A 56387-nucleotide genomic window follows, 5' to 3' on the forward strand; every position below is an offset into this window, starting at 1 on the left:
TACAGAATCCGATTAGCTGTAGGAGCGAGGCTTGCCCGCGAAGCGTCCGGCATTACCAACTCAAAAATCAGGAATCACGCCGCAAATCCGGCGGAATCGGCAGGTCATCCTTGAGCGGCTCCGGTCGTTTGCCCTTGCCCGCCTTGTACTGGCGGATCTGATAGACATACGCCAGCACCTGCGCCACCGCCAGGTACAGTCCGCCAGGGATTTCCTGTTCCAGTTCGGTGGAGTAGTAGATCGACCGCGCCAGTGCCGGCGATTCCAGCAGCAGGACTTCGTTGGCGGCTGCGATTTCACGGATTTTCAGCGCCAGAAAGTCACTGCCCTTGGCAATCAGCACCGGCGCGCCACCTTTGTCCGAGTCGTATTTGAGCGCCACGGCGTAGTGAGTCGGGTTGGTGATGACTACATCGGCCTCGGGCACCGCGGCCATCATCCGGCGCTGGGACATTTCTCGCTGAAGCTGTCGAATCCGTTGCTTGACCTCCGGCCGCCCTTCCTGATCCTTGTGCTCGTCGCGCACTTCCTGCTTGGTCATCTTCAGCTTCTTGATGCTTTCCCACAGCTGAATCGGCACGTCCACGGCGGCGATGATGATCAGCCCGCAAGCCATCCACAGCGTGCTCCAGCCGACTACTTGCAGGCTGTGGGTGATTGCCCGATCCAGCGGTTCGTGGGCGATGCGCAGCAGGTCGTCGATGTCTGACCACAGCACGACCAAGGCCACGAACAGAACTATGAAGAATTTCGCCAAAGCCTTCAGCAACTCGGCCACGGACTTGGTCGAGAACATCCGCTTGAGACCGGCGCCGGGGTTCATGCGACTGAACTTGGGTGCCATGGTGCCGGCGGAGAACAGCCAGCCACCCAAGGCAATCGGACCGATCAGTGCGGCCAGCATCAGGGTGATCATCACCGGCTGAATCGCCAGCAAGGCGATTTTCCCCGACTGCAGCAGAAAGAGGCCCATCGAGCGCTGATCCAGCACCACCTCCCGGGACAGGGAGAAATTCAGGCGCATCAGCTCCATCATTTCCTGGGCGAGCATGCCGCCGAAAATCAGCAGCGCGCTGGCACCGGCCAGCATGATCGCCAGCGTGTTGAGCTCCTTGGAACGGGCGATCTCGCCCTTCTCTCGTGCGTCCTTTTTCTTTTTCTCCGTGGGGTCTTCTGTTTTGTCCTGACCGCTCTCGCTCTCAGACATGGCTCAGCTCGCCCTCGCCAGTTCGCGTAAAAACTGCAGGGCTTCGGTGGCCAGCGGTTGATACTGATTGAGAATGTCCGCCAGCCCGACCCAGAGGATGAACATCCCCAGCACCAGGGTCAGCGGAAAGCCGATGGAGAAAATGTTCAGTTGCGGCGCCGCCCGGGTCATCACGCCGAACGCGATGTTGACCACCAGCAGCGCGGTGATCGCCGGCAGTACCAGCACCAGCGCCGCGCCAAGCACCCAGCCCAGCTTGCCGGCCAACTCCCAGTAATGGTTGGTCATCAGTCCGCTGCCCACCGGCAGCGTGGTAAAGCTCTCGGTAAGTACCTCGAACACCACCAGATGGCCGTTCATCGCCAGGAACATCAGGGTCACCAACATCGTGAAGAACTGCCCGATCACCGCCACCGACACGCCGTTGGTGGGGTCGACCATCGAGGCGAAGCCCATGCCCATCTGGATCGCGAGGATCTGCCCGGCAATCACGAACGCCTGAAAGAACAATTGCAGGGAGAAACCGAGGATCGCGCCAATCAGGATCTGCTCTCCGATCAGCAGCCAGCCGCTCAGGTCCAGCGCATTGACCGGCGGCATCGGCGGCAGATTGGGTGCCAGCACCACGGTGATCGCCAGAGCGAAATAGAGACGAATGCGCTTGGGCACGAGCGAAGTACCGAACACCGGCATGACCATCAGCAAGGCGCCGATGCGGAACAGCGGCAACATGAAGGCCGCCACCCAGGTACTGATCTGGGTGTCCGTCAGTTGCAACAGGGAAGACATGGTTTAGCCGATGACCTGCGGAATGCTGTGGTAGAGCTGCAGGATGTATTCCATGAAGGTCTGCACCAGCCACGGACCGGCGACGATCAGGGTCACCAGCATTACCAGCAGACGCGGCAGGAAGCTCAGGGTCTGTTCGTTGATCTGGGTGGCGGCCTGGAACATCGCCACCACCAGGCCCACCAGCAGGCTCGGGATCACCAGCACCGCGACCATCAGCGTGGTCAGCCACAGGGCATCACGGAATATGTCGACGGCGACTTCTGGCGTCATGGCGATACACCCCCGAAACTGCTGGCCAGGGTACCGATGATCAGCGCCCAGCCGTCCACCAGCACGAACAGCATGATCTTGAACGGCAGGGAAATGATCAGCGGCGACAGCATCATCATACCCATGGCCATCAGCACACTGGCCACCACCAGGTCGATAATCAGGAACGGGATGAAGATCATGAAGCCGATCTGGAACGCGGTCTTGAGCTCAGAGGTCACGAACGCCGGCACCAGGATGGTCAGCGGCGCCTGATCGGGCGAGGCGATGTCGGTGCGCTTGGACAGGCGCATGAACAGCTCCAGATCGCTGGTGCGGGTCTGGGCGAGCATGAAGTCCTTAATGGGCACTTGGGCCTTGGCGATCGCGTCCTGAGCGGTCATTTTTTCCGCCAGGTACGGTTGCAGGGCGTCCTGGTTAACCCGGTCGAACACCGGGGCCATGATGAACAGGGTCAGGAACAGCGCCATGCCGGTGAGGATCTGGTTCGACGGCGTCTGTTGCAGGCCCAGGGCCTGACGCAGGATCGAGAACACGATGATGATCCGGGTAAAGCTGGTCATCAGCATGACGAACGCCGGAATGAAACTCAGCGCGGTCATGATCAGCAGGATTTGCAGGCTGACCGAATATTCCTGGGCACCCTGAGCATTGGTGCCCAGGGTGATCGCCGGAATCGACAACGGATCGGCGGCAAACGCCAGCGGCGCGGCCAGCATCAGGGCCAGCGTCAAGACGATGCGTAACGCACCCATCACTTCTTATCCTTCTGATCCTTGCCCATCAGTTCCATCAGGCGCTGGGCAAACTCGGGTGTGGTTTTCTCTGTAGTGCCCGGCACCTGCACCGGCTCCTTGAGCACATGCAGCGCGGTGATGGTGCCGGGGCTCAGACCCAGCAGGATCTGCTCGTTGCCCACCTGCACCAGCACCAGGCGGTCACGCGGACCAAGCGCTCGGGTACCGACGATATCGATCACCTGCCCCTTGCCTGCCGGCCCTGCCTGCTGGACCCGGCGCAACAGCCAGGCGAGGAAGAAAATCAGCCCCACCACCAGCAGCAGGCCCAGCACCAGTTGCGTCAATTGCCCCGCAACGCCGCTGCTGGCGACAGGCGCGGCAGCGGTTGCGGCGGTGGTCGCCACTGTCGTCGCGACCGGCTCGGCGGCCAGCGCGAAGAGCGGCAACATCAACGCCGCCAGAACACCCAGGAGCTTTTTCACTCAGCGCAGCTTCTTGATACGTTCGCTTGGGCTGATCACGTCAGTCAGGCGGATGCCGAACTTCTCGTTGACCACCACCACTTCGCCGTGGGCGATAAGGGTACCGTTGACCAGCACGTCCAGCGGCTCACCGGCCAGGCGATCCAGCTCGATCACCGAACCCTGGTTGAGTTGCAGCAGGTTGCGGATGTTGATGTCGGTGCTGCCCACTTCCATGGAAATCGACACCGGAATGTCGAGGATCACGTCCAGGTTCGGACCGTCCATGCTCACCGGCTCATTGTTTTTCGGCGCGCTGCCGAACTCTTCCATCTGTACGCGGTTGGAGCTGGAAATACCTGCATCGGCCGCCAGCAGGGCGTCGATATCGGCCTGACCACCATCACCGGACTCTTCCAGGGCCGCAGCCCACTCGTCAGCCAGCGCCTGGTCGTTGTTCATATCGTCAGTCATCAATGTGTCCTCGGCAGGCCACCTTTCAAGGGGAAGCCGTCAGTTAAATACGAATGTGTGATGCGCCTCAGCGGCGCTCGATCGGCTCGATCACCTGCAACGCCAGGTTGCCTTTGTGCGAACCCATCTTGACCTTGAAGGCCGGCACGCCGTTGGCGCGCATGATCATGTCTTCTGGCATTTCCACCGGGATGATGTCCCCCGGTTGCATGTGCAGAATGTCGCGCAGTTTCAGCTGGCGACGGGCGACGGTCGCGCCGATCGGCACGTCGACATCCATGACGTCCTGGCGCAGGGCATTGACCCAGCGCTCGTCCTGGTCGTCGAGATCGGACTGGAAGCCGGCGTCGAGCATTTCACGCACCGGCTCGATCATCGAATACGGCATGGTCACGTGCAGGTCGCCGCCACCGCCATCGAGTTCGATGTGGAAGGTCGACACCACAATGGCCTCGCTCGGGCCGACGATGTTGGCCATGGCCGGGTTCACTTCCGAGTTGATGTACTCGAAGTTCACTTCCATGATCGCCTGCCAGGCTTCCTTCAGGTCGACGAAGGCCTGCTCGAGCACCATGCGCACCACACGCAGTTCGGTCGGGGTGAATTCACGCCCTTCGATCTTCGCGTGACGGCCATCGCCGCCGAAGAAGTTGTCCACCAGCTTGAACACCAGCTTGGCGTCGAGGATGAACAGCGCGGTACCACGCAGCGGCTTGATCTTGACCAGGTTCAGGCTGGTCGGCACGTACAGCGAGTGCACGTATTCGCCGAACTTCATCACCTGCACGCCACCGACCGCTACGTCCGCCGAGCGACGCAGCATGTTGAACATGCTGATGCGCGTGTAGCGGGCGAAACGCTCGTTGATCATTTCCAGGGTCGGCATGCGTCCGCGGACGATGCGATCCTGACTGGTCAGGTCGTAGCTTTTGACGCTGCCGGGCTCGGCAACGGTATCGGTCTGTACCAGACCGTCGTCCACGCCATGCAACAGCGCGTCGATCTCATCCTGGGACAGGAGGTCCTGCACGGCCATGTCGTGTACCTACTGCAATACGAAATTAGTGAAGAGCAACTGTTCGACAACCACTTTGCCGAGTTCTTTCTGCGCCACTTCCTGAACACTGGCCGTGGCTTTCTGGCGCAGCATTTCCTGGCCTACTGGCGAGGCGAGCGTGGCGAAATCCTGTCCGGAGAACAGCATGACCAGGTTATTGCGGATCACCGGCATGTGCACCTTGAGGGCGTCCATGTCGGCCTGACTGCGCGCGAGCATGGTGATGCTCACCTGCATGTAGCGCTGACGGCCGTTCTGGTTGTAGTTGGCGACGAACGCAGGTGCCATCGACTCGAAAATCGCCGGCTGCTTGCCCACCGGAACCACTTCAGCCACCTCGACAGGCTTGCTCTGAGCGCTGTGCATGAAGTACCAGGTCGCTCCCACGGACAAACCGATCGCCAGTAGCACGGCTACTACGATCAGGATAATCAGCTTGAGTTTGCCTTTGGTTGCGGGGTCTTTTACTGCTGCGTCGCTCTTCGCCATGCCAATAATCCGTCACTATTCGGGGTTTCACAGTCGCACGGATAGGGAAGAGCAAAGGTTATGCCAGAACGATCGGATAGGAGACGGACGCGCCTCCTGTAGGAGCGAGCACGCTCGCGATGCAAGCCCAGACACCGCGGGGTGTCAGGCCGCCAGCGTTATCGTTGACGACCATCGCGAGCATGCTCGCTCCTACAGGGGGCGAGGTGAAGCGGATCAGGCGTAGTAGTCGACCGCGCTGGAGCCAATCACGCTGGTGGTTGCCGCAGCCACCTCTGCGACGCTCGGTGCGATCTCGTCATCCACGGCGTCGAGGCGACCGCCGCTGGCACTGGTTCGCCCGCTCTGGCTCTGCTGGGCCTGTTCCTGGCCCTGCTGCGAACCCCGGGACTGGTCGGAGACGTTGACGTCGACCTGGCCCATGCCCTGCTGAGCGAACATGTCACGCAGGCGATGCATTTGCCCGTCCAGCGCTTCGCGAACGCCGGGATGCGCGCTCATGAAGGTCACCTGGGTCTGCTGGTCCGGAACCATGTTCACCCGAATGTCCAGGCGCCCCAGTTCCGCGGGTTGCAGCTGAATATCCGCCGCCTTGAGATTGGCGCTGGACAGGTACATGACGCGGTTGACCACCTCTTCGGTCCAGCCGCTCTGGTGCATGGCGATCGGCTGATTCACCGGAACGGCGTTGGCGGTCTTCGGCGTGGCCGCCTGGGTCAGTGCCGCCAGACGATTGGCGAAGTCATCGACCCGGGTATCGCTACTGGCGGACTTCAGGTCCTTCAGACCGTCGTCGATCAGGCCGCTGAAGGCCTTGTCGCCGCCCTGGCTGGTGCTGTCCTTGCTGGCTTGGGCATCGAGCATGCTGGCCATGCCGGCGGCAAAGTTCTGCGCAGCGGTCTGCTCGCCGTCGGCTTGCGCCTGGGCTGGCGTCGGCGCCGACTTGGGTTGCGCCTGACTGGATGCCGACACATGGCCGCTCTGCTCCATGGCCATACGGACAGCGGGCAGTGCGTCGAGGGGATCGGCTTCGGGGTCGAAATCGGTGTCAGTCTCGGCAACGGCCTGCACGGGAGCGGCCGTGACAGCCGCCGCTTGAATCGGCGCCGGTTGCGGATCGACCGCCGGCGGCGTTGCCGGGACGGGCGTCGTGATAGCGGGCTGGACCGCCTGCAACAGGGCCGGATCTACAGCCGGATCTACCGGTGCCGCATCGGCAACCGGAGTCTGAGCAGCATCCGCCGCATCATCGGCTTTGTCATCAACCTGCGCTGGTTTATCGGCGGGCAAGGTTTTGCCGCTATCGGCAACCACCGGTTCGTCGGCGGCAGGCTTGTCGTCGACGACATCTTTCTTGCCTGCGTTGTCGGCGACCTTGTCGCGGGCCGGTTTGACCGGGTTATCCGCCGCGGGAGCAGGTTTGTTCTGCGCCTGCTTGGCGTAGACCTGAGCGAAGCTTGCAGCCTTGTCCCCGGGCTCGGCGGCCTGCGCCACGGAATTGGCGTTGGCAGACTGAGTCTTGGCCTGCGCGGCGGCCTGAAGAAGAATATTGGGGGTAACGGGCATTAAACGGTCTCCGCTGCACTGGATCGTAGGTACAGTTGGGAGATTAGACTGCAAGGGTCGCGCCAGCTTTGCCTTGATGTGGATCAATACGGCCGAACGGTCGCGATGGCAGAGTGCGAACGCTGTCGCTCTTCTTCATAGAGAGGCCGGATAAAAGCGAATTCGCGGGAGATTTCCGCGATCAGCGATTCAACGCCGGACAGATTGCGCTCCTTTGCCCTGTACTCCAGGTCGTGGCACAGCTCCGCCAGGCGAATAGCGCCCATGTTGCTGCTGCTGCCCTTGAAACTGTGGGCCGTTTCCAGCAACTGCGTAGGCTCGACAGCCACGGCCAATTGCCGCAACCGCTGTTCGGAGTCGGTGAGGAAGGTATCGATCAATGTCGAGAACTCATCCTCCATGACGTCCCGCAACGCGCTCAGCACGTCCGGGTCAAGATGTGTATCAGCCACTTGCTCACTCCTTGATCAAGAATGCGCGGAATTATGCCAGACCCTCCCAGAAAAACTCCACGCGGGCACTTCGACCATCGTCGGACCAACCGGCGTTACGCCCCAACTGACGGATCAGACTGACGCCGCGTCCCGACAAACGGACAGGATCGACCGGTCGCTGCATCACACGTTCGACATCAAAACCCTTGCCGCTATCCTCGACGCGAATCACCAGACAGCCACCCTCGCCCTGTGGCGAGACCTGCAGATGCACCCGCACGTAGCCATCCTGCAACGCTTCCAGGCGGGTATTGCGCTCCTGGTAATAACGGGCGAAACCGGCGACATCACGCTTGAGGCTCGAATCGAGCCCCAGCACGCCATGCTCCAGGGCATTGGAATACAACTCGGCCAGAACACTGTAGAGCGCCCCGCTCTGCGCCCGCAGGCCGTGCACTTCAAGCAGCAGTTGCAGCAGATACGGCAGCGGATTGAAGCGCTTGAGCGTGGCGGCGCGGAATTCGAAACTCACCGACCAGTCCAGCGGGCAGGACTGGCCACTGTCGGAATAGATCGGCGCCGGCAGGCTGAGCAGGATCGGGTCCAGCAGGCTGATCTCGACCATGCTCACATCGTCCCGGGCTTCGCCGCGAAAATCCCGCAGCGCCCGTTCGATGTCCTCGAACAACGCATCAGGTTCTCGATTGGCGGCAAACACCTGCTGCAAGCGCTCTACACCAAACAGCTGATCGTTGACGTCGCAGGTGTCGATCACACCGTCGGACAGCAGGAAAACCCGATCACCCAGGGCCATTGGAAACACTTCGGTGCGGTCATCGAAGGTCTGCGGGCTCAGCACACCCAGCGGCAAATGCCGGGCCTTCAGCGGCTTGCGTTCTCCGGTGCCGATGCTGTGCAAGTAACCATCGGGCATGCCGCCGTTCCAGACCTCCACCGACTGACGCTGAAAACTCAGACACAGCAGCGTCGCGCAACAGAACATGTCCACCGGCAGGATGCGCTTGAGCTTGGCATTCATCTCGCGCAGGGTTTCCGCCAGGCCGTAGCCCTTGGCGGTCATGCCGTAGAACACTTCCGCCAGCGGCATCGCGCCGACCGCCGCCGGCAAACCGTGGCCAGTGAAATCGCCAAGCAGTACGTGCATGTCGCCGGAGGGAGTGAACGCGGCCAACAGCAAGTCACCGTTGAACAGCGCGTAGGGCGATTGCAGATAGCGGATGTTGGGGGCGTTGAGGCAGCCGGAGTGAGCGACTTTGTCGAACACCGCTTTGGCCACCCGCTGCTCGTTGAGCAGATACTCGTGATGCCGGGCGATCTGGTCGCGCTGCTCCAGCACGGTGGCCTGCAATCGCCGCAAGCGATCCATCGCCTTGATCTTGGCGGCGAGGATCACCTGGTTATAAGGTTTCGCCAGAAAATCGTCGCCCCCCACCTCCAGACAGCGAGCCAGGGCTTCGCTCTCGGACAACGAGGTCAGGAAGATGATCGGCACCAGGGTTTCCCCGGCCAGCTCCTTGATCTGCCGCGCCGCTTCGAAGCCGTCCATCACCGGCATCATTGCGTCCATCAGGACCAGTTGCGGTCGTTGCTGGCGAAAGGCTTCGACCGCTTCGGCACCGTTGCCCGCCGTCAGCACCTGATGGCCCTGGCGGCGGACAATACTCGACAGCAGCATGCGATCGGCCGCGCTGTCCTCGGCGATCAGGATCGTCAGCGACTCAAGTACAGCCTGCACGGCGCTCAACTGATGTCGAACAGCTTGTCGAAGTTGGAGATCGCGAGAATTTTTCGCACGTCGGAGCTGCTGTTGACGACGCGAATATCGGAATCGTCGCCGCCGGCGTGGTCACGCAACAGCAGCAACATACCCAGCGCGGAGCTGTCCAGGTAGGTGGCTTCCTTCAGGTCGATCACGACGGCGCCGAGATCCCTGTCCTCGTAGGATTCACGAAATTCCTGATGTTTGGCGAAATCGAATCGACCTCTGACCGAGATCGTCAGTTTTTGGCCATCGGGGGAAACTTCGGTAATGACTGACATTTCATGGCTTCCTTGTCATTGATGAACCTTCTTGTACAAGGTGTAGCATTTGGTAAAGGTTGGGGCAAGGCGGCATCGCGGAGCCTATGAAATTGCTTTCGCGGGCAAGCCTCGCTCCTACGGATAGGTGTGAAGTTTTTTGTGGGAGCGAGGCTTGCCCGCGAAGAACGATAACGCGGTCCACCGGATTCAATACTGCTCCTGCCGCGGCAACCGCTGGGATAACTCATCGAGCAGCTTCTGCTCGCGCTTGTCCTCGATCGCCCGCGCCTCGTCCATGTAACGTTGAACCAGTTTGCGTAAACCCTCGACCCGGGCAAAGGCCTGTTGCCAGGTATCGCGTGCCTTGTTCAGGTTGTTCTGGTGCCAGGCCAGGCTCTGGCGCTGCTGATCGATAGCGGTGCCCAGTTGCGCCAGAAAGCCCTGGTAACCCAGCAGCCACTGGCCCGACACGCCGCTGCTGCCGCGCACGATCCACTGTTCCTGATAATCGAGACGAAAGGCCTCCAGGTCCGCCAGCTTGCTCTCGGCCAGCCGCACCTGCCCCTGAAAATGCCCCAGACGCTGGACCGCGGTTTTCTCCGCCTTCTCGGCCATTTCCACCACGGGGGCCAGGCGCCCTGCGCGACTCTGGGCCATGACCGGTTAACCGCCCGCCGCAGGTGCGAAGATCGAGGCGAGATAGGCTTCGCTTTCGCCCAGACTGATGCTGTCGTTGAGGCCCTGGCGCAGGTATTTGACCAGCTGCGGCTGCAGGGAAATCGCCAGGTCGGTCTCGCGATCGCCGCCGGCCACGTAGGCACCGACGCTGATCAGGTCGCGGCTCTGTTGGTAGCGCGACCACAACTGTTTGAAATATTGCGCTCGGGTCATGTGCTCCGGCGACACCACCGCCGGCATGACCCGGCTGATCGACGCCTCGATATCGATGGCCGGGTAATGCCCTTCCTCGGCCAGGCGCCGCGACAGCACGATGTGTCCGTCGAGCACGCCTCGCGCGGAGTCGGCAATCGGGTCCTGCTGGTCGTCGCCTTCGGACAATACGGTGTAGAACGCAGTGATCGAACCGCCGCCCTTCTCGGCGTTACCGGCCCGCTCCACCAGCTTCGGCAGCTTGGCGAACACCGACGGTGGATAACCCTTGGTCGCCGGTGGCTCGCCGATGGCCAGGGCGATTTCCCGCTGGGCCTGGGCGAAACGGGTCAGCGAATCCATGAGCAACAGGACGTTCTTGCCCTTGTCGCGGAAATACTCGGCGATGCGCGTGCAATACATGGCCGCGCGCAGACGCATCAACGGCGCGTCATCCGCCGGTGACGCCACGACGACGGAGCGCTTGAGACCTTCTTCACCGAGGATGTGCTCGATGAACTCCTTAACCTCACGACCCCGCTCACCGATCAGCCCGACGACAATGATGTCGGCCTCGGTGAAGCGGGTCATCATGCCCAGCAATACCGATTTACCCACGCCAGTACCGGCGAACAGACCGAGCCGTTGGCCGCGACCGACCGTCAACATGCCGTTGATGGAGCGGATGCCCACGTCCAGCGGCTCGCTGATCGGTTCACGCTTGAGCGGGTTGATGGTCGGGCCATCCATCGGCACCCAGTCTTCGGCCTTCATGCCGCCTTTGCCGTCCAGCGCACGACCGGCGCCATCGAGGACACGCCCGAGCATGCTCATGCCCATCGGCAGACGCCCGCTTTCCATCAGCGGCACCACACGGGCGCCGGGGGCGATACCGGCGACGCTGCCCACTGGCATCAGAAAGACTTTGCTGCCGGAGAAACCCATGACTTCCGCTTCGACCTGCACCGGGTGATAGCTGTCGTCGTTGATCACCATGCAGCGACTGCCCATGGCAGCGCGCAGGCCTTCGGCTTCGAGGGTCAGGCCGACCATGCGCAGCAGGCGGCCTTCGAGGATCGGCGCGCCTTCCAGTTGCGTGGCCTCGGCATAGCTGCCCAGGCGCTTGGCGAAACTGGTGCGTTCAAGGCGCATCGGGAATATCCGCGGCCGCAGGCTGGCTGTCGATCGGCAGGTCCAGGGTCACGTCCGGCGCCGACGGGTGCAGGGCCTGTTCGTGGAGTTGATCGAACAACTTGTCCATCACCCGCGTCACACGGGTCTCGACAGTGGCGTCGATGCGACTGTGCTCGGTCTCGACCCGGCAACCGCCGGGGAGCAACGACTCATCCTCGACGATGCGCCAGGTTTCCTCATGGCGCTCGCGCAGGGCTTTGACCTGAGCGAAATCCTGGGGATTGATGTACAGGCGCACGTTGTTCACGCCCAGCGGCAAAAGCTTGAGAGCATCGCGCATGACGTGTTCGATCTGGGTCGAATCGATGGCCAACTCGCGCTGGATCACCTGGCGGGTGATGTGCTGAACCAGGTCTACCAGGGATTTTTCGATCAGGGTGTCCTGCTCGGCGATAGGCTCGAACAGATGCACCATCAGTTGCTCCAGCCCCGCGAGCTTGGGCGCCAGCGCAGCTTCCGCTTCCTGGCGAACCTTGAGCGTGGTGCTGTGGAAACCTTCGCGCTCGCCTACGGCGAAGCCTTCGTTGTAGGCCTCCTGACGAATGCTTTCGAGCTCCTCGAGGGTCAGTGGCTGGACTTCCTCCAGCGGCACTTCCTCGATTTCCGGCGGTTCGGGTTCCGGCTCAGGCTCAGGCTCGGGTTCCGGCGGGTCGAAGCTGGGCAGCGCCCAGGTGTCGAACCCACTGACATCCCTGGCCCGGATCAGGTCAGTGGGTGAATCGTCATGCTTGGCCATGGTGTTAGATCATTTCCTCGCCGCCTTTGCCACCGAGCACGATTTCTCCGGCTTCGGCCATACGACGGGCGATGGTGAGGATTTCCTTCTGCGCGGTTTCCACGTCGCTGACGCGAACCGGGCCCTTGGCTTCCAGGTCGTCGCGCAGCAGTTCGGCCGCACGCTTGGACATGTTCTTGAAGATCTTTTCCTTGACGCCTTCGTCCGAACCCTTGAGGGCCAGCACCAGCACGTCGGAGGACACTTCGCGAAGCAGCGCCTGAATGCCGCGGTCGTCGACATCGGCCAGGTTGTTGAACACGAACATGAGGTCTTCGATCTGACCGGAAAGGTCTTCGTCGACTTCGCGAATCGAGTCCATGAGCTGGCCTTCGATGGAGCTGTCGAGGAAGTTCATGATGTCCGCTGCACGCTTGATACCGCCCAGGGTGGTACGCGAGGCATTGGAGTTGCCGGAGAACTGCTTCTCGAGAATCTGGTTGAGTTCCTTCAGGGCTGCCGGCTGTACGGTGTTCAGCGAGGAAACCCGCAGAATGATGTCCAGACGCACCTTATGGTCGAAGTTGCCCAGCACTTCACCGGCCTGGTCCGGATCGAGGTACGCCACCACGATCGCCTGGATCTGCGGGTGCTCGTAACGGATCACGTCGGCGACGGCGCGCGGTTCCATCCACTTCAGGCTGTCCAGGCCGCTGGTGTTGCCACCGAGCAGGATGCGGTCGATCAGGCCGTTGGCCTTGTCCTCACCCAGGGCCTGAGTGAGCATTTTACGCACGTAGTCGTCGGAGCCGACGCCCAGGCTGGTCTGATCGCCGACGATGTCGACGAATTCGCTCATCACCTGCTCGACCTGCTCGCGGTGCACATTCCCCATCTGGGCCATGGCCACGCCCACACGCTGGACCTCTTTGGGCCCCATGTGGCGCAGCACCTGGGCGGCGTCGGTAGAACCAAGGGACAGCAGCAGAATCGCGGCTTTGTCGACCTTGGTCAGCTTGGCGGCAACGGCTCGGTTATCACTCATCTGCGTTAATCCACTCTTTCACGACCTGGGCCACACGACCCGGGTCTTCTGCTACCAGACTCTTGATTGCGTTCAGTTGGGCATCATAGCCCTCGCTCGGACTCGGCAACAGGATACTGGTCGGACCGCCGAGGCTGACGCGATCATTGGCCAACTCTCCGTCCAGACCGCCCATGCCACCCAACTCGACGTCGCTGCCGATACCGGCCAGCTCCTTGCCCTTGCCGCCACCGGTGATGTTGTTGAGCACCGGACGCAGCACACCGAACACCAGTACCAGAATGAACAGGACACCCAGCACTTGCTTGACGATGTCCCAGAACCACGGCTGGGAGTAGAACGGAATGTCGGCAATCACTTCGCCGCGATCGGCGGAGAACGGCATGTTGATCACGCTGACGCTGTCGCCACGGCTGGCGTCGAAGCCCACCGCGTCCTGAACCAGACGAGTGAAGCGCGCCAATTCGTCGGCGCTCCATGGCGCACGGGTGGTTTCGCCGTTGGCCGGGTTGACCTTGACCTGATCGTCCACCACTACCGACACCGACAGGCGGCTCAGGCGCCCCTGCTGCTGCTTGGTGTGACTGATGGAGCGGTCGAGTTCGAAGTTCTTGGTCGATTGTTGACGCTTGTCCGCAGGATAAGGCGCCAGCATCGGCTGGCCGGTGGCCGGGTCCATGATCTGCTGGCCGTTGGCATCGACCAGTGGCTGACCTGGTTGCACCATGCCCGCAGGCGCAGCGGCCCCGCCGGTGGTTTGCGGTGCCGAAGCCGGTGACGGCGGCTGGTTGCTCAGGGCACCCGGTACGCCTTGCGGGCCATTGCTGGCGGTACGTTGTTCATTGACCGATTGCTCGCTGCGCAGTGCCGGCTGATCCGGGTTGAACTGCTCGGAAGTCGACTCGACGGCGCTGAAATCCACATCGGCCGAAACTTCAGCCTTGTAGCGGTCGTTACCCAGTACTGGCTCGAGGATGTTGTGCACACGCTGGGTGAGCATGCTTTCCATGCGACGGCTGTAATCGAATTGCTTGCCGGCCATGGTCAGTTCGGAGTTTTCCGCCTGATCGGAGAGCAGATTGCCCTTCTGGTCGACCACGGTGATCTGCGATTTGCTCAGCTCGGGAACGCTGGTCGCCACCAGGTTGATGATGGCCAGAACCTGACCCGGTTCCAGCGCACGACCTGGATACAGTTCGACCAGAACCGAGGCGCTCGGCTTGCGCTCGTCGCGCACGAATACCGAGCTTTTCGGAATCGCCAGGTGCACGCGGGCGCCCTTGACGTTGTTCAGGCTGGAGATGGTGCGCGCCAGCTCACCTTCAAGACCGCGACGATAACGGGTCGCTTCCATGAACTGACTGGTGCCCAGGCCCTGTTCCTTGTCGAGGATCTCGAAACCGACGTTGCCGTCGCTGGGAGTGACACCAGCGGCTGCCAGTTTCAGGCGGGCACGGGACAGATCGTCGGCCTTGACCAGCAAGACACCGGAATTGGGTTCGACGTTGTACGGAATATCGGCGGCGGCCAGGGTTTCCATGACCTGCTTGGTGTCCATGCCGGCAAGGCTGCCGTACAGCGGACGGTAGTCCGGCTGCTGGGACCACAACACCACGGCAAAACCAATCGCCACGCTCGCGGCCAAGCCAACCAACAGGCCTACCTGACGCAGCATGGTCATTTCGGAAAGGTTTTCCAGGAAAGACAGCCCGAACAGCGGCGGTTTGCCCTCTGTCGGCGCGGTCTTGGCCGGAACGTTATCGGCTACTGCATCTGCCATGACTGAGTCTCGTCCTTAAACCGGCATCTGCATGATGTCTTGGTAGGCCTGAACCAGCTTGTTGCGCACCTGGGTCAGAGCCTGGAAAGACACGCTGGCCTTCTGCGAGGAAATCATTACGTCAGTCAGGTCCACGCCGCTCTTGCCGATCTCGAAGGCACTGGCGAGCTGGCTGGAAGCCTGCTGTGTGTCATTCACTTTATTGACGGCCTGACCGAGCATGTCGGAGAAGCTGCTGCCATTCAGTTCAGGGACGGCGGCAGTCGATTTCGGCGCAGACATGGCGTCCATTTGCATGGCACGCATATCCAGCATCAACCGATTGAATTCAATACCTTGGCTCATGATCTACTCTCATTGGCGGCCCGCAATTTTTTGACGCTCACTCGGCGGGTACTGGGGTGTTAGCAACAAGGGTGCCAGCTCAGTGGCCTCGAGGAATAATCTGTAGGAGCGAGCTTGCTCGCGATGGGTGCAATGACACTGCGGGGCAACAGACAACCAGCGTTATCGTTGACGACCATCGCGAGCAAGCTCGCTCCTACAGGGGGTTGGGGTGGGCCATTAAGTGGCGAACAGGTAGGCTTCGACATCCATGCCCGCATCACGCATCTGCGCCAGCTTGTAGCGCAGGGTGCGGGGGCTGATGCCAAGGCGTTCAGCGGCCTCCTTGCGACGGCCGCGTTCGGTGCGCAGGGTGTCGATGATCATCTGGAATTCCCGGCGGCGCAGGTCATCGCCCAATGCTCCCGCCGATTCAGCTTCGACCTCTACGGCGCGTGCAGGCGTGGCAGTTGGTACTGAAACCGGCAATGGCGCACAAGCAATCGGGCCGGCCAGGCAGAAATCCTGGGGCTGGATCAAACCGCCCTGCTGCAGGATCAACGCGCGCTGGATCGCGTTATCCAGCTCACGCACATTACCCGGCCAGGGATAACCGATGAGACAGGCCTGCGCCTGCGGCGACAATCGCGCGGCAGCGTGCTTCATTTTATTGACGTGTTTGGCCAGCAAACGCTCGGCCAGCGGCAGGATATCGGCGGTCCGTTCGCGCAGCGGTCGCCACGCCAGCGGAAACACCGACAGACGATAATAAAGGTCTTCACGGAAACGCCCCGCTGCCACCTCCGCAGCCAGGTCCCGGTTGGTGGTCGCCACCACGCGAATATCCAGAGTGATCGGTTTGCGCGCCCCTACCCGCTCGACCTCACGCTCCTGCAGCACGCGCAGCAACTTGGCTTGCAACCCCAGAGGCATTTCGGAAATTTCGTCGAGCAGGATGGTCCCGCCATCGGCCTGTTCGAACTTGCCGGCCTGCGCCGCGATGGCACCGGTGAACGAGCCCTTCTCATGACCGAACAGCGTGGCTTCGAGCATGTTGTCCGGGATTGCCGCGCAGTTGATCGCAATGAACGGCTGACTGGCGCGATGGGAATGCTGGTGAATGTAGCGCGCCAGCACTTCCTTGCCGGTCCCGGACTCGCCGGAGATCAACACCGTGGAATCGCTGCGGGCCACCCGCGCCGCCAGTTCCAGTAATTGCGCACTGGCGGGCTCGAAGGCCACTGGCCCTTCGTTGTCGACGGCGCCAAGACTGCCGAGCGCATGGCGCGCGACCAGATCGAGCAATGCCTTGGGCTCGAACGGCTTGACCAGATAATCCGCCGCGCCCTGGCGCATCGCATCCACCGCCCGCTCCACCGCCCCGTGGGCCGTCATCAGCAGCACCGGCAGTTGCGGCTGCCGAGCTCGCAGCAGGCCCAGCAGTTGGTGACCATCCATGCCCGGCATGTTGACGTCGCTGACCACCAGATTGAACGCCTCGGCCTCGACCGCCGTCAGCGCCTCCTCCGCCGAACCGACGGCCTTGTAATCATGTCCCGCGAGCAGCAGCGTATCGGTCAGTGCTTCGCGTAGAGCGCGGTCATCCTCGACCAGTAAAACCTTGATGCCCATGACGTTCACTCCACTCCTTGAGCGTTACGTGATTCATCGCAAAACAGCGGCAGGATCACCTGCGCACAAGTCCCGCGCCCCGGCCGCGAGCGCAACTGCAACGCGCCCTGATGCGCACGGGCAACGGCGTGGACCACGGTAAGGCCGAGCCCGGTCCCATTGGCCTTGGTGGTGAAAAACGGCTCGCCGAGACGCGCCAGCACAACGCTGTCGATGCCGCTCCCGCTGTCGCTGACGCACACCCGCAACTGGTTGTCGCGGGTATACAGATGCACTTTCAGGCGCACGTCACGACTGCTGGCCTGCACGGCGTTTTCGATGAGATTGAGCAAGGCGCCGACGAGGGTGTCGCGATTGCACAGCAGCTCGCCGGCATGGCTGTCGCACTGCCAGCGAATGGACAGGTCCAGCACATGGGGCAGCGCCGCCGCCTGCAGCGACTGCATCAATTGTTTGGGGGTGACGCGGTCAGTAAGCGGCAACTCGCCACGGGCGAAGACCAGCATGTCGCGAACCTGATGCTCCAGCTCGTGCAGACGCTCCTTGAGGCGTCCGGCAAAACGTTGCTGGATGTCGACCGGCAATTCCTGCTCAGTCAAATGACTGGCGTAGAGCAAGGCTGCGGACAGCGGCGTGCGAATCTGATGAGCCAGCGAGGCAACCATGCGCCCCAGGGACGACAGGCGTTCGTGGCGAGCCAGTTGGTCCTGCAGGTGACGGGTTTCAGTCAGGTCATTGAGCAATACCAGCTGCCCGGGCTCTGCATCCAGCGAACGCGTGGCAATCGACAAACGCCGACCGTCCTTCAGGGAAACTTCATGACCATCGTCGTCACGAGGCGCGAAGCAGCGGGCAATGACATGGCGCCACAACTCGCCTTCCAGCGGCAGGCCGAGCAACTCACAGGCCGCGGGGTTTGCTTCGCGCACGATGCCTTGGGCGTCGATGACGATGACACCACCGGGCAACAGATCGAGGAGGTTTTGCAGACGGTTGGCCAGGCGCTCTTTTTCCGCCAGTTCCTGCATGCGCTGAGCACTGACCACCGCCAGCTCGCCCTTGAGCTCGGTCACCCGGGCTTCGAGCATGCTGTAGGAGCTGTTCAGTTGGGTGGACATCTGGTTGAACAGAGCGAACGCCTGCTCGAGGCCAAGCCGGCTTGCCTGCTCTACAGACGGCGGATGCCCTTGGGAATCCCCAAAGGCATCTGAGACAGGAGAGATCTGGGCGGCTTGCGGCATCGTACTTTCTCGCTTGGCTGACCGTCAGTGAAACGGAACGTTGCGAGAGGCGTAGCAATACCCGTGCCTAAAAAAAACCGCTTATAAATGAAGCACTTGAAAAACAGGCGTCAATCATCCGCCTGTTCATCACCGTCACGACGGCTCATGCCGTACTTGCGCATCTTCTCCACCAGGGTGGTGCGGCGAATACGCAGGCGTTCAGCCGCGCGCGCCACGATACCGTTGGCATCGTCCAGCGCCTGCTGGATCAGGCCCTGTTCCAGACCACCGAGGTAGTCCTTCAGGTCCAGGCCTTCCGGCGGCAACAGCGCGCTGGCGGTGTAATCCTGGTTATGACCGTTGATGGCGACGCGCTCTTCGAGATCGCTGCGCAGGCTGTCGACCATCTGCTCGTCTTCGTCGTCGACGTAGCGGAATTTCTTCGGCAACTCGACCACACCGATCACCCCGTACGGATGCATGATCGCCATGCGCTCCACCAGGTTGGCCAGCTCGCGGACGTTGCCCGGCCAGCCGTGACGGCACAGGGACATGATCGCCGCCGAGTTGAAGCGGATCGAACCGCGCTTCTCGTGCTCCATGCGCGAGATCAGCTCGTTCATCAGCAGCGGAATGTCCTCGACGCGCTCGCGCAGCGGCGCCATCTCGATCGGGAACACATTGAGACGGTAGTAGAGATCTTCGCGGAAGGTGCCGATCTCGATCATGCTTTCGAGATTCTTGTGGGTCGCCGCGATGATGCGCACGTCGACGCTCTGGGTCTTGTTGCTGCCCACGCGCTCGAAGGTGCGTTCCTGTAGCACGCGCAGCAGCTTGACCTGCATCGGCAGCGGCATGTCGCCGATTTCGTCGAGGAACAGGGTGCCGCCGTTGGCCAGCTCGAAACGCCCGGCACGACTCGTGATCGCGCCGGTGAAAGCGCCCTTCTCGTGACCGAACAGTTCGCTTTCCAGCAACTCTGCCGGAATCGCCCCGCAGTTCACCGGAACGAACGGTGCTTCGCGGCGCTTGGAGTGATAGTGCAGATTACGCGCGACCACTTCCTTGCCGGTACCGGACTCGCCCAGGATCAACACACTGGCGTCGGTATCGGCAACCTGTTGCATCATCTGGCGGACGTGTTGAATCGCCCGGCTGGTGCCGACAAGGCTGCGGAAAAGGTTGGGTTCGCGATGGCGACCGCGCTCGCGGGCCTGGTCGTACATCTCGCGATAGACCTGGGCACGGTGCAGGGAATCGAGCAATTTGCTGTAGCTGGGCGGCATTTCCAGGGTCGAAAGCACGCGACGACGCTGGTCTTCCGGCAATTCGCTGGAAGAATTATCGCCCATCAGCAAAACAGGAAGGAACTCATCCCATGTCGAGAGTGTCTTTAACAAGCCCAACAAAGCGCCAGGAGCATTGACCGTCCCGATCAGGACACAGATCACTTCACGACTGGATGACAAAGAGCCGACAGCCTGCTGCCAATCATGGCTTCCGCAGGGCAAATTTTCTTCGCCGAGAAAATTCAAAATCACCGCCAGGTCGCGGCGGCGGACGCTATCGTCATCAATCAGCAGAATTTTGGTTTCACGCCACATGCAATAGCAACTTCCCTAGTCAACTCGATGCCCAAAATGCTGGGGCAAGCTAAACGCTTGCAGGCGAACTATGCCTGAAGACGACTGAAATCTGGAACAGCCACTAGTTAAGTCAAAAAACCGTGCACAGTCAAATTTATGGCGCACTATGTTTGGATTAACTGGCGTCAATTAACCAAACAGATGGTAAACCTTTGACGCCTTTTGTGCTTGATTGATCTGCGACATCTCATCGACGATTGCCTGGCGCTCGCCAATTGTCGCGGTCAGCAGGTCCTTGTACACCGCCAACAACCCCTCAAGATTGCTGCGCACCGCCTCTTCGTCGATCGGCGCTTCGCTCAGCACTTCCTCGACACACTCGCGACAGGTCGAATCCAGCTCGCCAATCGCATCCCAGTTACGCGCCGCCAAGGCATCGACCAGCGCTTCACGGGTTTCTTCAATTCGCCGCAGTGCTTGACTCATGACGTCATCCTCAGGCTCGAAGCCTATTGATTGGCAATGGCATCCCAGCCGCTTTTCAGGGTTTCCAGCAGGCCCGCCACTTCGTCGATGATTGCCACATCGTTGCTGGTGTTGGCCTCCATCAGGCGGTTTGTCATGTAGGCATACAGGCTGTCGAGCTGTTGGATCGACGCAGGATCTTCGGTTTTTTCCGAATTGAGCCCGTCACGCAAGCCGATGACGATGTCCGTGGCCTTACCGAGCATCAAACCCTTGAGTGCGATATCGCCACGCTCTATGGCACCCTTGGCTTGGGCCATGCGATCCAGCCCGCCCTCCATCAACATTTGCACCAGGCGATGAGGGCTGGCCTCAGAGATCTGAGCATGGGAATTGACCTTCTGGTATTGGCGAAGGGCTCTCATGGGGTTCATGTTTCTACCTCGTGACAGACGACAGCTTGAAAGTGGAGTGCTCTGATCTTTATGTCGACTGAGCGTCGGAGAACTTTAACGCGGAGCACCAGCAATGAAAAAACCCAGGCGCCCTCTTTACAAGCGGCCTGGGTTTTTTAACTGATCCGAATCAATTGTCTTTCGGATTATTCAGTGCATTGAGTGTGGTCATGATGCTGTCGCTCTGCGCTCGCAGCTTGGCTACCAGAGAATCCATCGCGTTGTATTTGGCAGAGAGGCTGGACTGCAAGAGCGTCATCCGCTCATCGAGAGTGTCCTGCTGCTTTTTCAGGTCATTGAGGCTGTCAGTCAGGGACTTCGAACGCTCAGCCAGCGTGCCGGTGGTGGCTTTCGCGTAACCATCCGTAGCGGTGGTCATGCGCTTGAGCAAGCCATTATCGCCGTTGAAAATACTGCTTATGTCCGCTGCGTTGGTTGTTACCGCCTTGTCCCACTTCTTGTCATCAATGACCAACAAACCTGTGGTCGAGTCAGTGCTGATGCCGAATTGCGCCATCGATTTGAATGTGCCGGACCCAGACAGAGCGTTAAGTTCATTACGCAACGAACTCATCAAGGTGCGCATCGAGGCATCACCCGTCAAAGCTCCGGCGATCGGCTTGCCATCTGCACCCATCGTGACCTTGGTCTCCGCACTGATGGCCTTGACCAACGCATTGTAAGTATCGACAAAACCTTTGACGCCAGACTTCAACGCCGAGTTGCTCGTGGCCACCGATATGGTCGTCGGGGTGGGCTTGGTGGCATTGGCAGCGGTTGGCGAAACCGATAGAAGTTTGATGCTTACACCACTGACTGCTTCGGCAATCGTGTTGCTCTTGGACTCCATTTCGATGCCATCAATGCTGTACTTGGCATTTTTCGGCTGGTCGATCACTGTTGAGCCGACATCGAGACCTGAGTTACCCGACAAAGTCAGATCTGAACCGACCCCCATGGTCGTGGAGGTCAAAACCAGCCGCGAGCCAGAAGCATCCGTCAGGATGTTCGCGCTCAACCCGGCCGTTGAAAACTGAGTATTGAGCGAGTCGCGCACCTGTTGCAGCGTAGCTCCCGGCGGAATGCTCAAATCGTAATCCTTGCCGGACTGCGAGATGGTCAGGGTCGTCGGCGTGGCGCCCTTGTTCACAACTGCTGAAGCACCGCCAGCAAAGGTACTTGTCGCCAGCTTGGAGGCGCTGGCCAACTGCGTCACTACAAGTGCAAAACTGCCGGTAGATGCACCGTTCCCTGCCGTCATGGTGGCGACTTTTTCATCCGAGGATGAAGTTATCAAGCCACGGAGACTGTTATCGGTACCCATAGTGGTCAGGGCACCACGGAAGGCATCCAGCGCCGCCTGGATCTTGCCGATCGACGATAGCGTTGTGGTTGCTTTCAACGTCTGCGTATTGATCTGCGTTTGCTTGGGCACTCTTTCGGCATCGACCAGCGCCTGCACGATCTTTTGGGTATCAATGTTCGAGCCGATACCACTAACCGTTGAACCTGCCATCGTCTTTCTCCTTATTTCTTGGCTGCCGCTTTCTTGGCGAACTACACCTCAAGCGCAGACAACAACAAAATTCATGCCAGCTCAGACTTTGTCGTCGAACAACAAACTGCTGGCCTGGCTCAGGCTTTGCGCCAATTTCAATGCAGTCTCCGACGGGATCTGGCGAATCACATCACCGCTCTCGGTCGCGATAACCTTAACCACGACGCGACCGGTGGAATCGTCAATCGAAAAATCGAGCTTGCGCTGGCTGGCCTGCACGAACTCGCGGATATCGGTCACCGCCTTTTCCAACTCGTCACGCTTAGGCTCGGTTGCCGCCTGGACAACCGCTTCAACCTTAGGCCGGCTGACCGGCTCGACCGGTGCAGATGAGCTCTGCGATGCTACCGGCGGATAAGACTGGTTCAACTTGACGCTCATATCCATGTCTATCTCCTCATCACGAAAAAGACGAAAGGGCACGTAAACGCGCCCTTCCGTCCATTACCAAGCGCTCAGATCACTGAAGCAGTTTCAGTACAGCGGATGGCAGCTGGTTCGCTTGCGACAGGATGGCAGTCGAAGCCGATTGCAGGGTTTGCTGCTTGGTCAGCTCTGCGGTTTCAGCAGCGAAGTCCACGTCCTGCACGGTGGAACGAGCAGCGGTGGAGTTTTTCTGAATATTTTGCAGGTTGTCGACAGTAGTGGTCAGACGGTTTTGGGTGGCGCCCAGACCCGAACGAACGTTATCGATCGAACCGATAGCCTTGTCGATGACTGCCAGCGCGTTCTGAGCGCTGTCAGCTGCAGTAACGTCAGTTTGGGAAATCGTGGTCTTTTTGGAGGTGGTGGTAGTACCGAAGAGCTCAGTTACCGCAGCACCGCCGGTCAGAGCGAAGCCCTTGGAGGAATCCAGGTTCACTGCACCTGTGGCAACCAGAGTGTCCGCAACCACGATATCGCCGCTATAGGTACCACTACCGTCTTTCGTGGCCACTTGGATGGAAGCACCAGCAGTCACACCTGAGAATTCAACGTTCTCGCCAGTATCGGACTTGACCGACAAAGAATTGTTTACTTCATCATAGTTAACACTGATGCCCAGCTTAGCAGCGTTGGATTTCAGTTGATCAGCCAGACTAGCGGTGCTGGTCACACCTACGAAGGCTACTGCCTGACCGCCGACATCCATGGTGAAGGATGCTGGAGTAGCAGCAGCAGCAGTATCATTCACTGTGAAACGAACTTCGGTGCTGGCGGTAGCGCTCAAGCCACCGACAATGCCATTAAGGCCTTTCGCAATTTCTTTAGCCGAAGCACCAGCACCCACGGCATAAGTTTTGCTCTCGCCGTTACCGGTTACAGTAACGTTACCACCAGTCAGGCCGGTCAGCTTCGGAGCCGAAGTTGCGCTTTTGACCTGCTGCGAGCCAATGTTGTTGGCTGCAACGTTTTCCAGCGACAGGTTGATGGTTTCGTTAGCGTTGGCGCCAACCTGAATTGCCTTGGTGCCGTAAGAACCGTCCAGCAGCTTCTGGCCACCGAAAGTAGTGGTCTGCGAGATACGGGTCAGTTCGGAGGTCAGAGCCTGGTACTCGTCGTTGTTCGACTTACGGTCTGCATCGCTCAGGGAGCCAGTGGCCGAGGACAGAGCCAAAGTACGCATCTTCTGCAGGATGTCGGTCGAAGCCTGCATTGCGCCTTCGGCGGTTTGCGCAATGGAAATACCGTCGTTGGCGTTCTTGACCGCTTGACCCAGGCCGTTGATCTGGCTGGTCAGACGGTTGGAGATTTGCAGGCCGGCAGCGTCGTCTTTGGCGCTATTGATACGCAGGCCGGAAGACAGGCGCTGCATGGAAGTTTGCAAAGCGCCGCCGGCTTTGTTCAGGTTGCCCTGGGTAGTGATCGACGCAATGTTAGTGTTTACGGTTAAAGCCATGACGAAATCCTCGTTGGATGGATACTGCGGCTTCCGGCCCTGGCAACCGCCTGGTGTGGCCTAGAGAACCTACGTAATAGTTATCGTCGTGGTACTGGTTTGCTTGAGGGCTTTTTTTGATTTTTTTAATGGCAGCGTGCCAGCCCTTTATTTTCAAGGGTTTAGAGTCATAAAGTCGGCGCCAGAAAAACGAAAAACGCCCGGGAATTTTCATTCCCGGGCGTTTTTTTGCCGCTGCGATCGAGTCGATCAGCCGCGATAGAGAATCGCCGAACCCCATGAAAGGCCCACGCCAAAGCCGCTGATGGCGACACGGGTCCAGGTGGAGTCGAACACATGGTTCTGCAGCAGCAACGGAATGCTCGACGACACCGTGTTACCGGTTTCGAGCATGTCCTTGACGAACTTCTCAGGCTCACCCTCTTCGAAGCGGCGTGCCACGGCATCGACGATGGCCGCACTGCCCTGGTGAATGCAGAAGGCATTGATGTCGCTGGCCTGCAGATTCGACTCGTCCAGCAGTTCATGCAAATGCGCCGGGACTTTCAACAGGGCGAAGTTGAAGACCTGGCGGCCGTTCATGAAGAACACGCCATCGGAGACTTTCAGGTGCGGTGCGCCGGAGCCATCGGTGCCGAACTTCGATTTGCCCAGCTGCCAGACGGCGTTTTCGCCCATCCAGGTCGCGGTGGCGGCATCGCCGAACAGCATGGTGGTATTGCGGTCTTCCGGATCGACGATCTTCGAATAAGGATCGGCAGTGATCAGCAGGCCATTTTTCAGCCCCGTCGCTTCCATGAAGCCCTTGATCGCATAGAGGCCGTAGACGTAACCGGAACAGCCCAGGGAAATATCGAAAGCGGCTACATGGGTCGACAGGCCCAGTTTGTCCTGAACGATTGCAGCGGTGTGCGGCAATCCTTCTTCATCACCGTTCTGGGTGACGACGATCAGGCAATCGATGGCTTCACGCTTGAGTTCAGGATTGGCGGCGAACAACGCATTGGCTGCTTCGACACACAGATCGGAGGTTTCCTGATCAGCATCCATGCGTGGCAAAAACGCGGAACCGATCTTGCCAAGGATAAAGGTCTCGTCCTTGTCGAACTTTGCACCCTGGGCATAGTTATCAATCCCGGCTGCCGGCACGTAACTCGCTATATTTTTTATGCCAATCATTTATGGCTTCCCAAATAATAAACAGCTGAACATCGCCGCTCGCTGAATCGAGGGCGTCTACAGTCGGGGCCTGGCCCCCAGAAGAGGCAACGTCGAGGCTCAAGGAATACCCTTGAACACCCCTCACGCCTTCACCGCCCGCAGACAGGATACAGTGAAGATGCGCGTTTTGACTGACGGGTCACTCAGCAAGGGGTGGTTTATTTGATTTTGTGGTCCGGCTCGCGCCCTGCCCCGCGCCGTTTCAGGCGAAAAAAGTGCAAAAAAAAGCCAACCCCCTGTGACAGGGGCTGGCCGCGAGCGGTCAGGACCGACTCAAAGCTTGTTGAACAGGCTCAGCTGGGAAACTCGGGCGAACGCGAGCTGTGCGGCCTGCAGCATGGTCTGTTGCAAGGTCAGGCGAGTAAGGACTTCTGCAGGGTCCGTCTCCCGGATCGAAGATTGCGTAGACGTGTTGATCAGCCCGGTACTCTGAATCGAATCACGCTGCATATCCATTACATTGCCCCGAGCACCGATAGCCCCTCGCGCCAGGTCAACCTGGTTTTTGGAGTTGCTCAGGTTAGCAATGGACGAGGCGATCACGTTTTGCAGGTTTCGTTGTGCTGCAGGATCGCCAGCAGTCGGGGTTTCGAGCGCTTTGCGCAACTGGCTGACGGTATCGAGAACGTTCTGCGTCTGGTGCGTGTTGACTGAAATATCGAACTGATCACCCGCAACCGGGTTCGGCGGCGTACCGCCCAAGGTAAAACTGACACCGGCGGCTGTGGCCACACCAGCTGTCACGGTTCCGGTAGTGACCGGCGTACTTGTACTGGTCAATGGACGTGCATAAAGCTCGAAGGCACCGGGTCCGGTGAACTTCAATACAGCGCCACCCTCCGGGAAGAAACTCTTGTAGTCGGCCGCATTGGTCACCGAAGTCTGAGTGATCACAGCAGTCGAGGTATTACCCGGAGCACGAGTACTGGTGAAGCTGTCCGGCTTTGCCGCCAGCTGGAAGCTGTGACCGGCGATGACGGCATCGGCGTTGGCCGGCGTGTCACCCGCCTGGTAAGTGATATCCAGCGCAAAGGTCACACCGCGGAAACTGATATCGGAGCCATCCTTGCTATCCGGATCAAATTTTCCTCCACCGCTGGCCTCGGCAGTCACATCATTGCCCAAGGCATCAGTGATCACGTATTGCGTACTGCTGGTGAACGACAGAGTGTATGGCTGTCCATTACGGAAATTTGCATCGAAGGCCGGGCCGGAATTTACCAGCCCTTGGGACACGGATACCCGTCCATCATCCACCGCCGGGGCCGTCATGGTGGTCGAACTGCGGGCGGCGTTGATCGCCTGCTGGAAAACATCCCAACCGGTATCGTTCAAGCCAAGAGACATCGATTCGCCGATCTTCAGTTCAATCTGTGTCTGGTCACCTTGATAGCTGTAGGTGCCGTCGCTGTTACGGACAAAGGGCTGAGTGTTATTGCTGGCACCGGCGAAGATGTACTTGCCGTTCGCGTCTTTGCTATTCATCAAACTGAGCAGTTGCTCTTCAGCCTGAGCGACTTCTGCACCGATAGACTTGCGATCATCATCGTTCAATGAAGCACCACCAGCCCGCACCGCCAGCTCACTGACCTTTTGCAGCACGGTATTGATGCTGTCCAACACACTTTCTTCCTGCGCCTGAGCGGTGCTCAATGCACTGATGTTAGTGGTGTACTGACCCAGCATTGCCTTCTGCTGCTCCAATTGCAGCAACCGTGCGGCACCGACCGGATCATCCGCGGCTGTTGCGACCTTGATGCCGCTGCTGGCCTGCTCGGCAGTCTTCACGACATTGCTCATATTGCGAGAATAGTTCGCCGCCGTCGTGGCGTAATACTGTGCAGTAGAAATACGCATGTTCTACGGCTCCTTAAAGGGCATTGATCAAGGTGCTGAAAATTTCCTGCGCAGTCTTGATGATCTGCGAAGAGGCCGTGTAGTACTGCTGATACTTGGTCAGGTTGCCCGCTTCTTCATCGAGGTCGACACCCGACAGCGAATCACGGGCGTCGCGGGCGCTGGTATTGATGGTCTGGGTGGCCGTGGCATCCAGCTGGCCTTGCTTGGTCAGCGAACCTACGGTGGTCACAAGCCCGCCGTATGCGTCGGTGAAGCTGACGCCCGGGCTGGTGGCACTGGCACCGACGGTGGCCTTCGATTGCAGACCGAGCAGCGCCTGGGCGTTGCGGTTATCGGTGCTGTCGGCAGCCGTCATGTTGATGTTGAAGCTGTCACCCGACGCCGGGCTGCCGCTGATGGTCATTCCCACACTGAACGTCTGCGCGTTGCCACCGGCATCGGTGTACGGCACGTTGATGTTCAGGTCGTTGTCCTGGCCAGGCACGATGCTGCCGGTGCCGATACTGTTGCCCTTGGAGTCGAATACTTCATAGGCGCTGGCACTGGTCATCACCATACGAACCGGCATCGATGCCTTGACGGCGTTCTGCACTTCCAGACGCTGGGCCGGGTTGTAGATATCCAGAACGGTCTTCAGGGTCGGCTGACCGACCGCGCCGGTACCGTCGTTGCCCGACGCCTTGGTCGACGTCAGCGGCGCGGACGTGGCGAGGGTCTTGGTGTCGGTCATGACCGTAGTCATGTCCGCGGCGGAACTGCGGGTCGGGGTGATCTTGAAGCTGTCGCCGGCAGCGACGGTGCCGGAGTTGATGCTCAGGCTGAAACCGTCGATGACCGGATCGGCGGCCGGCGGCGTGGCGAAAGCGAAGTTGCCCATATCGGTGTTGTCCGACAGGCGACGCACGTTGTAGCCGGTGGCGGTGATGGTCACCTGATAGTCACTGGCCTGCACCTTGCTGGTGTCCTGGATGGTGACGTTCAGGTTGCCGGAAGCCGGGTTGTTGTTGCCGTTGGCGATGCTGCGCTGACTGATGGCCGCCGCACTGTTGATGTTGTTGAACAGCGCCGCGCCGAAATTGCCGTTCTGGTCCAGGCCCTGGCCCAGCTGCTTGTTGACCTGATCGGCCACGACCATGGCGATACGGCCCAGGCCGTTGACCGCAGGCGTCAGGACATCATTGCGATAACGCACCAGACCGCCCATCTCGCCGCCGCTCATCACATTGGTGATGTCGATCGACGAGCCGTTGCGATCCATGATGATCGCGGAACGGGTCGGGTCAGACGGATCCGGCGCTACGCGCAGCTTATTGACGGTGTCGCCGACCACCAGTGGCTGGCCGCTGCCCAGATAGATATCCAGACGACCTTCGGTCTCAGTGACCTGAGTGCCGACCAGTTCGCTGAGCTGGCGAACGGTTTCGTTGCGCTGATCCAGCAGCTCGTTGGGCGTGCCGCCCGAGCCGCTGACTTCGGCGATTTTCTTGTTGTAAGCCGCAACGGTCGACGCCAGTTTGTTGACCTGGTCAGCCATCGAGCCCAATTGATCGTTGATGTAGGAATTTTGCTGGGTCAGTTGCTTGGAAATCGCATTGAAGCGACTGCTCAAGCCCTGGGCATTGGTCAGCAGCGCCTGACGCGCGGCATTGTCGTTGGAGTTGCCGGCCAGGGTTTGCAGGGACGAGAAAAACGCCTGCAGGGACTTGGTCACACCGGTGCCGCTGTCGGACAGCAACTTGTCGACCTGAGTGGCCTGCCCCAGATACGCCTGGGCGTCACTGTTGAGCGAAGTGGTGGTCTGCAACTGCGAATCAAGGTAGCTGTTGTACACCCGACGCACATCGGCCAGCGTGGTGCCGGTACCGATGAACACATTGCCGTACTGAATCGAGTTCTTGCTGTTCTGTACGGTTTGTTGGCGCGAGTACCCGACGGTATCGACGTTGGAAATGTTGTTACCTGTGGTCACCAGGGACGCACGGCTAGCGGACAGACCCGACATTCCGATGTTGAGCAAACTCATGATTCAGACCTTATACCTTGTGTCTTTATAGAGGCGTCGTGGACGCGCCCGCCGCGGCGTAGTTTTGGTAACTCGTCATTTGCCTGGCTATCTGCGAAATCTTGTTCGCGTACTGCGGGTCGGTCGCGTAACCGGCCTTTTGCAGCTCGCGTACAAACTGTTCCGGGTTATCGGCCGACTTCACGACATCTTGATAGCGATTATTGGTTTGCAGCAGCGTTACAAGGTCATGGAAGCTGTCCTTGTAAGAATCGTAGGAGCGGAACTCGGCCGTCTCCTTGACCATCTGGCCATTTCTGAATTCGCTGGTGATCGCTCGCGCCGAATCACCTTGCCAACTGTTGCCGGCCTTGATGCCGAACAGGTTGTGACTGCTGCTGCCATCCTGGGCACGCATGACCGATTTGCCCCATCCGGTTTCCAGCGCGGCCTGAGCCACCAGGTAACGCGGATCGACGCCGATGCGGTCGGCGGCTTCCTTGGCCATCGGCAGCATGGTGTTGACGAATTCGTCGGCGGAGCTGAAAGCCTTCTTCGGTGGCGCCAGGGGAATCTGCGCAATCGCGCGACCCTGAATCGTCAGCGGACCGTTCGAGGCGGCTTGCGCCTGGGCCAGCCAGTCGCCGTTGTACAGAGGGCCGGAGCCGGTGCTTGCCAGACGCTCCGGCAGTGGCGATTTGTTGACCGCGGCAGTGTTACTGGCAGTAGTGGTTGCCGAAGGCACCAGACCGGCCAACAGGCGATCAGCCAGTTTCGGCGGCAGAGCCAGCCGACGCTGATTGATCAGCTCCATGTCATTACGGTGCGTGCCCTCGCCGGTTGGCGCACTGACAGAACGCGAAGCCCACAGCGGACGCTCGCCATTGACCCGCGACAGCGGACCGTTGACGGCTACGGTGCCGGCGGCGATCGGGGTTTGCGCAGCAGCTTTCGCGGCTTCCTGCTTGGCGGCGGACAAGGTCGCCGCCTCGCCCGGAGCCAGCGGTTTGTTCTTCGACATCTGGCGCATCAGCACGTCCGCCAGGCCGATACCGCCACCTTCGCGAGACATGGAAACGGCCAGTTGCTGGTCGTACATTTCCTGATATTGCTTGGCTTCAGGGGTATTGAGCGGGTTGTCCTTGCCCAGCGCTTCGGTGGCCGAGCGCATCGACTTGAGCATCTCGCCAAGGAACAGCGACTCGAACTCCTGCGCCACTTTGCGCATGTTCGCGTCGCTGTTCTTGTCGCCGACCTTGAGTTGGTTCAACCGGTTCAGGTCGGAAAACGAGCCGGAATCGCTGCTGCTGATTCGGCCGCTCTTGTACATATCCATTCGGTTCGTCCTCAGATCACGATCAGGTCGGCTTGCAATGCGCCGGCCTGTTTCAGTGCTTCGAGGATCGCCATCAAGTCACCTGGCGCCGCGCCGACCTGGTTCACCGCACGCACGATTTCGTCGAGGGTGGTCCCGGGCCCGAACTTGAACATCGGTTTGGCTTCCTGCTGGGCGTTGACCCGCGAGCGCGGCACCACGGCCGTCTGCCCGTTGGACAGCGGGCCCGGCTGGCTGACAATCGGGTCTTCGGTGATGGTCACGGTTAGGCTGCCGTGAGTCACGGCGGCCGGCGAAACCTTGACGTTCTGGCCGATCACGATGGTACCGGTACGGGAGTTGATGATGACTTTAGCCACCGCCTGACCCGGATCGATTTCGAGGTTTTCCAGCATCGACAGATAGTCGACGCGCTGGCTCGGATCCAGAGGCGCGGTGACGCGAACCGAGCCGCCATCGATGGCCTGGGCCACGCCTGGACCGAGCATGTCGTTGATCTTGTCGACGATGCGCTTGGCCGTGGTGAAGTCGGAACGGTTGAGGTTCAGTGTCAGGCTATTGCCCTGGTTGAAGCCGCTCGGTACTGCGCGTTCCACCGATGCACCGCCAGGGATGCGACCGGCCGACGGCACGTTGACGGTGATCTTCGAACCGTCGCGACCTTCGGCGTCGAAGCCACCGACCACCAGGTTGCCCTGGGCCACGGCGTAGACGTTGCCGTCGATACCCTTGAGCGGTGTCAGCAGCAGCGTACCGCCGCGCAGGCTCTTGGAGTTACCTATGGAGGAAACGGTGATATCCACCTGCTGACCCGGCTTGGCGAACGCCGGCAGATCGGCACTGATCGATACCGCCGCCACGTTTTTCAACTGCACGTTGCCCGATCCCGGCGGCACCTTGATTCCGAACTGCGAGAGCATGTTGTTGAAGGTCTGCAGGGTGAACGGCGTCTGGGTCGTCTGGTCACCGGTACCGTTAAGCCCGACCACCAGGCCGTAACCGATCAACTGGTTGGAACGTACGCCGGAAATGCTGGCGATGTCCTTCAGGCGTTCGGCTTGGGCATTGAAAGCTGCCGACAACAGAACGGCGGCCATCATGAGACTTCTGAAATTCAACATGCTCAACTGGAAAGCCACCTAGAAAGGGAACAACGGGCTGAGGAAGAAACGGTCGAACCAGCCTGGCTGACTCGCATCGGCAAACGAACCGGTACCCGAATAGGTGATGCGCGCGTCGGCCACACGGGTCGACGACACGGTGTTGTCGGTGGCGATGTCATCGGCACGAACCAGACCGGCGATGCGCACCAGCTCGTCACCGGTGTTGAGGGTCATCCACTTCTCGCCGCGTACCGCGATGATGCCGTTGGGCAACACATCGGCCACGGTCACGGTGATCGAGCCGGTCAGGGTGTTGCCTTGCGCAGCCTTGCTGTCACCCTTGGTCGCGCGATCGCCTTCATAGCCCGCTTCCAGACTAAGGTCGCCACTGCCAAACGGGTTGTTGGTGCTTGGGGTAGAGCCGAACAGCGAGCTCAGGCCGATGTTGGCCTTGCTGTTCTTGCCAATCTGCGAGTTGGCGTTTTTGCTGGCCTGGGTCTTCTCGTTCAGGGTGATGGTGATGATGTCACCGACCCGGAACGCCTTGCGGTCGCTGTAGAGATTCTGTTCGAACCCGGCCTGATAGATCGAGCCGTTGTTCGCGGCAGCCGGCAGCGGCGTGCGCGGCAGCACCGGGGCGTAGTAAGGATCATTGGGCTTGGGCGTCGGAGCGACGCAACCTGCAAGCGCGGTGATCCCACTCAATGCCATAACAGAGACGAAGCGTTTCATGACCCTTACCTCACGGTGTAGCAGGCGGCCGGGGGACCGCCTTGTAGACTGATTACAGATTCTGCGTAACGAACGAGAGCATCTGGTCGGCGGTGGAGATCACCTTGGAGTTCATTTCGTAGGCGCGCTGAGTGGTGATCATGTTGACCATCTCTTCAACGGTGCTGACGTTGGAGGTTTCCAGGGTGTTCTGCAGCGTGGTACCGAAACCGGCCAGGCCAGGAGTACCCACTTCCGGCGCGCCACTGGCGCCGGTTTCCAGGAACAGGTTGCCGCCCACGGCCTGAAGGCCGGCCGGGTTGATGAAGTCGGCGGTCTGCAGGTTGCCGATCACCTGGGAAGCCGGGTTGCCGGCCGTGGTGATGGACACGGTGCCGTCCTTGCCGACGGTGAACGTCTGGGCATCGTTCGGAATGACGATGGCCGGCTGCAAGGCGAAACCGCTGGCGTTGACGATCTGGCCGTTGGAATCCAGGTGGAAGGTACCGTCACGGGTGTAGGCCGTGGTGCCGTCCGGTTGCAGGATCTGGAAGAAACCGCGACCGTCGATGGCCATGTCCAGCGGCTGTTCGGTGGTTTGCAGGCTACCGGCGTTGAAGTTTTTCTGGGTGCCGACGATGCGCACACCGGTACCCACTTGCAGACCCGACGGCAGTTCGCTGTCCTGGGTCGACTGGGCGCCTGGCTGACGCTTGATCTGGTAGAGCAGGTCCTGGAACTCGGCGCGATCACGCTTGAAACCCGTGGTCGACACGTTGGCCAGGTTGTTGGAAATCGTGGTCAGGTTGGTGTCCTGGGCGGACAGACCGGTTTTGGCAACCCATAGAGCCGGAAGCATTCAATTCTCCTCGTTCGCCTGTTTTACGGCGCGACGTTCTGATAATTAGCTGATCTGCAAGACCCGAGCCATGGCTTGGTCGTCTTCTTTGGCGGTGTTCATCATCTTGACGTGAAGCTCGAACTGCTTGGACAGGGCCAGCACCGAAGTCATCTCGTCCACGGCATTGACGTTGCTCGATTCGAGGAATCCCGACACCAGTTTGACGTTGGCATCGGCTTGCGCCGGCTGGCCGTCCTTGGTGTGGATCGAACCGTCCAGGCCCTTGGTCATGTTCTTGAAGTCCGGATTGACCAGCTTGATGCGGTCGACTTCGGCCATGACCCGTGGGTCCTCGCCCATCGAGCGGATACTGATGGTGCCGTCTTCGCCTACTTCGATCTGCTGCTGGGGCGGCACGGCGATCGGGCCGCCGTTGCCGATCACCGGCATGCCGTTGCCGGCACGCAATACGCCTAATGCATCGACCACCAGACTGCCAGTGCGCACATAGCTTTCACCACCGTCCGGGTTCTGCACCGCCAGCCAGCCGTTACCTTGCACGGCAACATCGAGATCACGACCGGTTTCCACCAGGGAGCCCGGAGTGAAGTCGGTAGCCGGGCGCTCGGACATGGCAAACGCACGCGCCGGAAAGCTGTCGCCGAACACCGGCATCGAGCGCGCCTGCTCCAGGTCTTTCTGGAAACCGTTGGTGGAGATGTTCGCCAGGTTGTTGGCATGAGCCCTTTGCGCCAGTGCATTCTGGCTGGCGCCGGTCATTGCCACATAAAGGTACTTGTCCACAATCTATCCTCTGCCTGCCGGACGTTTGCCGCCCACTGCTGTACTGATCAGCCATAAGCAATTTGCAGACCAACTTGGTTTTAGTCGCGTAAGGTGCGGGAAACAAAGGGGTTGGGAGAGTTTGTGGGGATTTTCAGGAAAGGCTGAAGTCGAAAAACCGGCGGTGTCATGCCGGTAAGAGGCAAAACATGGAACGACTCACTCCCTGTGGCGAGGGGGCTTGCCCCCGTTGGGCTGCGCAGCAGTCCCATCTTTTGGGGCTGCTTCGCAACCCAACGGGGCGGTGCGACGTTTCGACAAGCCCCCTCGCCACAGTGCAATCAGGCGTTGTCTTTGCCGACGTCGTACTCACGCAACTTGTTGGCAATGGTGGTATGGGAAACCCCAAGGCGCTTGCCCAGTTGCCGACTGCTCGGATGCTCGGAATACAGGCTTTCCAGCACTGCTTTTTCGAATCGGCCGACGATCTCGTCCAGGTTGCCCTCCAGCGAAAAATCCCCCAAGGGCTGGCGCACACCGTAGTCCGGCAGTCGAATGTGCTCGGCCTTGACGGTGCCGCCGTCGCACAGGGAAACCGCCTGGAACAGCACGTTTTCCAACTGCCGAACATTGCCCGGCCAATGATAATGACTGAGCCGATCCATCGCCGCCGGCGCCAGTTTCGGCAGCGGGCAGCCAATCTGCCGACTGGCCTGATCGAGAAAGTGCTCCACCAGCGGCGGCAAACCGTCGAGGCATTCGCGTAGCGGCGGAATGTGCAGCGACAGCACGTTCAGGCGGTGATACAGGTCCTGGCGAAACTCGCCGCGGGCGCACAACTCGGATAGGTCGACCTGGGTCGCACAGATCACCCGCACATCGAGATACACCTCTTCATCGCTGCCGACCCGACGGAAGCATCCGTCCTGCAGAAAGCGCAGCAGCTTCACCTGCAAGCGCGGGCTCATCTCGCCGACCCCGTCAAGAAACAGTGTCCCGCCCGCCGTCAGCTCCAGCAGCCCGAGCTTGCCCTCGGCCCGCGCCCCTTCGAAGGCTCCAGGGCCATAGCCAAAAAGCTCGGTCTCGGCCATGGACTCCGGCAACCCGGCACAGTTGAGCGCCATCAGCGGTGATTGCCCCCGCGGACTGGCCAGATGACAGGCCCGCGCCAGCAACTCCTTGCCGGTCCCGGTTTCGCCTTCTATTAATAGCGGTGCATCCAGTGGCGCCATGCGCCGGGCTTCACGCACCACCGCGGCCATCACCCTGGAGCTCTGGAAGATGCTGTCGAACCCGCGCAGTTCCTGCTTGCGCACGTTATAGATGCGCTCCCCTACCCGGTCGGCGCGATGCAGCGTCAACACCGCACCGGCCATGGCCTCGCTGTCGTCGTGCTCCGATTGCAACGGCGCGATGTCGGCCAGGAATACATCGCCCTTGACCTTGACCCGCATCCCGTTGATCCGCGATTTGTTGGCGCGCACCAGTTCCGGCAGGTCGAAATCTTCGGCATAACGCGACAGCGGAATGCCCGGCACTTCATCGACCCGCACCCCGAGCAACTGCGCCGCCGCGCGGTTAGCGGCAACGATGGAGCCGCCCATGTCGATCGACAGTACCGGGAATTCGAGAGCGCCGAGCAAGGCATTGAGTTCCATGTGCCGACGCTCACTGGGCATCAGCCCGACGCGCTTGACGCCAAACACCCCGGCAATCGCTTCGAATTTCGGACGCAGGGCCTGGAACTGGATATTGATCAGGTTCGGACAGTGCAGGTAAATCGCATTGCCGTGCTCACCGCCCACCTCGCCGCGAGCGACGTTGATGCCGTACTCCACCAACAGGTTGAGGATGTCGCGCAGGATGCCGATGCGGTTCTGACAGTGGACTTTGATACGCATGAAAGAGCCCGAACAGTGATGAAAGAGGCCCGTTCACCGAAGATTTTCTGCAAGGGCACTCAGATAGTCGTCAAGATTATGTGACACCCGAAGCACTTTTCCTACCCGCCAATCGCGACACCTGCGCGACAAAGGGCTAAACGTAACGAAAACTTTACGATTTTTCGACTTTCTCTCCGCCAACCAACCTGCCTAACCGCTGCAAAGCCGAACGTCTTGGAGTATTTCTAGGTCCATAGCAGTACATAACAAGAACGAATTCCCTCGCAGGAGAGCTGTATGAAGCAGACGCAATACGTGGCTCGCGAGCCCGATGCGCATGGTTTTATCGACTACACCGCTGAAGAACATGCGGTGTGGAATACGCTGATCACTCGCCAACTGAAAGTGATCGAAGGGCGTGCGTGCCAGGAATACCTGGACGGTATCGAAAAGCTCGGTCTGCCCCACGACCGCATTCCGCAACTGGGCGAGATCAACAAAGTGCTCGGTGAAACCACCGGTTGGCAAGTTGCTCGCGTTCCGGCACTGATCCCCTTCCAGACTTTTTTCGAGTTGCTCGCCAGCAAGCAGTTTCCCGTGGCGACCTTCATTCGTACCCGCGAAGAGCTGGATTACCTGCAAGAGCCGGACATTTTCCACGAGATCTTCGGCCACTGCCCGCTGCTGACCAACCCTTGGTTCGCCGAATTCACCCACACCTACGGCAAACTCGGCCTCAAGGCTTCCAAGGAGGAGCGCGTGTACCTGGCGCGCCTGTACTGGATGACCATCGAGTTCGGCCTGCTCGATACCCCGCAAGGCCAGCGCATCTATGGTGGCGGCATCCTGTCCTCGCCGAAGGAGACCGTGTACTGCCTGTCGGACGAGCCCGAGCACCAGGCGTTCGACCCGCTGGAATGCATGCGCACCCCCTACCGTATCGACATCCTGCAGCCGCTGTACTTTGTCCTCCCTGACCTCAAGCGCCTGTTCGACCTGGCCCACGAGGACATCATGGGCATGGTCAAGCAAGCCATGCAGCTGGGCTTGCACGCACCGAAATTTCCGCCAAAACCCAAGGCGGCGTGAACCGCTGCTTTTTTGATCAAGTGAGCCTGTCAGGAACTCTCGCTATGCTTTAGCGTGGTGACAGGTGATCGACTTCTCTTTTTCGATTTCAGGAATTCAACATGTCCACATTGAACCAAGCCCACTGCGAAGCCTGCCGCGCCGATGCTCCACAGGTCAGCGATGAAGAATTGCCGATCCTGATCAATCAGATCCCGGACTGGAACATCGAAGTTCGCGACAGCATCATGCAGCTGGAAAAAGTCTTCCTGTTCAAGAATTTCAAGCACGCTCTGGCGTTCACCAACGCCGTCGGCGAAATCTCCGAGGCCGAAGGTCATCACCCGGGTCTGCTGACCGAATGGGGCAAAGTCACCGTGACCTGGTGGAGCCACTCGATCAAGGGCCTGCACCGCAACGACTTCATCATGGCCGCGCGCACTGACGAAGTGGCCAAGGACGCCGAGGGCCGCAAGTAATGCATTTCGACGCCATCGGCCGAGTACCCGGCGACCCGATCCTCGGCCTGATGGAGGCCTATGCGCAGGACCCCAACCCGCGCAAGTTCGACCTCGGCGTGGGCGTCTACAAAGACGCCCAGGGCCTGACGCCGATTCCGCAATCGGTGAAGCTGGCCGAGGCGCGACTGATGGAAAATCAGACCAGCAAGATCTACATCGGCGGCCATGGCGATCCGGCGTTCGGCAAAGTCATCAACGAGTTGGTACTGGGTGCCGACTCGCCGCTGATCCGCGACAAACGCGCCGGCGCCACCCAGAGCCCGGGCGGCACCGGAGCGTTGCGCCTTAGCGCCGACTTCATCGCCCAGTGCCTGCCGGGCCGTGGCGTGTGGCTGAGCAATCCGACCTGGCCGATCCACGAAACCATTTTCGCGGCGGCCGGGGTCAAGGTCAGTCACTACCCCTACGTGGGCAGCGACAACCGCCTGGATGTCGAGGCGATGCTCGAAGTGCTCGACCAGGCGCCCAAGGGCGATGTGGTCCTGCTGCACGCCTGCTGCCACAACCCGACCGGCTTCGACCTGTCCCATGACGACTGGAAAAGGGTGCTGGAAGTGGTCCGCCGCCGCGAACTGCTGCCCCTGATCGACTTCGCCTACCAGGGCTTCGGCGACGGCCTGGAACAGGACGCCTGGTCGACCCGCCTGTTCGCCGCCCAGTTGCCGGAAGTGCTGATTACCAGCTCCTGCTCGAAGAACTTCGGCCTGTACCGCGACCGCACCGGCGCACTGATCGTCTGCGCAAAAAACGCCGACAAACTGACGGACATCCGCAGCCAACTGGCCAACATCGCCCGCAATCTGTGGTCAACTCCGCCGGATCATGGCGCTGCGGTAGTGGCGACCATCCTCGGCGACCCGGAGCTGAAAAACCTCTGGATCGACGAAGTGGAAACCATGCGCCTGCGCATCGCCCAACTACGCAGCGGCCTGGTAGAAGCCCTGGAACCCCACGGCCTGCGCGAACGCTTTGCACACATTGGCGTGCAACGCGGGATGTTCTCCTACACCGGATTGACGCCGGAGCAGGTCAAACAACTGCGTGAGCATCACAGTGTGTACATGGTGGGCACGGGCCGGGCAAACGTGGCGGGGATCGACGCGACCCGGCTGGATCTGCTGGCCGAAGCCATCGCCACGGTCTGCAAGTAACACACATCAACTGTGGGAGCGGGTACACCCGAACAATGTAGGTCGGCTGCCAGGCCGCCATCGCTGGCAAGCCAGCTCCCACAGGTCCTTCGGCTGGACACCCAAACAACTGTAGGAGCGAGCACGCTCGCGATGGTGGCCAACGATGACGCTGGCTACCTGAATGCCCGCAGTGTCTGGGCATTCATCGCGAGCAGGCTTGCTCCCACAATTTCTCCCTTGCAAACCTGTATAGACAATCCCATCCGTCGAAACAAATGGATATAAAAGTCTATTTGTCATTTCCAGTGCTGTATCCTGCCGAGGCTTTTTTGAAAGCGCGGATCTACCAGATCTACCAACAGACTTAGCGAGGAGCGCAACCATGCACGAGATTCCTAATCTCCCCTTCCCAAGCCTGCACGAACCTGAGCAGACGACCACGCAACAAGCCGGTGCCCAACAGCCCGAGCCGAAAGAAGCCACTGACAGTCGCAAGGCTGACAGCGAAGACTGAAACACCCGCCGTACAGACCGTGTGGAAAGCGCTAACATGCGCTTTCCACACTGCCTGAACCGCGAGCCCTCCTCATGACCAAAGAATTCAGCGAAGAACAGGCCAGCGTCCTGATCGGCACCGCCGAGAAGATGATCGAGATCTGGAATCGCCTCCCTCCCGAAAAACAGGCCGCCCTGCTCGCCCGCTTCGGCAGCCAGGAAAATGCCTTGGCCGCCCTGGTCACCACACAACTGGTCGCCCCCGAAAAGCACTGAACGAGCCACCCGGCAAATAGTTTTACTTTTTCACAACCCACGAACGCCAGCGCCGTTATCATAAGCAGCCTATCTAATCCTGCTTTACCGTGGACCCTTCCCCATGTCTGAAAACCAGCGCCCCCTGGCGGTCACGCTGCAAGTTGTCTCCATCGTCCTGTTTACCTTCATCGGCTACCTGAACATCGGCATTCCCCTGGCGGTATTGCCCGGTTACGTGCACAGCGAACTGGGCTTCGGCGCGGTGATCGCGGGGCTGGTGATCAGCGTGCAATACCTCGCCACCCTGCTCAGCCGGCCCTATGCCGGGAAGATCATCGACAACAAGGGCAGCAAACTGGCGGTGATGTATGGCCTGGCCGGTTGCGGCCTGAGCGGCGTGTTCATGCTGATTTCGGCCTGGACCCAAAGCCTGCCGATGCTCAGCCTGGCCAGCCTGTTCATTGGTCGACTGGTACTGGGTAGTGCGGAAAGTCTGGTGGGTTCAGGCTCGATTGGCTGGGGCATCGGCCGGGTCGGCGCGGCGAATACCGCCAAGGTCATTTCCTGGAACGGCATCGCCAGTTACGGAGCACTGGCGGTCGGCGCGCCTTTTGGCGTTTGGCTGGTCGGGCAACTGGGTTTGTGGAGCATGGGCGTGAGCATTGTGCTGCTGGCGCTGATCGGGCTGCTGCTGGCTTGGCCAAAAACCGCTGCGCCAATCGTCGCAGGTGAACGCTTGCCTTTTATCCATGTACTCGGACGCGTATTGCCTCACGGATGCGGATTGGCGCTGGGCTCCATCGGTTTCGGTACCATCGCCACCTTTATTACCCTGTATTACGCCACCCAACACTGGGACAACGCGGTGCTGTGCCTGAGCCTGTTCGGCGCCAGCTTCATCGGTGCGCGGCTGCTATTCGGCAACCTGATCAATCGTCTTGGCGGCTTTCGAGTGGCGATTGTCTGCCTATCGGTGGAAACCCTCGGCTTGCTGCTGCTCTGGCTGGCTCCGGACGCGCAATGGGCGCTGGCGGGTGCAGCGCTGAGCGGCTTCGGCTTCTCGCTGGTGTTTCCGGCGCTAGGGGTCGAGGCGGTCAATCTGGTGCCGGCATCCAGCCGTGGCGCGGCGGTCGGGGCCTATTCGTTGTTCATCGATTTGTCGCTGGGGATCACCGGACCACTGGCCGGCGCGGTGGCATCGGGCTTCGGTTTTGCGTCGATTTTCCTCTTCGCTGCCTTGGCAGCCGTCAGCGGCCTGATCCTCAGTATCTACCTGTATCGGCAGGCACCGAAGCAGCGCGAAACCCGGGAATCGCGCTAGTAATCCACCTTGCCCCGCCCGGCCTTGATGTTGCCGCGCTTGCTTTTGGCTTCAAGCCGGCGCGTCTTCGAGCCCAGGGTTGGCTTGGTCGGGCGGCGTTTCTTTTCGACCTTGGTGGCGCTGAGGATCAGCTCGGTCAGACGCAGCAACGCATCGGCGCGGTTCTGCTCCTGGGTGCGATATTGCTGGGCCTTGATGATCAACACGCCGTCGCTGGTGATGCGGCTGTCGCGCAGTGCCAGCAGGCGCTCCTTGTAGAACTCGGGCAAGGACGAGGCCGGGATGTCGAAGCGCAGGTGCACGGCGCTGGAAACCTTGTTGACGTTCTGCCCGCCAGCGCCCTGGGCGCGGATGGCCGTCAATTCGATTTCGTCATCCGGCAGATGCACGTTGTTGGAAATCACCAGCATGGACAGTCACTACCTCGGCTTTAAGCGCCATCTAAACAAAAATGCCCGCATCTGACGATACGGGCATTTTTTTCAACCAGAGCGTTTATTCCGCTGCTGGCGCTTCCGGCTTGCGGCGCTTGAGCGGAGCCATGCCGTCCTTGCTGACCAGCGACGGAGCCTCGGCCTTCGGACGGTTGGTAGTCTTGCGCTTGTTCGCGGTCTTGGCGGCGACTTTTTTCTTGTCACCCTTGGCGTCGGTCTTTTTCTTCTTCACACCAACAGCCTTGCCCGAAGCCTTGACCTTTTTCGGTCCGCCGTAGGTGCCTTTGACTTCCTTGATGGTGCGGCGCTCGAAGCTCTGCTTGAGGTAGCGCTCGATGCTCGACATCAGGTTCCAGTCGCCGTGGCAGATCAGCGAGATGGCCAGGCCATCATTGCCGGCGCGACCGGTACGACCGATACGGTGAACGTACTCGTCGCCGCTGCGCGGCATGTCGAAGTTGATCACCAGATCCAGGCCGTCAACGTCCAGGCCACGGGCGGCAACATCAGTGGCCACCAGAATCTTCACCCCGCCTTGCTTCAGACGGTCGATCGCCAGCTTGCGATCCTTCTGATCTTTCTCGCCATGCAGCACGAAGGCTTTGTATTCCTGCGCCACCAGACGGCCGTAGATACGGTCGGCCATGGCGCGGGTGTTGGTGAAGATGATGGCTTTCTGGTAAGTCTCGTTGGCCAGCAGCCAGTTAACGATCTGTTCTTTATGCTGGTTGTGGTCAGCGGTGATGATTTGCTGACGGGTGGTTTCGTTCAGCTGGCTGACCGCGTTGAGTTGCAGGTGTTCAGGGTTTTTCAGGACCTTGGCAACCATCTCGCGCAAGCCCGAACCACCGGTGGTCGCGGAGAACAGCATGGTTTGCTGGCGGTTTGGACATTCTTCGACCAGACGCTGCACGTCATCGGCAAAACCCATGTCGAGCATGCGGTCGGCTTCGTCGAGTACCAGCACTTCGACTTCCTTGAGGTCGAGATTGCCGGCATTCAGTTGCTCGATCATCCGCCCTGGCGTACCGATCAGGATGTCCGGCACCTTGCGCAGCATCGCAGCCTGGACTTTGAAGTCTTCGCCACCGGTGATCAGACCGGCCTTGATGAAGGTGAACTGCGAGAAGCGCTCAACTTCTTTAAGGGTCTGCTGCGCCAGCTCGCGGGTTGGCAGCAGGATCAGGGTCTTGATGCTGACACGGATTTTCGCCGGGCCGATCAGACGGTTGAGGATCGGCAAGACAAAGGCCGCGGTTTTACCGCTACCGGTTTGCGCCGTCACCCGCAGGTCACGCCCCTGAAGCGCCAGCGGAATAGCCGCTGCTTGCACAGGCGTTGGCTCGACAAATTTCAGTTCGGCCACGGCTTTGAGCAGGCGTTCGTGCAGGGCGAATTCGGAAAACACGGGTGCTACCTCGAAGAAATGCAAAAAACAGCTGCATAGGGTAACGGTTTCGAGCGCGAAGGCCGAGTTTCTTTGTGCATTCGGCAGCAAACATTCGTCTTTTTGTTACCCAGGTTGTCTTCAACCTAATACAAACTGGCTTAAATGCTCTGATCGTCCGTCGTTTTAATCGTCGGCATGACCGTCCGCTCGTGCCTGGCAGCCTCCTTCCATGTATTCCATCCCGCCAGAGCTGACGGTAATCGATCATGAGTTTTGATCCAGGTGCAAAGCCCAGGATCGATCCATTGCACGATTTCAGTGATGTCTCGATGGAGCTCGAACAGCGGCTGCCACAGCAGCGGTTCATGGTGAAAGCACCGATTTCTCAAATCCCGCGCCTTGTTCAGGCGACTTCGAATGATGTCTGCATTTTTGGAATGTTTCGGGCAATAGTGAAAGACCCGCATCAACGGCCTGGAAAGCTTCACAAATGCCTTGCGGTTGAATAGCGCTGTCCAGAATCCAAAACTCAGCTCAGCTGTAATGTTGTCAGCGCATAGCTTGGTGCCGCGCTTGCGGAGGGCAGCTTGTGCGTCGGTCACTTTTGCATAACTGGCCCGTAGATCCGCATTGTCACCATTGAACTCTTCGTACCAATCATCACGCTTGTACTCACGTTCCATCTCGCGCTGGATTCCATTGCGCAGGGCGACCTCTAGCACATGAAAAATAGAGACAAGAGATTCTGCAATACGCATGTTGTGCACGTAGGCTTGCGCCGCATGGTCCTGATTGCCCTGATAACCTTTGAGGTAACGGCTCATTCTTGGAGTGGAGAGCTTCGCCTCCAATGTTTGCCAGACCATCTGTCCTGGGAACTCCCATGCTGAAAAATGCTGGAAATCCGGGCGATGGTAGCGATGCGAAAGGCAAAAGCCATCTTGCATGATGTAAGCGCATGTCTAAGAACATGCGAAGCGATGTGGGGCACTGGGCCTAAGGGTTGACGTCAAATACGAAGGTGGTACCCTGAGCCCGCAGCCCTAGGAACCTCCACTCCCGTGCGATACGAAACGGTGATGAGACTAGGTTATGTGACGGCCCCGCTTTGCGGGGCCTCCTTGTTTCTGGCTACCGCGATTTGTCGTACGCATCCTCGCCTTTACGCACACCCAACCTACTGATCCACACCGCCAGCAAAATAACCGACCCGCCCAGCACCAGCCGCCCCAATTCCTCATGCTGATTCCAGATCAGCAGGTTCATCAGCAACCCCACCGGCACGTGCAGGTTGTTCATCACCGCCAGCGTCCCGCCATTGACCATGCACGCGCCCTTGTTCCACCAATAGAGCCCCAATGCCGTCGAGACCAGACCGAGAAACAGCAGCACGCCCCATTGCAGCGGTGCTTCGGGCAAAAAGTTCTGTTTGCCGAACAGCAGGAACGCCGGCAGCGCCACCGCCAGAGCCCCCAGATAGAAGTAGCCGAAGCGCCGGTAATGCGGCAGGTCGCTGGGGTGGCGTGCCACCAGGTGTTTGTACAGCACCTGGCCGGCGGCGTAGGTGAAGTTGGCCAGTTGCAGCAGCAGGAAGCCCATGAAGAAGTCAGGGTTGATGCGGTCGAAGCGAATCACCGCCGCCCCACCGACGGCCACCAGCGCGGCGACCAAGGCCCAGGGATTGAAGCGGCGGTTGAGCGCGTCTTCGATCAGGGTCACGTGCAACGGGGTGAGGATGGTGAACAGGAGCACTTCAGGTACCGTCAGCACGCGGAAGCTCAGGTACAGGCAGACGTAGGTCACGCCGAACTGCAACGCACCGATCAGCAGCATTCCGCGCATGAAGGCCGGTTCCACCGAGCGCCAGCGCGTCAACGGGATGAACACCAGTCCGGCCAGCAGCACACGCACCAGCACCGCGAAGTAACTGTCGACATGACCGGCCAGGTATTCGCCGATCAAACTGAAGGAAAACGCCTGGATCAGCGTGACAAAAAGTAGATAGCCCATGCTCGCCTCGTTTTGAATGGCGGCGACGATAGCGGGTTTTGTCCGTTACCGCGAACCCTGTGCCATCACACACACCTTGTAGGAGCCGAGCTTGCTCGCGATGGCGGTGGGTCAGTTGCATTGATGCTGGCTGACACTGTGCTATCGCGAGCAAGCTCGGCTCCTACAGGGGTCTTTGGAGTGAACAAAATCGTGGGCAAAAAAAAGCCCGATCTCGCTAAAGCGTTCAATCGGGCAAGAGCACTCAGGAGCAATAAGTGCAAAGGGAGATTCGATGCGCGTACAGCCTTGAAGGGTTGCGCCAGGTCACTAGACCATCCGGTGATTATCTGGCGATTAACGGGTCAGGCCACCTGGGAAAGCTTGGCGTTCGCCTGGTTCAGGCCCTTCTCCTGGAAGTCGCCGCCCAGGTTCATGCCCTCGGCGTGGATGAACGTCACGTCGTGGATACCGATGAAGCCCATGACCTGGCGCAGGTAAGGTTCCTGATGATCCGCGGTGCTGCCGGCGTAGATCCCGCCGCGAGCAGTCAGGACGTAGGCGCGCTTGCCGCTGAGCAGGCCCTGGGGACCGGTTTCGGTGTACTTGAAGGTCACGCCGGCACGCAGCACGTGGTCGAGCCAGGCCTTGAGGGTGCTCGGGATGGCGAAGTTGTACATGGGAGCTGCCATCACCAGTACGTCGGCGGCCAGCAGTTCATCGGTCAGGTGGTTGGAGCGTTCCAGCGAAGCCTGTTCGATGTCGTTGCGCTGATCGGCGGGCTTCATCCAGCCGCCCAACAGGTTGACGTCCAGGTGCGGCACCGGGTTGACGGCCAGGTCACGAACGGTGATCTCGTCCTTCGGGTGCGCGGCTTTCCACTGATTGATGAACGTCTGGGTCAGTTGACGGGAAACCGAGTCTTGCTGGCGGGCACTGCTTTCGATGATCAGAACGCGGGACATGGCTTGTAGGCTCCATCTGAGAATGTTGTAAGTCGATGGAGTGAAGGTTAAACAGTGTCGTATCGATGAAAAAGCGTAAATAACTGCTATAACCAATCGATAAATTCGTTTATAAGCGGAGCATGGCTGGCGAGCCTGCTCCGCTGAAGGTCATTGCGGCTTGCAGGTCATGCTGATGTACAGCTTGATGATCTTGCGATTGAACTTGGCGGAAAGGTCGGCGCTTTTACCGGCAGCCAGATTGACTCTGCGGGTCTTCGGCGACTCGGGACCGTTGCGAAACACCACCGCGCAGTCGGCAGCGGTCTCACCGTAGTTGTTCAGGGTGATCGAGCCCATGTCGTAATCGGTGGCGTAAGTGGTGTAGTCGACCTTCAGGCCATTGAGTTCTTTTTGCACGTCGATCGGGTAAGCGAAAGCAGTCAGCGGCAACATCGCCAGCAACACAGAACAGAATTTTTTCATGCAGCAGTCTCCAATAAGAACTGCGCAGCTTAGGACAACAGGAGCTCATCATGAAAGCGCCCCGCGTGACCCTTGATCAATGGCGAACGCTTCAGGCCGTGGTCGACCACGGTGGTTTCGCCCAGGCCGCCGAGGCACTGCACCGCTCGCAATCGTCGGTCAGCTACACCGTGGCGCGCATGCAGGATCAGCTCGGCGTGCCGCTGCTGCGCATCGACGGACGCAAGGCAGTGCTGACCGAAGCCGGTGGCGTGCTGTTGCGCCGCTCCCGGCAACTGGTGAAACAGGCCAGTCAGCTGGAAGACCTGGCCCATCACATGGAGCAAGGCTGGGAGGCCGAAGTGCGACTGGTGGTGGACGCGGCCTACCCCAGCGCCCGCCTCGTCCGCGCCCTGACCGCTTTCATGCCGCAGAGTCGTGGCTGCCGGGTCCGTCTGCGTGAAGAGGTGCTGTCGGGTGTGGAGGAAGTCCTGCTCGAAGGTGTGGCTGACCTGGCCATCAGCGGCTTCAGCATTCCCGGTTACCTGGGCGCGGAATTGAGCGATGTCGAATTCGTCGCGGTGGCCCACCCGGAACACCCGCTGCACCGACTCAATCGCGAGCTGAATTTCCAGGATCTCGAAAGCCAGTTGCAGGTGGTGATCCGCGACTCCGGGCGCCAGCAACCGCGGGACGTCGGCTGGCTCGGCGCCGAACAGCGCTGGACCGTCGGCAGCCTGGCCACCGCCGCTACTTTCGTCGGCAGCGGCCTGGGTTTCGCCTGGTTGCCAAGACACATGATCGAACGAGAACTCAGGGAAGGTACGCTCAAGCTGCTACCGTTGGATCAGGGCGGCAGCCGTAACCCGAGTTTTTACCTGTACTCGAACAAGGACAAACCGCTGGGGCCGGCCACGCAGATTCTCATCGAACTGCTGCGCACCTTCGACACCGCGCCGCTGGACGCACCCTTCGCCGCCCCTGAACAAGCCTGACACGGAGTGTATGCATGGCCTATTTCGAACACGAAGGTTGCAACCTGCACTATGAGGAATACGGCCACGGCACGCCGCTGCTGCTGGTCCACGGCTTGGGGTCGAGCACCCTGGACTGGGAAAAACAGATCCCCGCGCTGGCGGCTCGTTATCGGGTGATCGTGCCCGATGTGCGCGGCCACGGGCGCTCCGACAAACCCCACGAGCGCTACAGCATCGCCGGTTTCAGCGCCGATCTGGTGGCGCTGATCGAGCACCTGAACCTCGGCCCGACCCATTACGTGGGCCTGTCCATGGGCGGCATGATTGGTTTCCAGTTGGGCGTTGACCAACCGCAACTGCTCAAGAGCCTGTGCATCGTCAACAGCGCGCCGGAGGTCAAGCTGCGCAGCCGCGACGATTACTGGCAGTGGTTCAAGCGCTGGAGCCTGATGCGCGCGCTCAGTCTGCGCACCATCGGCAAAGCCTTGGGTGGCAAATTGTTCCCCAAGCCGGAGCAGGCCCAATTGCGACAAAAAATGGCCGAGCGCTGGGCAAAAAACGACAAACGTGCTTATCTCGCCAGCTTCGATGCCATCGTAGGCTGGGGTGTTCAGGAACGACTGTCGAAGGTGTCCTGTCCAACCCTCATCGTCAGCGCCGACCATGACTACACGCCGGTCTCGCTGAAAGAGAATTACGTAAAGCTGCTGCCCGATGCGCGGCTGGTGGTGATCGCCGATTCGCGTCACGCCACCCCGTTGGATCAGCCCGAACGCTTCAACCAGACACTGCTCGAGTTCCTCACCGCAGTCGATACCACTCCAATCAGGATCCCTGACCCATGCTGAAAAAAATCGCCCTCGCCGCCGGCTCCGTACTGTTTGCCGCCAACCTGATGGCGGCAACGCCTGCCAAGGCGCCGCATGTTCTGCTGGAAACCACCAACGGCCAGATCGAAATCGAACTGGACCCGGTCAAGGCGCCGATCAGTACCAAGAACTTCCTTGATTACGTGGACAGCGGCTTCTACAACAACACGATTTTCCACCGCGTGATTCCGGGCTTCATGGTCCAGGGCGGCGGTTTCACCCAGACCATGCAGCAAAAAGACACCAAGGCGCCGATCAAGAACGAACACAGCAATGGCCTGGTCAACGTTCGCGGCACCCTGTCGATGGCCCGTACCTCGGTACCGGACTCGGCCACCAGCCAGTTCTTCATCAACGTCAAGGACAACGATTTCCTCGACCAGGGCGACGGCTATGCCGTGTTCGGCAAAGTGGTCAAGGGCATGGACGTGGTCGACATCATCGTCAATTCGCCAACCACCGTGCGCAACGGCATGAAGGACGTTCCGGCTGACCCGGTGTTCATCAAGTCGGCCAAGCGCATCGACTGAGACTAAGCTGGACAAGGATGTCCGAGCCGTTGCCGGTCCTGCCGGCAACGCTCAAACCGTTAAAAGGAGTGCCCGCTCGCGGGTGGAAAACCGATGCTTTATCGCCGTTTTGAAAAGCTGATCGATATCTTTCGCGACGCCCCGAGCGCCGCGCCGCCCAACCGGGTCCTGCCCTTCTACACCTATTACCTCAAACAGGTCTGGCCGAGTTTCGCAGCCCTGTTGGTGGTGGGCCTGATCGGCGCGCTGATCGAAGTCGCGTTGTTCAGCTATCTGAGCCGCATCATCGACCTGGCCCAGGGCACACCCAATGCTGACTTCTTCAAGGAACACGGTCTTGAACTGGCCTGGATGGTGGTGGTTGCACTGATCCTGCGGCCGGTGTTCGTCGGCCTGCATGACCTGCTGGTGCACCAGACCTTAAGCCCCAGCATGACCAGCATGATCCTCTGGCAAAACCACAGTTACGTGCTCAAACAGAGCCTGAATTTTTTCCAGAACGACTTCGCCGGGCGCATCGCCCAACGCATCATGCAAACCGGCAATTCCCTGCGCGACTCGGCCGTTCAGGCAGTCGATGCGCTGTGGCATGTGCTGATCTACGCCATCAGCGCACTGGTGCTCTTCGCCGAGGCCGACTGGCGTCTGATGATTCCGCTGCTGACCTGGATCGCCGGCTTCATCGGCTCGCTCTATTACTTCGTGCCACGGGTCAAGGATCGTTCGGTGAGGTCCTCCGATGCACGCTCCAAACTCATGGGGCGGATCGTCGATGGCTACACCAACATCACCACTCTGAAGCTGTTCGCCCACACCAATTACGAACAGCAATACGCCCGCGAGGCGATCAAGGAACAAACTGAAAAAGCCCAGATGGCCGGCCGTGTCGTGACCAGCATGGACGTGGTCATCACCAGCCTGAATGGCCTGTTGATCGTCTGCACTACCGGGTTGGCCTTGTGGTTGTGGACGCAATCGCTGATCAGCGTGGGCGCCATCGCCTTGGCTACGGGGCTGGTTATTCGCATCGTCAACATGTCGGGCTGGATCATGTGGGTGGTCACCGGCATCTTCGAAAACATCGGCATGGTGCAGGACGGTTTGCAGACCATCTCGCAACCGGTCAGCGTCACCGACCGCGACCAGGCCAAACCGTTGGCCGTGGGCCGGGGTGAAGTGCGTTTCGAGCATGTGGACTTCCACTACGGCAAGCACAGCGGGGTCATCGGCGATCTCAACCTGACCATCCGGCCCGGCGAGAAAATCGGCCTGATCGGCCCGTCCGGCGCCGGCAAATCGACGCTGGTGAATCTGTTGCTGAGGCTCTATGACGTGGAAAGCGGGCGCATCCTCATCGATGGCCAAAACATCGCCGATGTCAGCCAGGAAAGCCTGCGCGAACGCATCGGCATGATCACTCAGGATACGTCGCTGCTGCACCGGTCGATCCGAGACAACCTGCTTTACGGCAAACCCGATGCTACCGATGCCGAGTTGTGGGAGGCGGTTTGCAAGGCGCGGGCCGATGGTTTCATTCCGACTCTGTCGGACGCCGAAGGCCGCATGGGCTTCGATGCCCATGTCGGCGAGCGCGGGGTGAAGCTCTCCGGTGGTCAGCGCCAGCGGATCGCCATCGCCCGCGTGCTGCTCAAGGACGCACCGATCCTGATCATGGACGAAGCCACATCGGCACTGGATTCGGAAGTTGAGGCAGCGATTCAGGAAAGCCTGGAGGCGTTGATGCAGGGCAAGACCGTGATCGCCATCGCCCACCGGCTCTCGACCATTGCCCGGATGGATCGGTTGGTGGTGCTGGAAAACGGCAAGATCGCCGAGACCGGCAGCCACGCCGAACTGCTCGCGTTGGGCGGGCTGTATGCGCGGTTGTGGCAGCACCAGACCGGCGGATTCGTCGGAATCGACTGAGATCCGCCCCCCCTGTAGGAGCGAGCACGCTCGCGATGAACGCCCAGACACCGCGGGCATTCAGACAGCCAGCGTTATCGTTGACGACCATCGCGAGCATGCTCGCTCCTACAGGGTTTCAAGCTTGGCGATAAGGCAACGCCGCCCTCGCCTCTTCCGCATACGCCATCACCCCCACCCGCTCCTGATTCAGGAAGTCCTTCACCGCCGCCTTCAACCCCGGATGGCGCAGGTAGTGCCAGGAATGGGTGATCACCGGTTCAAATCCGCGAATCAATTTATGCTCGCCCTGTGCTCCGGCGTCGAAGCGCTGGAAACCATTGGCGATCGCATAGTCCATGCCTTGATAGAAGCAGGTCTCGAAGTGCAGGCGATCGAACTCCGCCAGACATCCCCAATACCGACCGTAAAAACTGTCACTGCCCACCAGACTGAATGCCATCGCCACCGGACGTGAGCCTTGTTTGGCCAGCACCACGCGGATCGACTGAGGCATGCGCTCGGCCAACAGGCTGAAAAATTCCCGCGTCAGGTAAGGCCTTTGGCGACGCACCGCGTAGGTATTGGCATAGCAGGCGTAGACAAAATCCCACTGCACCTGGGTCAGTTGCCGCCCTTCCAACCATTCGAATTCAAAACCCTGCCCCGCCACTTGCTCGCGCTCCTTGCGCATCTGCTTGCGTTTGCGCGAGCTCAAGACATCGAGAAAATCCTGAAAATCCCGGTAACCACGGTTCTGCCAGTGGTACTGACAGCCGATGCGCTGCAGCCAACCCGGTTGCTCGGCCAAGGCGGCATCTGTGAATGGGTCGGTGAAATTGATGTGGGCGCTGGAGAGCTGTTCGATCTCCAGATACCCCGGCAGGCTTTTCAGCAGTTCGTAACCGTCCTCGACACTGGCGGCCAGCAGACGTGGTCCGCTGACCGGGCTGAACGGCACGGCACTGAGGAATTTGGGGTAGTAATCGATCCCGGCGCGTTCACAGGCATCGGCCCAAGCGTGGTCGAACACGTACTCGCCGTAGGAATGCCATTTGCGGTAACCGGGCAATGCGGCGATCAGACGATCGCCTTCGACATGCAGCAAATGCTCGGCTTGCCAGCCGCTATGAGGCCCCACGCTGCCGCTCTCCTCCAGCGCACTCAGAAAGGCGTGACTCAGAAACGGCTGGTCCTCGGGCACCAGTGCATCCCAGGTTTCAGGTGCAACCTCGGACAGGCTTTGCAGGCGTTGCAACGGCATCACCATCCTCACTCATTCATGGCGTGAAAGCCCGGCGAGTATCGCCCATCGCCATTCATTGCACACCCAGTAATCCACGACAACGCTCTAGCTCAATAGTTCGAAAGGACTTTGTATCGTCATTGACATGCCATCACATTGCCACCGCTCTGTAATAAACCATCGCGATACTGGCGCCTGTTTTTAGAGCGCCGGGTTATACCCGGTCACTGTTTTCCGTCCATCAATGGTCGGTTGTGCCCTGGATGGCCCAAGCCATCCACTCTCATCTTCGGAGATTGATATGCGTCTTGCTTCCACGAAAACTGCGGCGGCCCTGTGTGGCGGCCTGCTGTTGGCCATGAGTATTCCGGCCAACGCCGCAGTCGACGCCAAACTGCTCGACATGCTCAAGGCTAACGGCTCGATTACCAACGCGCAGTACAGCGAACTGCAAGCCGAACTGGCGCGGGATCAGAAGGAACAGCAAATCGCCCGTCAGGCTCAGCAAGAGACTAACGAGCAAATCGCAGCAACTGCGAAGAAAACCAATGAGCTGAGCACTTTCGACCAGAAACTCGCCTGGGCTGCCAAGACCCAATTCAAGGGCGACGTGCGTTTCCGTCAGGAAAACGTTCACAACGATGGCGTTTCCAACAACAAGGACCAGGACCGTCAGCGCATTCGTGCCCGCCTGGGTGCCTACACCGAAATCAACCCGCAGGTTGATACCGGTATCCGTATCGCCACCGGCAACAACGATGACCCGCGTTCCACCAACCAGAGCCTGGACAACTACTTCGACAAGAAGCAGATCTGGCTGGATCAGGGTTACGTCGACTACCACCCCGACGCGATCAAGAACCTGCACATCGTTGGCGGCAAGATGCCTCAGCAATGGGTGAGCATGGGCGACATCATCTGGGATAGCGACATCAGCCCGGAAGGTCTGTCCGTTTCCTACAAGTACCCATTGAGCGGCAGCACCGAGCTTTTCGGCAGCGCCGGTCACTACACCCTCAAGGACAACGTCGACGGCGACGGCGTGCAGTTCAAGCACGACCTGCGTCTGTACGCCGGTCAGTTGGGCGCGCGCTTTGCGATCACCGACAACCTGAAAATGACTTTGGGCGGCAGCGTCTACGGTTACGACAACGATGACGACATCACCCCGGTTGCCGGCGTGATCCCAGGTCAACTGGCCATCAACGGCAACAGCCCGAACGAACAGTTCAAGCTGTACGAAGGCTTCGGTCAGCTCGACGTCGGCGGCCTGCCGCTGCCGCTGTCGTTCTACGGTCAGTACGTGAACAACAAAGACGCCAGCAACGATCAGGACACTGCCTGGCTGTTCGGTGTGAAAACCAAGGTTTACGGCTTCGGCGTGGACTACAACTATCGTGACGTGCAGCGTAACTCGGTGGTGGGTGCCTTCACCGACTCCGACTTCGCCAACGGCTTCACCGGTTCGCGCGGCAGCAAGTTGAAAGTCAGCTACGAGCTGGACAAGAACTTCACCCTGGGTGCGACCTACTTCATGGCGGATTCCGACTACACCAACGCCACACTCAGGGACTCGAAAATCGACACCCTGCAACTGGATGCCGAAGCGAAGTTCTAAACAAGCAGCAAGAGGCAGCGGCAAACTTCAAGCTGCAAGTTGAAGAGTCACGCGCACAACTTGCGGTTTGCGGCTCAGAGCTGCTTCTGTACAGCCTCGCGTTGATCTGACGGTCCCCATCATCCGTCCGACAGATCAACGCGAGGCTGTTTTTTTCTCCCCGCGATACTTCCCCGATCAAGGGTCTCAGACGCGCGCCTGACTCTTGCTCCAGTCGGTCAACAGGCTGTACGCCACCGCCAGCAATGTCGGCCCGATGAACAGGCCGATGAAACCAAACGCAATCAGCCCGCCGAACACTCCCAGCAGCACGATCACCAACGGCAGATTCCCGCCACGGCTGATCAGGTAAGGCTTGAGCACGTTGTCCACGCCACTGATGATGAAGGTGCCCCAGATGCCGAGGAAAATCGCCATCCCGTAATCACCTTTCCAGGCCAGCCAGGCCGTGGCCGGAATCCACACCAGTGGTGGGCCCATGGGAATCAGGCTGAGCAGGAAGGTCACGATGCCGAGCACCAAAGCTCCCGGTACGCCGGCAATCAGGAATCCGATCAACGCCAGAATCGCCTGGGCGGCAGCCGTACCGATCACACCGTTCACCACCCGCTGCACCGTGCCCGCCACCAGCTCGATGTAATAGCCGGCGCGATCACCGATTAGGCGCTCCAGCAGGCTGTGGACGAAAGCTGCCAGCCGCGGCCCGTCGCGATAGAAAAAGAATACGAAGACAATGCTCAGCGTCAGCTCGAGCACGCCGCCACCAATCTGCGCACTGCGCGCCAGCAGCCAGTTACCGACTTGCCCGAAATAGGGTTTGAGCGAGACCATCATGGCCGCACCCTGCTGGTCGATGCTGTTCCAGATTTCCACCAGGCGCCCGCCTACCAGCGGAATGCCGCCCAGCCATGAGGGAGCTTCCGGCAGGCCATCCATCTGCACATCCTTGATGAACGCCGTGGCATCACGCACATGATCGGCCAGGTTGAATCCCAGCCAGACCAGAGGCGCCGCCACCAACACCATCCAGCCCACGGTCAACAGCGCAGCGGCCAGTGATTCGCGGCCATTGAGCCAGCGGGTCAGCAGGACCATCAGCGGCCAACTGGCGAACGCCAGCACCGCGCCCCAGAACAACGCCGACCAGAACGGCGCCATCACCCAGACACTCGCCCCGAACAGCACCAACAGCAGAATCTGCACCAGCATTCGATCGTTATTGATCATCCATGCCTCTATAAAGATGGCCCCTGGAAAGATGGCCCTGAAAAAAGTGTCCTGAAAGAAGGACCTGAAGAAGCGGGAGAGAATTCCGTCCGCAAAAGAATAGGCGAACGCGCGGAACGCGTTCGCCTTTTGAGCTTATCGCAGCAGCTGAACGTGCAGGCCAGAGCCTTCGACGCTACCGGTTTCCATCCGCGCCGCACGCACGCCCTGCCCGATCAGCGCCTGGCGCCAGGCTTCGGCATTCGGTCCGGAAATACTGACCCGCAAGGTGGCGTCAAGGTTCAGACCACGGGAAATCAGGCGTAGCCAGTTTTCATCCGATGCGTCGGTGAGTGTGGGGAAGTCCAGTTCGCCGGTGCTTTTGAGTTCACGCAGCAACGTGGCGGAGGTGGGTCGCAAATCGCCCAAAGGGGCCGCGGCCTCGAACTGTTCGACATGCAGATAGGCTTTGCGATTGCCACGAGTGATGCTGTAGAGCGCCACCAGGGTGTTGTCCTTCGGCGCCGCCAGCCGCAACAACAGGTAAGCCTGTTCGTTATCGGAGCCGTAGAGCTTGGCGTTACCGAACACCTCGTTGGCCCACAGGCTGCTCTCGCCACAGTCGCGAGCCTGGCACCAGAACAGCAACTGCGCGTCCTGCTTCTGCAAGGCTTCGCGGGCGGCGGTGAAGGCGTCGAGGGCGGAATGTTCCGGCGGCAGCTCGTAGGTCACCGCCGTGGCGTTGCCCCGGGCGTTGACCTGGCCGTCGAAACGCAACTGGCCGCTGATCTTGCGGATCGAACCGAGGGGATAGATTCGCTCCAGTTCCACCGCCGGGCGATAGTCGACGATCTGTGCATCGACCATGCGCGGGACGATCGGCAGATCCTGACTGCCCGGAACATCGGCGGCAAACGACAAGGAACTGAAACCGAGCAGGGCCAGCAGACTGAGAGTTCGCATAGGCAGACTCACCGGATCAGCATGGCTTGGAAACGCTTGACGGCAGTCGCGTCATCGAGAAAGCGCCCCCGGCAGGGCAGGCACGCAATTGAAGCCTTTTGGTCATTCGGCGGCGCAACGGTGAATAGATCCATCATGGTTGTCTCCCATTTCAACCCGCCCAGCCTCGGCAGTTGCCCCGCGCAAGTCAAGGAACGGCGAAGAACCGATTGAAACAGTCTGCGACAAGATCGGCGCCGTGTTCGTCATTCAAGTGCAAATGATGGCCGCCTGGCAGCTGCTCACGGCTAAAGGGTAGACGCTCCAGCAACTCGAGATGTTTGGCGAGCATGCCGTCTGCCGCGACCACCAGTTTGGCCGGGCAAGCGATGCGCTGGACGAAAGCCATGGCCTGCTCGGTGGTCAGACGCAGAGGCGATGGCAGGGTCAGACGGTTGTCGGTACGCCAGGTGTAACCGCCGGGCACCGGCATCAAGCCACGCTGCGCCAGCAGTTCGGCGGCTTCGCGACTGACCGCCACCAGGCCTTTCATTCTGGCCTCGATAGCCCGATCCAGGGTGTTGTAGACCGGCTTGCGCTTGTCCCGCAGATCCAGTTGCGCCTGTAAGGCCATGCCCATGCGTTCCGCGGCATTTTCGCCTTTGTCTGTAGGAGGAATCACTCCATCGATCAACGCCAGATGGGTGACACGCTCGGGAAACGAGCCGGCGATGATCAGCGAGGCAATCGCCCCCATGGAGTGCCCCAACAGCGCAAATCGCTTGAGCCCCAGCTGTTCGGCGACTTGCAGCACATCGTGAGCGTAATCCCACATGGCATAGCCGGCACCGACCGGGCGATGCCCCGAGTGACCGTGACCGGCCATGTCCAGGGCAATGATGCGCAGGCCTTTGAGCTTCGGCGCCAGCCGGGCGAAGCTGTTGGCGTTGTCCAGCCAGCCATGCAGGGCGATCACCGGCAAACCGTCTTCGGGGCCGAACAGGTGGGCGGCCAGTTCGATATGCGGCAGGCTCAGGCGGACTTCTTCGACGACATGACTCATGCGCAATCCTGTTG

59 protein-coding genes (1 of these 59 running past the window's edge) are annotated in these 56387 nt (G+C 60.0%); 12 read left to right on the forward strand and 47 right to left on the reverse strand.

The features are described 5' to 3' along the window. Positions 1 to 67: 67 nt before the first annotated feature. The 21 genes from flhB to ACW9JE_RS04960 form a co-directional block, all read right to left on the reverse strand. Positions 68 to 1207, reverse strand: a complete 1140-nt coding sequence (flhB, locus tag ACW9JE_RS04860) for a flagellar biosynthesis protein FlhB (protein ID WP_224533606.1) — start codon at positions 1205 to 1207, stop codon at positions 68 to 70. A 3-nt stretch (positions 1208 to 1210) separates the two neighbouring features. After that, complete coding sequence (fliR, locus tag ACW9JE_RS04865; RefSeq protein WP_224533634.1) at positions 1211 to 1987, reverse strand: flagellar biosynthetic protein FliR; 777 nt, start codon at positions 1985 to 1987, stop codon at positions 1211 to 1213. A gap of 12 nt (positions 1988 to 1999) precedes the next feature. Continuing rightward, positions 2000 to 2269 (reverse strand): flagellar biosynthesis protein FliQ, encoded by a 270-nt coding sequence (fliQ, locus tag ACW9JE_RS04870; protein ID WP_175376855.1) that lies wholly within the window; start codon positions 2267 to 2269, stop codon positions 2000 to 2002. Then, complete coding sequence (gene fliP / locus ACW9JE_RS04875) at positions 2266 to 3024, reverse strand: flagellar type III secretion system pore protein FliP (protein ID WP_175376854.1); 759 nt, start codon at positions 3022 to 3024, stop codon at positions 2266 to 2268. Before fliP ends, fliQ begins: the two co-directional genes overlap by 4 nt. Next, complete coding sequence (gene fliO / locus ACW9JE_RS04880) at positions 3024 to 3491, reverse strand: flagellar biosynthetic protein FliO (protein WP_457432127.1); 468 nt, start codon at positions 3489 to 3491, stop codon at positions 3024 to 3026. Before fliO ends, fliP begins: the two co-directional genes overlap by 1 nt. Beyond that, positions 3492 to 3944 (reverse strand): flagellar motor switch protein FliN, encoded by a 453-nt coding sequence (gene fliN, locus ACW9JE_RS04885; protein ID WP_224533609.1) that lies wholly within the window; start codon positions 3942 to 3944, stop codon positions 3492 to 3494. Positions 3945 to 4011: 67 nt separating this feature from the next. Further along, positions 4012 to 4980 carry a flagellar motor switch protein FliM gene (fliM, locus tag ACW9JE_RS04890; protein ID WP_224533610.1) on the reverse strand — a complete coding sequence of 323 codons (969 nt, stop codon included), beginning with the start codon at positions 4978 to 4980 and terminating at the stop codon, positions 4012 to 4014. 9 nt (positions 4981 to 4989) lie between these two features. Beyond that, entirely contained in the window at positions 4990 to 5490 is a 501-nt protein-coding gene (gene fliL, locus ACW9JE_RS04895) for a flagellar basal body-associated protein FliL (protein WP_224533611.1), read from the reverse strand. A gap of 216 nt (positions 5491 to 5706) precedes the next feature. Further along, complete coding sequence (locus ACW9JE_RS04900) at positions 5707 to 7056, reverse strand: flagellar hook-length control protein FliK (protein ID WP_457432128.1); 1350 nt, start codon at positions 7054 to 7056, stop codon at positions 5707 to 5709. A gap of 83 nt (positions 7057 to 7139) precedes the next feature. After that, on the reverse strand, positions 7140 to 7508 hold the full coding sequence (locus ACW9JE_RS04905; RefSeq protein ID WP_224533613.1) for an Hpt domain-containing protein: 369 nt from the start codon (positions 7506 to 7508) through the stop codon (positions 7140 to 7142). A gap of 31 nt (positions 7509 to 7539) precedes the next feature. Continuing rightward, the gene (locus ACW9JE_RS04910; protein WP_457432129.1) at positions 7540 to 9246 is read right to left on the reverse strand and encodes an ATP-binding SpoIIE family protein phosphatase; all 1707 of its coding nucleotides are present in this window, start codon (positions 9244 to 9246) and stop codon (positions 7540 to 7542) included. Positions 9247 to 9251: 5 nt separating this feature from the next. Beyond that, complete coding sequence (locus ACW9JE_RS04915; protein WP_224533615.1) at positions 9252 to 9551, reverse strand: STAS domain-containing protein; 300 nt, start codon at positions 9549 to 9551, stop codon at positions 9252 to 9254. 189 nt (positions 9552 to 9740) lie between these two features. Next, on the reverse strand, positions 9741 to 10190 hold the full coding sequence (gene fliJ, locus ACW9JE_RS04920; protein WP_224533616.1) for a flagellar export protein FliJ: 450 nt from the start codon (positions 10188 to 10190) through the stop codon (positions 9741 to 9743). A 6-nt stretch (positions 10191 to 10196) separates the two neighbouring features. Beyond that, positions 10197 to 11555: a flagellar protein export ATPase FliI gene (gene fliI / locus ACW9JE_RS04925; RefSeq protein WP_175376845.1), complete on the reverse strand. Its 1359-nt coding sequence runs from the start codon at positions 11553 to 11555 to the stop codon at positions 10197 to 10199. Further along, positions 11545 to 12333, reverse strand: a complete 789-nt coding sequence (fliH, locus tag ACW9JE_RS04930) for a flagellar assembly protein FliH (RefSeq protein WP_457432130.1) — start codon at positions 12331 to 12333, stop codon at positions 11545 to 11547. Before fliH ends, fliI begins: the two co-directional genes overlap by 11 nt. Before the next feature lie 4 nt (positions 12334 to 12337). Next, positions 12338 to 13357 (reverse strand): flagellar motor switch protein FliG, encoded by a 1020-nt coding sequence (gene fliG / locus ACW9JE_RS04935; RefSeq protein ID WP_056853022.1) that lies wholly within the window; start codon positions 13355 to 13357, stop codon positions 12338 to 12340. After that, complete coding sequence (gene fliF, locus ACW9JE_RS04940; RefSeq protein WP_224533618.1) at positions 13350 to 15137, reverse strand: flagellar basal-body MS-ring/collar protein FliF; 1788 nt, start codon at positions 15135 to 15137, stop codon at positions 13350 to 13352. The genes fliG and fliF overlap by 8 nt, the downstream gene beginning before the upstream one ends. A gap of 15 nt (positions 15138 to 15152) precedes the next feature. Next, on the reverse strand, positions 15153 to 15482 hold the full coding sequence (gene fliE / locus ACW9JE_RS04945; protein ID WP_056853024.1) for a flagellar hook-basal body complex protein FliE: 330 nt from the start codon (positions 15480 to 15482) through the stop codon (positions 15153 to 15155). Positions 15483 to 15701: 219 nt separating this feature from the next. Further along, positions 15702 to 17093: a sigma-54-dependent response regulator transcription factor FleR gene (fleR, locus tag ACW9JE_RS04950; protein WP_457432131.1), complete on the reverse strand. Its 1392-nt coding sequence runs from the start codon at positions 17091 to 17093 to the stop codon at positions 15702 to 15704. 5 nt (positions 17094 to 17098) lie between these two features. Next, on the reverse strand, positions 17099 to 18334 hold the full coding sequence (locus ACW9JE_RS04955) for a sensor histidine kinase (protein ID WP_457432132.1): 1236 nt from the start codon (positions 18332 to 18334) through the stop codon (positions 17099 to 17101). 110 nt (positions 18335 to 18444) lie between these two features. Further along, the gene (locus tag ACW9JE_RS04960) at positions 18445 to 19899 is read right to left on the reverse strand and encodes a sigma-54 dependent transcriptional regulator (protein ID WP_224533635.1); all 1455 of its coding nucleotides are present in this window, start codon (positions 19897 to 19899) and stop codon (positions 18445 to 18447) included. Here ACW9JE_RS04960 and ACW9JE_RS04965 point away from each other — a divergent pair. Further along, positions 19810 to 19998, forward strand: coding sequence for a hypothetical protein (locus ACW9JE_RS04965; protein WP_224533637.1), 189 nt, complete (start codon positions 19810 to 19812; stop codon positions 19996 to 19998). The two genes, ACW9JE_RS04960 and ACW9JE_RS04965, sit on opposite strands and share 90 nt — an antisense overlap. Before the next feature lie 93 nt (positions 19999 to 20091). Here ACW9JE_RS04965 and ACW9JE_RS04970 read toward each other — a convergent pair whose 3' ends face one another. The 14 genes from ACW9JE_RS04970 to ACW9JE_RS05035 all read right to left on the reverse strand — a co-directional run bounded on the left by ACW9JE_RS04970 (position 20092) and on the right by ACW9JE_RS05035 (position 36017). Next, entirely contained in the window at positions 20092 to 20388 is a 297-nt protein-coding gene (locus ACW9JE_RS04970; RefSeq protein WP_224533621.1) for a flagellar protein FliT, read from the reverse strand. Between the two features lie 23 nt (positions 20389 to 20411). Then, positions 20412 to 20801 carry a flagellar export chaperone FliS gene (gene fliS, locus ACW9JE_RS04975; protein ID WP_457432133.1) on the reverse strand — a complete coding sequence of 130 codons (390 nt, stop codon included), beginning with the start codon at positions 20799 to 20801 and terminating at the stop codon, positions 20412 to 20414. 151 nt (positions 20802 to 20952) lie between these two features. Continuing rightward, entirely contained in the window at positions 20953 to 22338 is a 1386-nt protein-coding gene (gene fliD / locus ACW9JE_RS04980; protein ID WP_457432134.1) for a flagellar filament capping protein FliD, read from the reverse strand. A gap of 81 nt (positions 22339 to 22419) precedes the next feature. Continuing rightward, positions 22420 to 22767 (reverse strand): flagellar protein FlaG, encoded by a 348-nt coding sequence (locus tag ACW9JE_RS04985; RefSeq protein ID WP_457432135.1) that lies wholly within the window; start codon positions 22765 to 22767, stop codon positions 22420 to 22422. Between the two features lie 73 nt (positions 22768 to 22840). Then, complete coding sequence (locus tag ACW9JE_RS04990; RefSeq protein ID WP_457432136.1) at positions 22841 to 24259, reverse strand: flagellin N-terminal helical domain-containing protein; 1419 nt, start codon at positions 24257 to 24259, stop codon at positions 22841 to 22843. Between the two features lie 249 nt (positions 24260 to 24508). After that, the gene (locus ACW9JE_RS04995; protein WP_457432137.1) at positions 24509 to 25438 is read right to left on the reverse strand and encodes a ketoacyl-ACP synthase III; all 930 of its coding nucleotides are present in this window, start codon (positions 25436 to 25438) and stop codon (positions 24509 to 24511) included. Between the two features lie 315 nt (positions 25439 to 25753). Beyond that, a complete protein-coding gene (locus ACW9JE_RS05000; protein ID WP_457432138.1) occupies positions 25754 to 27337 on the reverse strand; it encodes a flagellar hook-associated protein 3 in 1584 nt (527 codons plus the stop codon). A gap of 13 nt (positions 27338 to 27350) precedes the next feature. Next, positions 27351 to 29363: a flagellar hook-associated protein FlgK gene (flgK, locus tag ACW9JE_RS05005; protein WP_457432139.1), complete on the reverse strand. Its 2013-nt coding sequence runs from the start codon at positions 29361 to 29363 to the stop codon at positions 27351 to 27353. Between the two features lie 25 nt (positions 29364 to 29388). Beyond that, the gene (gene flgJ, locus ACW9JE_RS05010; protein ID WP_457432140.1) at positions 29389 to 30678 is read right to left on the reverse strand and encodes a flagellar assembly peptidoglycan hydrolase FlgJ; all 1290 of its coding nucleotides are present in this window, start codon (positions 30676 to 30678) and stop codon (positions 29389 to 29391) included. 11 nt (positions 30679 to 30689) lie between these two features. Continuing rightward, positions 30690 to 31799 (reverse strand): flagellar basal body P-ring protein FlgI, encoded by a 1110-nt coding sequence (locus tag ACW9JE_RS05015; RefSeq protein WP_457432152.1) that lies wholly within the window; start codon positions 31797 to 31799, stop codon positions 30690 to 30692. Positions 31800 to 31817: 18 nt separating this feature from the next. Further along, on the reverse strand, positions 31818 to 32513 hold the full coding sequence (gene flgH, locus ACW9JE_RS05020) for a flagellar basal body L-ring protein FlgH (protein WP_457432141.1): 696 nt from the start codon (positions 32511 to 32513) through the stop codon (positions 31818 to 31820). Positions 32514 to 32565: 52 nt separating this feature from the next. After that, positions 32566 to 33351, reverse strand: coding sequence for a flagellar basal-body rod protein FlgG (flgG, locus tag ACW9JE_RS05025; protein ID WP_175376830.1), 786 nt, complete (start codon positions 33349 to 33351; stop codon positions 32566 to 32568). A gap of 45 nt (positions 33352 to 33396) precedes the next feature. Beyond that, the gene (locus tag ACW9JE_RS05030) at positions 33397 to 34137 is read right to left on the reverse strand and encodes a flagellar basal body rod protein FlgF (RefSeq protein WP_457432142.1); all 741 of its coding nucleotides are present in this window, start codon (positions 34135 to 34137) and stop codon (positions 33397 to 33399) included. A gap of 320 nt (positions 34138 to 34457) precedes the next feature. After that, positions 34458 to 36017 (reverse strand): sigma-54-dependent transcriptional regulator, encoded by a 1560-nt coding sequence (locus ACW9JE_RS05035; protein ID WP_457432143.1) that lies wholly within the window; start codon positions 36015 to 36017, stop codon positions 34458 to 34460. 279 nt (positions 36018 to 36296) lie between these two features. Here ACW9JE_RS05035 and phhA point away from each other — a divergent pair, with 279 nt between their 5' ends. From phhA to ACW9JE_RS05065, 6 genes are all read left to right on the forward strand, one after another. After that, positions 36297 to 37088 carry a phenylalanine 4-monooxygenase gene (gene phhA, locus ACW9JE_RS05040; RefSeq protein WP_175376827.1) on the forward strand — a complete coding sequence of 264 codons (792 nt, stop codon included), beginning with the start codon at positions 36297 to 36299 and terminating at the stop codon, positions 37086 to 37088. 101 nt (positions 37089 to 37189) lie between these two features. After that, a complete protein-coding gene (locus ACW9JE_RS05045) occupies positions 37190 to 37546 on the forward strand; it encodes a 4a-hydroxytetrahydrobiopterin dehydratase (protein WP_457432144.1) in 357 nt (118 codons plus the stop codon). Then, positions 37546 to 38739, forward strand: coding sequence for an amino acid aminotransferase (locus ACW9JE_RS05050; protein ID WP_457432145.1), 1194 nt, complete (start codon positions 37546 to 37548; stop codon positions 38737 to 38739). Before ACW9JE_RS05045 ends, ACW9JE_RS05050 begins: the two co-directional genes overlap by 1 nt. A 364-nt stretch (positions 38740 to 39103) precedes the next feature. Continuing rightward, entirely contained in the window at positions 39104 to 39235 is a 132-nt protein-coding gene (locus tag ACW9JE_RS05055) for a hypothetical protein (RefSeq protein WP_256345623.1), read from the forward strand. Positions 39236 to 39309: 74 nt separating this feature from the next. Beyond that, on the forward strand, positions 39310 to 39492 hold the full coding sequence (locus tag ACW9JE_RS05060; RefSeq protein ID WP_457432146.1) for a hypothetical protein: 183 nt from the start codon (positions 39310 to 39312) through the stop codon (positions 39490 to 39492). Positions 39493 to 39595: 103 nt separating this feature from the next. Continuing rightward, the gene (locus ACW9JE_RS05065; protein ID WP_457432147.1) at positions 39596 to 40795 is read left to right on the forward strand and encodes an MFS transporter; all 1200 of its coding nucleotides are present in this window, start codon (positions 39596 to 39598) and stop codon (positions 40793 to 40795) included. On the opposite strand, the gene arfB is transcribed toward ACW9JE_RS05065, so the two are convergent. From arfB to ACW9JE_RS05095, 6 genes are all read right to left on the reverse strand, one after another. Then, on the reverse strand, positions 40792 to 41205 hold the full coding sequence (arfB, locus tag ACW9JE_RS05070; RefSeq protein WP_175376822.1) for an alternative ribosome rescue aminoacyl-tRNA hydrolase ArfB: 414 nt from the start codon (positions 41203 to 41205) through the stop codon (positions 40792 to 40794). The two genes, ACW9JE_RS05065 and arfB, sit on opposite strands and share 4 nt — an antisense overlap. Positions 41206 to 41290: 85 nt before the next feature. Further along, complete coding sequence (locus ACW9JE_RS05075) at positions 41291 to 42637, reverse strand: DEAD/DEAH box helicase (RefSeq protein ID WP_224538105.1); 1347 nt, start codon at positions 42635 to 42637, stop codon at positions 41291 to 41293. A 140-nt stretch (positions 42638 to 42777) separates the two neighbouring features. After that, entirely contained in the window at positions 42778 to 43566 is a 789-nt protein-coding gene (locus ACW9JE_RS05080) for a hypothetical protein (protein ID WP_318011769.1), read from the reverse strand. A gap of 184 nt (positions 43567 to 43750) precedes the next feature. After that, positions 43751 to 44629: a carboxylate/amino acid/amine transporter gene (locus ACW9JE_RS05085; protein ID WP_224538103.1), complete on the reverse strand. Its 879-nt coding sequence runs from the start codon at positions 44627 to 44629 to the stop codon at positions 43751 to 43753. A 344-nt stretch (positions 44630 to 44973) separates the two neighbouring features. Next, positions 44974 to 45573 carry an FMN-dependent NADH-azoreductase gene (locus tag ACW9JE_RS05090; RefSeq protein WP_224538101.1) on the reverse strand — a complete coding sequence of 200 codons (600 nt, stop codon included), beginning with the start codon at positions 45571 to 45573 and terminating at the stop codon, positions 44974 to 44976. Between the two features lie 150 nt (positions 45574 to 45723). Then, a complete protein-coding gene (locus ACW9JE_RS05095) occupies positions 45724 to 46038 on the reverse strand; it encodes a 3-phosphoglycerate kinase (RefSeq protein ID WP_224538099.1) in 315 nt (104 codons plus the stop codon). 50 nt (positions 46039 to 46088) lie between these two features. Between ACW9JE_RS05095 and ACW9JE_RS05100 the strand changes: the two genes are divergently transcribed. From ACW9JE_RS05100 to ACW9JE_RS05115, 4 genes are all read left to right on the forward strand, one after another. Continuing rightward, positions 46089 to 47012, forward strand: coding sequence for a LysR family transcriptional regulator (locus tag ACW9JE_RS05100; RefSeq protein WP_224538097.1), 924 nt, complete (start codon positions 46089 to 46091; stop codon positions 47010 to 47012). A 14-nt stretch (positions 47013 to 47026) separates the two neighbouring features. Further along, positions 47027 to 47842, forward strand: a complete 816-nt coding sequence (locus tag ACW9JE_RS05105) for an alpha/beta fold hydrolase (RefSeq protein ID WP_457432148.1) — start codon at positions 47027 to 47029, stop codon at positions 47840 to 47842. Further along, entirely contained in the window at positions 47836 to 48393 is a 558-nt protein-coding gene (locus tag ACW9JE_RS05110) for a peptidylprolyl isomerase (RefSeq protein WP_110964429.1), read from the forward strand. Before ACW9JE_RS05105 ends, ACW9JE_RS05110 begins: the two co-directional genes overlap by 7 nt. Positions 48394 to 48486: 93 nt before the next feature. Next, a complete protein-coding gene (locus ACW9JE_RS05115) occupies positions 48487 to 50319 on the forward strand; it encodes an ABC transporter ATP-binding protein (RefSeq protein ID WP_457432149.1) in 1833 nt (610 codons plus the stop codon). A 118-nt stretch (positions 50320 to 50437) separates the two neighbouring features. Here ACW9JE_RS05115 and ACW9JE_RS05120 read toward each other — a convergent pair whose 3' ends face one another. Next, the gene (locus ACW9JE_RS05120) at positions 50438 to 51562 is read right to left on the reverse strand and encodes a GNAT family N-acetyltransferase (protein ID WP_224538092.1); all 1125 of its coding nucleotides are present in this window, start codon (positions 51560 to 51562) and stop codon (positions 50438 to 50440) included. A gap of 283 nt (positions 51563 to 51845) precedes the next feature. Between ACW9JE_RS05120 and ACW9JE_RS05125 the strand changes: the two genes are divergently transcribed. Continuing rightward, the gene (locus tag ACW9JE_RS05125) at positions 51846 to 53162 is read left to right on the forward strand and encodes a putative porin (RefSeq protein WP_224538090.1); all 1317 of its coding nucleotides are present in this window, start codon (positions 51846 to 51848) and stop codon (positions 53160 to 53162) included. A 186-nt stretch (positions 53163 to 53348) separates the two neighbouring features. Here the strand turns inward: ACW9JE_RS05125 and ACW9JE_RS05130 are convergent, their stop codons facing one another. The 5 genes from ACW9JE_RS05130 to ACW9JE_RS05150 form a co-directional block, all read right to left on the reverse strand. Further along, positions 53349 to 54389: an AI-2E family transporter gene (locus ACW9JE_RS05130; RefSeq protein ID WP_224538088.1), complete on the reverse strand. Its 1041-nt coding sequence runs from the start codon at positions 54387 to 54389 to the stop codon at positions 53349 to 53351. A gap of 135 nt (positions 54390 to 54524) precedes the next feature. Then, positions 54525 to 55331, reverse strand: a complete 807-nt coding sequence (locus ACW9JE_RS05135; protein WP_224538086.1) for a DUF4892 domain-containing protein — start codon at positions 55329 to 55331, stop codon at positions 54525 to 54527. 8 nt (positions 55332 to 55339) lie between these two features. Beyond that, the gene (locus ACW9JE_RS05140; protein WP_457432150.1) at positions 55340 to 55468 is read right to left on the reverse strand and encodes a hypothetical protein; all 129 of its coding nucleotides are present in this window, start codon (positions 55466 to 55468) and stop codon (positions 55340 to 55342) included. Positions 55469 to 55518: 50 nt separating this feature from the next. Continuing rightward, positions 55519 to 56373: an alpha/beta hydrolase gene (locus ACW9JE_RS05145; RefSeq protein WP_224538084.1), complete on the reverse strand. Its 855-nt coding sequence runs from the start codon at positions 56371 to 56373 to the stop codon at positions 55519 to 55521. Continuing rightward, positions 56370 to 56387, reverse strand: partial view of an alpha/beta fold hydrolase gene (locus ACW9JE_RS05150; protein WP_224538083.1) — the 3' portion only. It continues 786 nt past the right edge of the window; only the last 18 of its 804 coding nucleotides appear in the window; its start codon lies beyond the right edge, outside the window; its stop codon occupies positions 56370 to 56372. Before ACW9JE_RS05150 ends, ACW9JE_RS05145 begins: the two co-directional genes overlap by 4 nt.

This window comes from Pseudomonas sp. SDO55104_S430 (assembly GCF_054070595.1).

Excerpts from the sequence above, each read along its gene's own strand:
- flgJ (WP_457432140.1), bottom strand. The coding sequence starts at position 30,678 with ATGGATATGTACAAGAGCGGCCGAATCAGCAGCAGCGATTCCGGCTCG.
- ACW9JE_RS05140 (WP_457432150.1), bottom strand. The coding sequence starts at position 55,468 with ATGATGGATCTATTCACCGTTGCGCCGCCGAATGACCAAAAGGCTTCA.
- ACW9JE_RS05130 (WP_224538088.1), bottom strand. The coding sequence starts at position 54,389 with ATGATCAATAACGATCGAATGCTGGTGCAGATTCTGCTGTTGGTGCTG.
- ACW9JE_RS05085 (WP_224538103.1), bottom strand. The coding sequence starts at position 44,629 with ATGGGCTATCTACTTTTTGTCACGCTGATCCAGGCGTTTTCCTTCAGT.
- ACW9JE_RS05015 (WP_457432152.1), bottom strand. The coding sequence starts at position 31,799 with ATGTTGAATTTCAGAAGTCTCATGATGGCCGCCGTTCTGTTGTCGGCA.
- fliI (WP_175376845.1), bottom strand. The coding sequence starts at position 11,555 with ATGCGCCTTGAACGCACCAGTTTCGCCAAGCGCCTGGGCAGCTATGCC.
- ACW9JE_RS04995 (WP_457432137.1), bottom strand. The coding sequence starts at position 25,438 with ATGATTGGCATAAAAAATATAGCGAGTTACGTGCCGGCAGCCGGGATT.
- flgK (WP_457432139.1), bottom strand. The coding sequence starts at position 29,363 with ATGAGTTTGCTCAACATCGGAATGTCGGGTCTGTCCGCTAGCCGTGCG.
- flgH (WP_457432141.1), bottom strand. The coding sequence starts at position 32,513 with ATGAAACGCTTCGTCTCTGTTATGGCATTGAGTGGGATCACCGCGCTT.
- ACW9JE_RS05080 (WP_318011769.1), bottom strand. The coding sequence starts at position 43,566 with ATGCAAGATGGCTTTTGCCTTTCGCATCGCTACCATCGCCCGGATTTC.
- ACW9JE_RS04900 (WP_457432128.1), bottom strand. The coding sequence starts at position 7,056 with ATGCCCGTTACCCCCAATATTCTTCTTCAGGCCGCCGCGCAGGCCAAG.
- ACW9JE_RS05050 (WP_457432145.1), top strand. The coding sequence starts at position 37,546 with ATGCATTTCGACGCCATCGGCCGAGTACCCGGCGACCCGATCCTCGGC.
- ACW9JE_RS05055 (WP_256345623.1), top strand. The coding sequence starts at position 39,104 with ATGCACGAGATTCCTAATCTCCCCTTCCCAAGCCTGCACGAACCTGAG.
- ACW9JE_RS05100 (WP_224538097.1), top strand. The coding sequence starts at position 46,089 with ATGAAAGCGCCCCGCGTGACCCTTGATCAATGGCGAACGCTTCAGGCC.
- ACW9JE_RS04915 (WP_224533615.1), bottom strand. The coding sequence starts at position 9,551 with ATGTCAGTCATTACCGAAGTTTCCCCCGATGGCCAAAAACTGACGATC.
- arfB (WP_175376822.1), bottom strand. The coding sequence starts at position 41,205 with ATGCTGGTGATTTCCAACAACGTGCATCTGCCGGATGACGAAATCGAA.
- ACW9JE_RS04985 (WP_457432135.1), bottom strand. The coding sequence starts at position 22,767 with ATGGATATGAGCGTCAAGTTGAACCAGTCTTATCCGCCGGTAGCATCG.
- ACW9JE_RS05060 (WP_457432146.1), top strand. The coding sequence starts at position 39,310 with ATGACCAAAGAATTCAGCGAAGAACAGGCCAGCGTCCTGATCGGCACC.
- fliH (WP_457432130.1), bottom strand. The coding sequence starts at position 12,333 with ATGGCCAAGCATGACGATTCACCCACTGACCTGATCCGGGCCAGGGAT.
- fliD (WP_457432134.1), bottom strand. The coding sequence starts at position 22,338 with ATGGCAGGTTCAACGGTTAGTGGTATCGGCTCGAACATTGATACCCAA.
- fliN (WP_224533609.1), bottom strand. The coding sequence starts at position 3,944 with ATGACTGACGATATGAACAACGACCAGGCGCTGGCTGACGAGTGGGCT.
- ACW9JE_RS05145 (WP_224538084.1), bottom strand. The coding sequence starts at position 56,373 with ATGAGTCATGTCGTCGAAGAAGTCCGCCTGAGCCTGCCGCATATCGAA.
- ACW9JE_RS04990 (WP_457432136.1), bottom strand. The coding sequence starts at position 24,259 with ATGGCTTTAACCGTAAACACTAACATTGCGTCGATCACTACCCAGGGC.
- ACW9JE_RS05035 (WP_457432143.1), bottom strand. The coding sequence starts at position 36,017 with ATGCGTATCAAAGTCCACTGTCAGAACCGCATCGGCATCCTGCGCGAC.
- ACW9JE_RS04965 (WP_224533637.1), top strand. The coding sequence starts at position 19,810 with ATGGCTTCCGCAGGGCAAATTTTCTTCGCCGAGAAAATTCAAAATCAC.
- ACW9JE_RS05125 (WP_224538090.1), top strand. The coding sequence starts at position 51,846 with ATGCGTCTTGCTTCCACGAAAACTGCGGCGGCCCTGTGTGGCGGCCTG.
- fliL (WP_224533611.1), bottom strand. The coding sequence starts at position 5,490 with ATGGCGAAGAGCGACGCAGCAGTAAAAGACCCCGCAACCAAAGGCAAA.
- ACW9JE_RS05120 (WP_224538092.1), bottom strand. The coding sequence starts at position 51,562 with ATGCCGTTGCAACGCCTGCAAAGCCTGTCCGAGGTTGCACCTGAAACC.
- fliS (WP_457432133.1), bottom strand. The coding sequence starts at position 20,801 with ATGAACCCCATGAGAGCCCTTCGCCAATACCAGAAGGTCAATTCCCAT.
- ACW9JE_RS05045 (WP_457432144.1), top strand. The coding sequence starts at position 37,190 with ATGTCCACATTGAACCAAGCCCACTGCGAAGCCTGCCGCGCCGATGCT.
- phhA (WP_175376827.1), top strand. The coding sequence starts at position 36,297 with ATGAAGCAGACGCAATACGTGGCTCGCGAGCCCGATGCGCATGGTTTT.
- fleR (WP_457432131.1), bottom strand. The coding sequence starts at position 17,093 with ATGGGCATCAAGGTTTTACTGGTCGAGGATGACCGCGCTCTACGCGAA.
- fliJ (WP_224533616.1), bottom strand. The coding sequence starts at position 10,190 with ATGGCCCAGAGTCGCGCAGGGCGCCTGGCCCCCGTGGTGGAAATGGCC.
- flgG (WP_175376830.1), bottom strand. The coding sequence starts at position 33,351 with ATGCTTCCGGCTCTATGGGTTGCCAAAACCGGTCTGTCCGCCCAGGAC.
- ACW9JE_RS04955 (WP_457432132.1), bottom strand. The coding sequence starts at position 18,334 with ATGCCGCAAGCCGCCCAGATCTCTCCTGTCTCAGATGCCTTTGGGGAT.
- ACW9JE_RS05090 (WP_224538101.1), bottom strand. The coding sequence starts at position 45,573 with ATGTCCCGCGTTCTGATCATCGAAAGCAGTGCCCGCCAGCAAGACTCG.
- ACW9JE_RS05095 (WP_224538099.1), bottom strand. The coding sequence starts at position 46,038 with ATGAAAAAATTCTGTTCTGTGTTGCTGGCGATGTTGCCGCTGACTGCT.
- ACW9JE_RS05110 (WP_110964429.1), top strand. The coding sequence starts at position 47,836 with ATGCTGAAAAAAATCGCCCTCGCCGCCGGCTCCGTACTGTTTGCCGCC.
- flhB (WP_224533606.1), bottom strand. The coding sequence starts at position 1,207 with ATGTCTGAGAGCGAGAGCGGTCAGGACAAAACAGAAGACCCCACGGAG.
- fliQ (WP_175376855.1), bottom strand. The coding sequence starts at position 2,269 with ATGACGCCAGAAGTCGCCGTCGACATATTCCGTGATGCCCTGTGGCTG.
- fliP (WP_175376854.1), bottom strand. The coding sequence starts at position 3,024 with ATGGGTGCGTTACGCATCGTCTTGACGCTGGCCCTGATGCTGGCCGCG.
- ACW9JE_RS05105 (WP_457432148.1), top strand. The coding sequence starts at position 47,027 with ATGGCCTATTTCGAACACGAAGGTTGCAACCTGCACTATGAGGAATAC.
- fliM (WP_224533610.1), bottom strand. The coding sequence starts at position 4,980 with ATGGCCGTGCAGGACCTCCTGTCCCAGGATGAGATCGACGCGCTGTTG.
- ACW9JE_RS05115 (WP_457432149.1), top strand. The coding sequence starts at position 48,487 with ATGCTTTATCGCCGTTTTGAAAAGCTGATCGATATCTTTCGCGACGCC.
- ACW9JE_RS05000 (WP_457432138.1), bottom strand. The coding sequence starts at position 27,337 with ATGCGTATTTCTACTGCACAGTATTACGCCACGACGGCGGCGAACTAT.
- fliF (WP_224533618.1), bottom strand. The coding sequence starts at position 15,137 with ATGGCAGATGCAGTAGCCGATAACGTTCCGGCCAAGACCGCGCCGACA.
- ACW9JE_RS04970 (WP_224533621.1), bottom strand. The coding sequence starts at position 20,388 with ATGAGTCAAGCACTGCGGCGAATTGAAGAAACCCGTGAAGCGCTGGTC.
- ACW9JE_RS05065 (WP_457432147.1), top strand. The coding sequence starts at position 39,596 with ATGTCTGAAAACCAGCGCCCCCTGGCGGTCACGCTGCAAGTTGTCTCC.
- fliG (WP_056853022.1), bottom strand. The coding sequence starts at position 13,357 with ATGAGTGATAACCGAGCCGTTGCCGCCAAGCTGACCAAGGTCGACAAA.
- fliE (WP_056853024.1), bottom strand. The coding sequence starts at position 15,482 with ATGAGCCAAGGTATTGAATTCAATCGGTTGATGCTGGATATGCGTGCC.
- ACW9JE_RS05135 (WP_224538086.1), bottom strand. The coding sequence starts at position 55,331 with ATGCGAACTCTCAGTCTGCTGGCCCTGCTCGGTTTCAGTTCCTTGTCG.